The sequence below is a fragment of the Modicisalibacter luteus DSM 23508 genome, assembly GCF_000378505.1.
Lineage (GTDB): Bacteria > Pseudomonadota > Gammaproteobacteria > Pseudomonadales > Halomonadaceae > Modicisalibacter > Modicisalibacter luteus.
Genome location: NZ_KB899995.1, coordinates 115,344 through 173,014, shown reverse-complemented (window position 1 = coordinate 173,014; position 57,671 = coordinate 115,344). Strand labels below are relative to the sequence as shown.

The window sequence follows — 57,671 nt, the reverse complement described above, 5'->3', positions numbered from 1 at the left end:
ATCGCTGGGATGGATTTCGAGCCTGTCCTCCGCATGCCAATGAACGTTGCCGGTGCGCCGAGTCTGCGCGCCGACGTTGTACTGCGACAGGATACGCCCCGTGGTGAGCAGAAGCGGCCGCTTGCGGCTGGTGCGTTCTTCCGTGGGTACGTACGCGGTCAGCATGAACCGACCCAGCCCACGCACGAACTGCTCACCATGCATGATCGGCGTACCTTCGGGGGCGCTAGCGTTGCAGGGCCACTGGATACTGCCGAGCTCATCGATCCTGGCATAGCTTACGCCGGTAAACGTCGGCGTCAGCCGCGCAATCTCGTCCATGATGTCGGAGGGATGTGCATAAGGCATCGGGTATCCCAGTGCCTCGGCCAGCGCCACTGTCACTTCCCAATCGGCCTTGCCCGCCCGCGGGCGCATGACTCGACGCACGCGCGAGATTCGCCGCTCGGCATTGGTGAATGTCCCGTCCTTCTCGAGGAAGGACGCCCCCGGCAGGAAGACGTGTGCGTACTTTGCCGTCTCGTTGAGGAACAGATCCTGCACCACCACGCATTGCATGGCCTTGAGCGCCGCCTGCACATGCTGCGTGTTCGGGTCGGACTGTACCGGGTCCTCGCCCTGCAGATAGAGTCCATGGAACTGGCCGGCCAATGCCGCATCCAGCATGTTGGGAACGCGCAGCCCCGGCTCCGGGTCGAGGGTTACCCCCCACTCCTGCTCGAAAAGCTGGCGAGTGGCCGTATCCGAGACATGGCGATACCCCGGCAACTCATGCGGGAAGGAGCCCATGTCACAGGAGCCCTGCACGTTGTTCTGTCCGCGTAGCGGATTGACCCCCACCCCGGGGCGACCGAGGTTGCCGGTGGCCATGGCGAGGTTGGCAATCGCCATGACAGTCGTCGACCCCTGGCTGTGCTCGGTCACCCCAAGGCCATAATAGATGGCGGCATTGCCACCCGTGGCATATAGCCTTGCCGCGGCGCGAAGCTCCCCTGCGGGAATGCCGAGTTCGCCACTCAGACGTTCAGGCGAATTATCGGGGCGCGACACGAACTCGCGCCACTGGGCGAAGCTATCCGGCTCACAACGTGCGGCTACGAATGCCTCGTCGACCAAGCCCTCGGTGACGATGACATGCGCCAGGGCATTCAGTAGTGCCACGTTGGTGCCGGGCTTGAGCTTGAGATGATGCGCCGCTTCGATATGCGGCGAACGCACCAGATCGATGGTGCGTGGGTCGGCCACGATCAACTTGGCCCCGGCGCGCAAGCGCTGCTTCATCACCGAGCCAAACACAGGGTGAGCATCGGTGGGGTTGGCGCCGATGACGAAAATCACGTCGGCCTGATGCACCGAGTCGAAATCCTGCGTACCGGCCGATTCCCCCAGCGTGGCTTTCAATCCGTAGCCGGTCGGCGAATGACAGACACGCGCACAGGTATCGACGTTGTTGTTGCCGAAGGCAGTGCGCACCAGTTTCTGGACCAGGTAGGTCTCTTCATTGGTGCAGCGCGAGGAGGTCAGCGCCCCGACCGAATCCCTGCCACGCTCGGCCTGAATACGCCGGAACTCGTCGGCCGTGTAGCGAATCGCCTCCTCCCAGCTCACTTCCTGCCAAGGCTCATCGATAGAGCGGCGGATCATCGGCGTGGTGATGCGATCGGGATGGGTGGCGTACCCCCAGGCGAAACGCCCCTTGACGCAGGAATGGCCATGATTGGCCTTGCCGTCCTTGTGCGGCACCATGCGCACAACCTCCTCGCCCTTTACCTCGGCGCGGAAGCTGCACCCCACGCCACAATAGGCACAGGTGGTGATAACGGCCTGCTCGGGCTGGCCCCGGTCGACGATCGATTTTTCCATCAGTGTCGCTGTCGGGCAGGCCTGCACACAGGCACCACAGGACACGCACTCCGACTCGGCAAAGCTGTCCTGAGCGCTCGGCGACACCATGGACGCAAAGCCTCGGCCATCAATGGTCAGTGCCAGGGTCCCCTGCACTTCGTCACAGGCGCGGACGCAGCGACTACAGACGATGCATTTCGAGGGGTCGAACTGGAAATAAGGATTGGAGGTATCCACCTCGGCCGCAAGATGGTTCTCGCCCGGCGCATAGCGCACCTCACGCAGGCCGACTGCACCGGCCATGTCCTGCAATTCGCAGTTGCCGTTGGCCGAGCAGGTCAGGCAATCCAACGGATGATCGGAAATGTACAACTCCATCACGTTGCGCCGCAGCCGGGCCAGGGCATCGGTCTGCGTACGCACGACCATGCCCTCAGAGACCGGGGTAGTACAGGACGCGGGATAGCCGCGACGGCCCTCGATCTCGACAAGGCACAAGCGGCAGGAGCCGAAGGCGTCGAGGCTATCGGTAGCACAAAGCTTGGGGATGGAAAGCCCCGCCTCGGCGGCGGCACGCATCACCGAGGTACCTTCCGGTACGGTAACCGGCATGCCATTGATTTCAAGCGTTACGGGCGCTCCGCCACACGCGGGGGCGGGGGTGCCTAAATCGGGTTCGTAGATACTCACCGTCATGATTGCCTCCGTCAGGCGTGGGCGGTTTCGGCCACCAGACCGAAGTCTGCCGGGAAATGTTCGAGTGCGCTCAGCACAGGGAACGGCGTCATGCCACCCAGCGCACAGAGCGAGCCGTTTACCAACGTGTCGCAGAGTTCGCGCAGCAGCTCGACCTGAGCCGGGTCGGAGCCCTGGCCTCGTTCGGCCATGATGCGCTCCAGCAGTTCAACACCCCGTGTGGAACCGATACGACATGGGGTGCACTTGCCGCAGGACTCGAAGGCACAGAAGGCCATGGCGTGATGGGCCATGTGCGCCATGTCGGTCGTCTCGTCGAAGACCACAATCCCGCCGTGCCCCACCGTGCCTTGGGCGGCAATGAAGGTTTCGTAGTCCAGTGGGGTGTCGAGCTGGTCAGCGGGGATATAAGCACCGAGCGGCCCACCGACCTGGACGGCCTTGACCGGCCGGCCGCTTGCCGTGCCACCGCCATAGTCATAGATGAGCTCTTTGAGGGTGATGCCGAAGCCGAGCTCTATCAGCCCACCGCGACGAATATTGCCGGTGAGCTGGATGGGCAGTGTCCCGCGTGAACGGCCCATGCCATAGTCCCGATAGAACGCCGCCCCCTTGTCGAGAATCGCCGGTACGCTGGCCAACGAGATGACGTTGTTGACCACGGTGGGCTTGTTGAACAGACCCTGTATCGCCGGCAGCGGTGGCTTGGCACGCACCTGCCCACGCTTGCCTTCCAGGCTCTCCAGCAGGGCTGTTTCCTCGCCGCAGACATACGCCCCCGCGGCGCGCCGGACTTCCAGGTGAAAACGTTTGCCGCTGCCTTGGATGTCGTCGCCCAGATAGCCAGCCGCCTCGGCACGGATGATGGCCTCCTCAAGCGTACGCTCGGCGTGCGGGTATTCCGAGCGCAGATAGATGTAGCCCTGCTCGGCACCCACGGCCAGCCCGGCGATGGTCATCCCTTCGATCAGTAGATAAGGATCGCCTTCCATCACCATGCGGTCCGAGAAGGTACCGGAATCGCCCTCGTCGGCATTGCAGACGATGTACTTGGTCGGCCCCGCCGCGTCCAGTACCGTCTTCCATTTGATGCCGGTAGGAAAGGCCGCGCCGCCGCGTCCACGCAATCCCGAGTCGGTCACGGCCTCGACAATGTCGGCCGGCGACATCTCGAGTGCCCGGGCAAGGCCACGATAGCCATCATGGTCACGATAGTCATCGAGGCTCAATGGATCGGTCACTCCCACACGCTGGAAAGTCAGGCGCTGTTGGGCCCTGAGATAGGGAATGGCCTCGGTAAGCCCCTGACACAGAGCATGATCGCCGCCGTGAAGAAAGTCGGCTTCGAACAGGGCAGGCACATCATCAATGGCCACCGGGCCATAGGCCACCCGGCCCTGGGGTGTTTCCACCTCGACCAAGGGCTCCAGCCAATACAGCCCACGCGAGCCGTTGCGCACCAGGTCGATCTCGATGCCGCGCGAATGGGCTTGAGCCAGGACTGCATCCGCAACGGCCTCGGCACCGACAGCGAGCGCTCCCGAATCACGGGGAATATAGACGGTAATACTCATGCTGCTGCCTCCCGCTTCTTGAGCAGAGCGTCGAGTACTTCAGGGCTCACGCGCCCGTGATAGACGTGATCGACCTCGATATTCGGCGCACAGGCGCAATTGCCAATGCAGTACACCGGTTCCACGCCGTCACCGAGGAGCGCCTTCGCGCGATCCAGAAGCGCGGCAGAACCCATGGATTGACAAGCCTCGCCCATGCATACCCTTGCCTGCGGCCCCGCTGTGTAGCGAAAGTCGTGATAGAAGCTGATCACGCCATGCACCTCGGCACGCGACAGGTTGAGACCCTCAGCGATCTGCTTCACTGCATCCTTCGGAATGAAACCGAAGGACGCCTGAATTTCATGGAGTACTGGCAGTAGCGCACCAGGCTGATGCCGGTGTTTTTCAGTGATGGTCTTTATCAGCGAGGAATCGCTTTCTAACGCATTGGAATTGCTAGGCATCCACATAGCTCCTCAATAACTTCTTGTTTTAGCGCTATGCCTGACCGTGGTTATGTCAAACATAGATTTTTATAGGTGTAACACAATTGTCTGGAGCCGAAGCTGACTATATAAACCTTAAACCGCCACGTAGTTATCATTGTAGCCTCACCACTAGTGCTAGCACATAAGACAGCCACCACATGACCCGAATATTCTTGTACCCTACCCAATGGTGATTGATGCCCTTCTAAGCATAGGCTATGTTAATTTAGCGCTTTCTTCACTAATACAAAAGAGCGCAAACGCCATAAAACCTCTGACCATAAAAATTTACAAGAAGGTGAAACATGTACGATTCCAATAACCTAAATAACCTAGAGAAATTAAATGCCAGTGCGAAGCACGGCATGGATGCTTTCTGGGCTTTTGACAAGGCTGCTTTCGAGGAAGGTGCGTTATCCAGCAAGACGAAGCAATTGTTGGCTGTCGCGGTAGCCATGACCACACAGTGTCCTTACTGTATTGAACTGCATACCAAAGCTGCTCGCGATGCGGGCGCAGATGATGCCGAGTTAAGTGAGGCAGCGCTAGTAGCCGCGGCCATTCGTGCTGGGGGTGCTATTACCCACGCCACTCACCTGTTCAAATAGCGATTTAACCCGCTGCCAAACAGCTTGGCAGCGGGATCTAATAGTCCAGGCTGATCAGGCTGTTTTCTTGAGCGCCCCTGATGCTTTTGCATTATGAGCAGCAATGGCATCCATCAACGGGGGAGAAAGGCAGTCATAAGGCTCCAGCCCTAGATCTTTCAATCTGGCGCGAATGGCACCCATATCCTCTGGATCCGTTCCCGATTCGATAACCGAGGAGGTAAAAGCCGCAAACTCAGGTGCAGCCCATCCTTTATCATCTGAAAGTTCTACGTGAATGAAGTCCAGGCCATAAAAAGGATGGTCAGTATTTTCTATGCGGCCATACATATGGACACCGCATTCTCGGCAGGCATGCCGCTGAATGGCAGCAGTCGGGTCAACTACATGCAGCTTATCTTCATTGGCAGTTACACTGACAGCATCTTTCGGCACAACCGCCACAAGCGAGAATAGAGCGCCTGAAGGCTTCCAGCATTTAGTACAACCGCAGGCGTGATTATGCGCACACTGGGCCTTTACAGTAACTTCCACTTTGTTCTGACTACAATGACAGTGAAGCTTTCCACCTTGAAAGGTCTCGTCAGTAGGGCCGAAACCCTTGTCTACTAATGGATGTATATGAATGCTGGCATCGCTCATTTTTTGTTCTCCTTGTTGAAAAGCAGGCGCTTCATTCTTCTCTGTACTCGAACCCCCGAAAATCTTCTTTAGCCACGTCATATCCCGCCCTCCTCAATAATGCAGCACCGTGCGAATGCTCTTGCCCTGGTGCAACAGGTCGAAAGCGTCGTTGATTTGTTCGAAAGGCATGTCCTGCGTGATGAACTCGTCAATCCTGATCTCACCGTTCATGTAGCGCTCGACATAGCCCGGCAGTTCACTGCGGCCCTTGACGCCTCCAAACGCGGAGCCCTTCCAGACCCGTCCGGTAACCAGCTGGAACGGACGTGTAGAAATTTCCTCCCCGGCCCCGGCTACGCCGATAATGATCGACTCGCCCCAGCCCTTGTGGCAGCACTCCAGTGCCGACCGCATCACATTGACGTTACCGATGCACTCGAAGGAATAGTCAACCCCCCCGTCGGTCAGATCAACGATGGCTTGCTGAATGGGGACGTCATGGTCCTTGGGATTGACGAAGTCGGTAGCCCCGAACTGACGCGCCAACTCGAATTTGTCGGGATTGATATCGATGGCGATGATCCGTGAGGCCTTGGCCATTTGTGCCCCCTGGATAACCGCCAGGCCAATGGCACCAAGGCCGAACACAGCAACGGTTGAGCCCGGCTCGACCTTGGCAGTGTTGAGCACTGCACCGATACCCGTGGTCACACCGCAGCCCAGCAGGCAGATCTTGTCGAGCGGCGCTTCTTGGGAAACCTTGGCCAGCGACACTTCAGGCAGTACGGTGAACTCGGAGAAAGTCGACGTGCCCATGTAGTGATGCAGCTTCTGGCCTTCGAAAGAGAAGCGCGTAGTGCCATCGGGCATCAGCCCCTTGCCTTGAGTGGCGCGCACTGAACTACACAGGTTGGTCTTGCCCGACAAGCAGAACTTGCACTTGCCGCATTCAGCAGTATAAAGCGGGATGACGTGATCGCCCGGCTTGAGGCTGGTGACGCCCTCGCCGACTTCCTCGACGATGCCTGCCCCCTCATGACCCAGAATGGATGGAAAGATGCCCTCCGGGTCGGCACCGGACAGGGTAAACGCGTCGGTATGGCATACACTGGTCGCGACGATGCGCACCATGACCTCACCCGCCTTGGGTCCTTCGACGTCGATCTCTGAAAGCTCCAGCGGCTTGCCGGCTTCCCAAGCGATGGCGGCACGAGATTTCATCAAACTCTCCTTATTATCATTGTATTGCTTCAGCTCCTGTTAAGAGATCGCTAAAGCTAGTTAAAGTTTAGGCACTTTTTGGAAAATCTGTTAATTAACTTAGTGCACAAGACTATTGCAGTATGACAATAATGCGTTAAGCAGGGCTTGGCCTGACGAATACTTTTCATTAACGGGACGACGGCACATGTGCCCACCACGTCCAGGCTAATTCCCGGCGGGTCACGGCTTCGGCAAAACTAGCCAGGCACTCAGGGGTAAGGCTTTCCAACGCCGTATCCATTCTTTCCCAGGGCGCCAGCCGAAAAGCGTTGTCGCCAACCGTGGGGGAGCGAAAGGGCGTATCGCACGTGGCAACACGAAGTGCGTGCCAGCCAGCCAGTGTCGCTTCGTCCGTGGTTTCCGGAGGCCCCCAGATAGCACGCAGGCTGCCTCGCCGATGCTCCATGGTCTCTATGTCTATTGCTGCCAAGGCCTCCGCCTGATCATCAATGAACTCAGTAATCGCTTTCTGAAGTTCTTCGATATCGGTATGTGGCGATTGCACGACATACCCTAACCGGGGCCAACCATTTATCTCGCGATAACGTACCGCAGCGATGTAGCCCAAGCCTCGCTGTTGACGCAGCTCCTTGAAAAAGGCGGCGTCGTGACACCACTCGAGCAGTTTCATCAACAATCGGCTTGTCGGGCTAGCATCTGCAGCCTCGATCTGAAGCATCACTGCGTAATCCTCCGCCTGAGGCGGGACCCAGCGTATAGAAGTACTTTCTAGCTCCAGGTCGACCTCATGGGTCGAAGATGTCTCAGTCCACGACGGCAGCAGGCTCGCCAAGCGTCGGCAGCCTTCCCGGGCTTGGGTCGCACTTAGTTCCCCATTGACCCAACTCAACCTTGCGGGCGCTTGTAGCGTTGGCTTTCTCGTTAGCCTCCCCAACTCAACCGACACAGGCGCTGTTTCCAGCTTGGCAAGCAAGCGTTGCGCCAGCAGACCCGAGGATGCCGACTCTACGCCATACACACTCGCAGGTTCCTGTCTCGCTGGCCAGGTAGCGCATACCTGCGCTATCGACGACTCTAGATACGTCGACGGCCCCTTTGCCACCACCCAGTCCCCCAGGCCATCGCCTCCTAGCGTAATGCTCACCCCATGAGTCCGTGCTGCCTGACGTGCAGCGAGAGACCACTGGCGCCATCTCATCAGGCGTCCGCGCTGCTCGTGTAGAGGCGCAGACCACCCCAGACACCAACTGGCCTCTTTCTGCTCAGGCCCCCCACCCCACCAAAGAGCAACTGGCCGGGTTTCAATCAGACCCGGTGAAGGCACTGCGTCATCGGCAATAGGTGGCTGACCGGCTATGGCCGGCGCTGTCCGAAGGCAACGTTCCGTTGCGCAGGGCAATGAATCCTGACTGGAAGCACGCTGGATTTCACGATACCGGGTTTGGGTTTCTGGCACACGGCAGGAAGATTCAAGTGTCCTCACTTCCTCCAGCACTCGACACGCAGCAGGTACCAGCCAAGAGCTTAGTGCGCCTCCCTTCTCGGGTAGCTGGCGATCAGCCTGATCAAGCGGAGGCAATCGCTGCGCCAAGCGTCGTGCCTGATCCAGGGTCCACTGGTCCAGGTGGGCAGGCATCGCCCTTGAAAGAGAATGTCGCCTTGAGGGTGAGAAAACATGCGCCAATCGCTCCTGTACCGCTGCCTGGCATGTAGCCACTGTCTGATCGACCTGATGTTTCCCTGTATCCCTCAGGGTTAATGCCAAGGAGAGCCCGGTGCCGACAGCCTCGGCCGCCAGGCTCGCAGACATGTCACTAATGGCCTCTCTATCAAGCAGGGTCTGTGCCAGCGCACCATCGCACAGTGATGAAACGAGCAGCCCAAGCGGGCCTGGGGATTGCTCAGCCACCATCGGTGGCAACGGCCAGATTAGTTCCAGTATCGGAGACCGCTCGGGAAGCGCCTCAGGCAAACACCACTGGAGTTGCGCGGTATCCCCCCATCGCCAACTCTCGGCTTTCCCTTTCAAGGGAGACGCACCACTGGGTATCCCCCGTCCCGCCGCCCGTAACACCGATAGCTGTTCTTCCAATGCTATGGGGCCGAGCATCACCAGGCTCATGCGCTCGCTGCGATAGTGCGCCTCGTGGAAAGCAACAAGTTGCCTACGAAGCTCCCGCGGGCTCACATCAAGACTCGCCTGGTTACCGGCATGGCATATGTACGCGGGGTGAGATGGCAGGAAGAAACGGGACAGCGCCGCTTGCCGGTGAAATGCCGGATCGGCTAGACGGGCCTTAAACTCGGCATCGAGAACGCTGACCTCTCGGCCAACGTTAGCCTCATCCAGGCAAGGCTGGATCAGCAGATCCTGTAGACGAGCCACACCCTCCCTGGCAGCAGCGGGGGGCAGAACCATATGGATATCGGTGACCCGCTCATGGGTACGCGCATTGTAGCGCCCCCCTTGGCTCCCAACCCAAGCGGCGAACTCGCCGGGCATGGGCGCCTCCCTCGAGCCGAGAAAGAGCGCATGCTCAAGAAGATGAGCCAAGCCCGGCAACACCGCAGGCTCGTCGAGATACCCAACTCCGACAGCACCCACCAACCGTACCTGACGTGCCGTAGGCACCTCGACAGCCAGCAGTTGCAAGCCATTATCCAGACACTGCGTGGCTCCTCGGCTACCGGCAGGCAACTCGGGGTAGGTGCACTCGACGATTTGCTCTGACTGAGGACGATTCATTGCCAGTTACTGCGACTCCGAACTCAATGCAGCCATGTAGAAGGCCATCTCATCGCTGATCATGCGTTGCCGGTTGTCCGGATGACGAATGCCATGCCCCTCCTCTTCGAACATCACCACCTCGGTAACTATGCCACGCTCACGTAGCGCATCGGCCATGACCAGCGTCTGGGCCGGCACGACGACTCGATCCTGGGTCCCCTGAAAGAATATGACTGGGGCCTGGATATCTTCGACGCGGTAACGGGGGCTACGCGAACGCTGAGATTCAGTGTCACCCAATAGCCAATCGAGATAACCGGACTCGAAGCGGTGGGTCTGCTCCGCCAGATGCGGCGCATCGGTGACACCGTATAAACTGGCGCCAGCCCGGAACAATGACGTGGTTGCCAGTGCGTTCAGCACCGTGAAGCCACCGGCACTCTGACCCCGAATGAAGAGCTGCTCAGGGTCAGCAAGGCCCCGTGTAATCAATGCCTCGGCTAGCGCAATGACATCCTCTACATCCAGACGGCCCCATTCACCAGCAAGCCGCTCCCGGAACTTCCTGCCCCAGTTGCCACTGCCCCTCGGGTTGATATCAGCCACGGCGAAGCCTTGGCGCACCCACCAGTAGACCAGCGGATCATAGACCGGGTAGCTTGCCGAGGTAGGACCTCCGTGTACGCGCACAATGACCGGCAAGCGCGTACCGGTTCCATCTGGTGCATAAATAAACGCTGTCACCTGCTCGGCATCGCCCACCCTGACGGATACGGTGGATGGCTCAGGCGCATCTTCGGGTGTCGCCAGAGCAACAAGCTGTTGGATCTCACCGCTAGCGAGATGCACCCGCTCCAGCCGCGCGGCATGTTTCGGCCCCTGGGTGAGGGCATAGAGCCAGCCCTCTATCTGGGCCAGGCCTATCACGCGTGTCGCCTCGGGCAACAAGCGGGCAATGGCCTCTCCCCGGGCATCGACATGCAGTACATGCGCCGCACCCTCCTCAAAATACAGGGTGGCACCGTCGGCCGGCTCCGTGCCGCCCCGCCAGAGATGATGACATTCTCCAAGCTGCCAGGGCGTGGGCACATGGTCCGCGGGAGCCTTGCATATACACCGAACGCTCATGCCTTCCAGACAGTAGGGCCGCCACCAGCCCTCATGGTCACTCATGAAGACCAGTTGCCCGTCGCCGCCAAAGGTTGGCTGGGTGACGGCAGCGCCGCCATCCCACGTCTCCACTCGTCCGATATGCCCTGCGTGGTCAAGCTGGGCGACACGTAATCGCGAGCGCTGCCAAGGCATATGGGGGAGATCCCACTCGACCCAGGCAAGCCAGCAGCCATCCGGGGAGAGCGCGGGTGCCCCATAGAAGTCGGCTCCTTCGGCCAGGATGCCACAGTGCCCCTCGGTCACCGTCACCAGGCGCTGCGTAGCATGTCGGCCATCGCCCTGCTCCTCCACGGCCAGGATTCGCTGGCGAGACAAGTCGGCTAGCAGCCCCCCGTAGCGCGCCTCAGGGCGTGCCCACCAGGAACGAGGCGTGTCGGAATCCAGCGATTGGCGGAGCAGGGCCTGGCTTTGACTCTCGACCAGGATAATGTTGTCCCCAAGGCAGGCATAAGCGCCGCCGCCGTAGCCATTGACGCGGCTACCCACGTCGATGCCAGGCGGTGTTACGGCATACGCCTCGCCATCCAGCCAGCGCCATAACCGCTTGCAGCCACGCTCGGGGGCGGACGCCAGCCAGAATACGCCATGGGAGGTCGCTCGTAGCTCGCTTAAACCATCCGCCGGGCGGGCCGCGGCACGCAACGCCTCGGAAGTCATGCGCGACAGAACACTTTCGACTCGCGCGCGTTGCGCGGCGTCAACTGCGCGACGCTACGCACATCCTGAGCCGCCTCTTCACGCGCTGTCTCGATCAGGCCGTGATCGGGAGACAGCGCGCAGACCGGATCGGTCGCTGCCGGGTCCCCGGTCAGCAGGAAGGCCTGGCAGCGGCAGCCGCCGTAATCCTTGTGGCGTTCATCGCAACTGCGACAGGGCGCCGGCATCCAGGCCTCGCCGCGAAAGCGATTGAAGGCAAAGCTGTCGTACCAGATGCTCCTGAGTGCCTGCTCGCGCACCGTGGGAAAGGTCATGGGCAGATCTCGCGCACTATGGCATGGCAGCACGGTGCCATCGGGGGTCACGGTCATGAAGATGGCGCCCCACCCTCCCATGCAGGCCTTGGGTCGCTCGGCGTAGTAGTCCGGCACTACGAAGAGCAGGCGCATATCGTTCCCTTCGCCCGCGAGCCGTTCCCGCCAGCGCTCGGTAGCGGCCTCTGCCGCATCAAGCTGGGCCTTGCTGGGCAGCAGGCCGGTCCGGTTGAGGTGAGCCCAGCCGTAAAGCTGGCAGTTGGCCAGTTCCACCGCATCGGCGCCCAGTTCGACACACAGCTCGATGATGCGATCGATCTGGTCGATATTATGCCGATGCAGAACAACGTTGAGCACCATGGGGTAGCCCGCATCCTTGACGGCACGAGCCATCGCCAGCTTCCGGGCGTGAGCCTTGCTCGAGCCGGCCAGTGCCCCGGCCATGTCACTATCAGCTGCCTGCAGGCTGATCTGAATATGATCCAAGCCCGCATTCCGCAAAGCCTGAATGCGGGCTTCGTCCAGTCCCAGCCCCGATGTGATCAAGTTGGTATAGAAGCCAAGTTGGCGGGCCTCGGCCACCAGCTCTTCGAGATCCTTGCGGACCAGCGGCTCGCCACCCGAGAACCCCATCTGAACGGCACCCATTGCCCGGGCCTGATGGAGCACATCAATCCACTCTTGCGTGGTCAGTTCGTGATCCTGTGCCGCAAAATCCAGCGGGTTGGAGCAGTAGGGGCACTGCAATGGGCAACGATAGGTGAGTTCGGCCAGAAGCCAGAGCGGCGCGCCTGCACTGAGTTCAGCATGGGAAGGTGAGTAATCAGTCATGGCGTATCCACCCTTTATGTTCAGCCTCGACAAGAAACTCCCGCACGTCCTGTCCAAGCGAAGGTGCATCGGGATAACGCTGTTGCAACTCTGCGATCAGGTCCGCAACGTTTCGCTGGCCATCAATCAACTCCAGGATCGCTCCGGCACTATCGTTGAGCTGAACCATCCCCTCCGGATACAGCAGCACATGGCGCTGCTGGGCAGGCTCCCACTGCAACCGCCAGCCTGGGCGCAGGCCATAGATCATGTTCTCGTTCATGCCAGTCCCCGGTGATAGACGCGTTGGTCGGTTACCGTGTGATACGGCGGACGACTCAGCTGGTAGGCCATGCTCATGGCATCGAGCATGCTCCACAGCACATCCAGCTTGAACTGGAGTATTTCCAGGGCACGTTGCTGTTGCTCATGGGTAATACAGACGGATAACGCCACCTCGAGCCCATGGTCGACATCGCGCCGGGCTTCGTTCAGGCGCTTGCGGAAATAGGCGTATCCGCTGGCATCGATCCAGGGGTAATGCTCCGGCCAGGTGCTCAGGCGATTCTGATGAATCGCCGGTGCGAACAGCTCGGTGAGTGAGGAGATTGCCCCTTCCCGCCAGTCAGCGCGTCGTACGAAATTGACGTAGGCATCCACGGCGAAGCGCACGCCGGGCAGCACATACTCCTGCGACCACAGTTCTTCCCGGGTCAGCCCCACTGCTTCGCCAAGGGTCAACCAGGCCTCGATGCCTCCTGCGTCGTCATCATGCCCATCATGGTCCAGCAGGCGCTGGATCCAGCGCCGCCGGGCCGAGGCATCGGGGCAGTTGGCAAGCAGTGCCGCATCCTTCTGAGGTATGTTTATCTGGTAATAGAAGCGATTGGCGACCCAACCGCGAATCTGCTCGGGCGTTGCTCGCCCTTCGGCCATATCGACCTGGTAGGGGTGATGGATATGGTAATAACCGCCTTTGGCCATCAGCGCGGCGCGAAAGGCTTCACGATCCATCGCGCCCTGGGAAGCGCCACCGGCAGACAGGTTACAAAGCGTGGATGAAGTGGAAATCATGGCGGCTCCTTAACACAGGGACGAAAGGGCCAGCTTTGGCTTTACAAGGACAGCTTAAGGCCATCGCGTGCTACTTCGATCCCTCGCGCATCGAGTACCGCCCGCTCAGCCGAGGCTTCGTCGAGAATCGGGTTTGTATTATTGATATGGATGAGAATGCGTCGGGTCGTTTCGGGCAGCCTGTCGAGTTCGGATAGCAGCCCATGTTCACCCGCCAACGCCAGGTGCCCCATATCCGATCCTGTTGCGCTTCCTACGCCCAGGCGCTGCATCTCGTCGTTGTGCCATAGGGTTCCATCGACAAGGACGCAATCGGCGCGGCGCAGCCAGGCCCGTGTACTGTCACTTATCCGCCCCAGCCCCGGGGCATAGAAGAGCGAGCTACCACTGGCCGTGTCCTCTATGAAAAGGCCGATATTGTCTCCCGGCGTGGGCGCGCCCCGCCTTGGAGAATAAGGCGGCGCGTTGCTATCCAGCGCTACCGCGGTAAATTTCAACTCCGGACAGAAGCCGACCGTGAAACCCGCTTCATGCCGGGATGTATCGATATCTATCGGCTGCCAACGCAAGCCACCCTGCCAATGCCCAAGCATCTCGAACAAGGGAAAGCCCGTGCTCAGGTCCTGATGGACATTGGGAGTGCACCAGACATCCAGCGGGCACCCTTCACGTAGTGACAACAACCCCGTCACGTGATCGATTTGTGCATCGACCAACAGCACCCCGGCAATGCCGGTATCCCGCAGATTCTGCCTGGGATGAAGCTCTGTGTTGGCTGCGATCTGGGCCCGTATATCCGGCGAGGCGTTGCATAACAACCAGCGTTCGCCATCGCTACTGATTGCGATCGAGGACTGGGTGCGGGATTCTGCGGCAATGGTGTTGTTACGTACTCCTTGGCAGTTGGGGCAATTACAGTTCCATTGAGGAAAACCACCTCCCGCTGCCGACCCCAGGACCAGCACCTGCATAGATAGGACTCCTTACCAGATAGTACAGGCGCCCCGATGCGGAGCGCCTGACTGCACTGCTTGATTTCACCGGTTGGCGATATAAAGGGTAACTTCAAAGCCAAGGCGCAGGTCGGTGTAAGCGGGCTTGGTCCACATGGCGGATACTCCTATAGGCATTTATTGTTGGGTGTTGCACTCACAGTAAAGCACTCCTGTGGAGTCTGTGATCATATACTTTAGGTGAATCATGGATACTTATGCTTACAAACACTGCTAGCCTAGATACGTCGCCACAGCATCCCGGGATTGCTGAAACCAATTTCCAACTCACCAGATCCATTCGCAAGCCTATACATAAGCTATAAATAGAACCATAAAAGGGTGAATTGCAGTGCCGATATCAGACGGATGGAGAGAAATGAAAACTACTTATATAGCGCTATTGTTCGCCTCGCTGTGGCCCGCCAGCGCTCTTGCCAATGATACTCCTAAACACGATTACCCGACCCAGGCGCGGGTAGAATATGCTTTCTATTGCATGAAACAACTGGGCGGAGAAAATTACGACAATCTCTATAAATGCTCTTGCAGTATTGACCGGATCGCTGACCAGATACCTTATGAGGATTTCGTCACCATGGACACCTTTGCTCGAGGAGCAAAGGCAGGTGGTGAACGCCCCGAAATACTGAGGGAAGGTCGGCTTGCAGAATCGAGCCGTTCACAGTTTGACAAGATCAAACAGCGCGCGGCAGAACAATGCCTGATCGCAGGCAACGCCCCCTGATCAACGAAGACAGCAGGAAAGCGCCTCCCTATTAAGCCGCTGTCCACGGACAAGCTGAGCTCTCTCGACCCGGATAGCCTGCCCGGTAAAGGCAGGCCTCCACTCATTAGTTTCGACAAATCAAGCGCCCCTCATGGCGTGCGTACTCCCGCGCATCCCCAACAATATCATTCACATAAAGCGTGAACTGAAAGCATTGATTCTGTCTTGGAGTCGAGACTGGTTGTTTTCTTTTGCGGCATGCGCTCCTCTTATTATTGCCAGGTGGCAATAATTATTTTCCACTGAGAAATGAATATATTTCTGTCCACCATCCAGCCATTAGTCTTTATGGTAAGCGGGAAAATTAGTAATTGACGGTTTCTAAAGAGCTACCATAATCAATTGTAACGGGCACACGCCAGCGGGCCCGGAGAGAAAACAAGTATAAGGTAAACATGGAGATTACCATGAAAAAGAAGTATCCAGGCGGTAAATCCCAACGGCTTCTTATCGGTGGTCTTGCCGCATCGGTATTCATGCTTTCTGACGCATCCCTGGCCAATCAGGAACTGCTCGAGCTTCAGAAAGACCCCAGCCAATGGGTTATGTGGGGAGGGCAATACAACGGACAGCGTTACAGCGAGCTTGACCAAATCAACAAAAGTAACGTCAGCCAGCTACAACCCGATTGGACCTTCTCCACGGGGGTATTGCGCGGTCATGAGGGTGGCCCGCTGGTGCTTGGAGATACCATGTATATCCAAACGCCATTTCCCAACAAGGTCATTGCAATCGACCTGAATACCCAAGAGATCAAGTGGAAATATGAACCCAGCCAGAACCCGCAGGTTATCGGTGTCATGTGCTGTGATACGGTTAACCGTGGTTTGGCCTATGCCGATGGCAAAATCTTCTTGCAGCAAGCCGATACCACCCTGGTGGCCCTGGACGCGGAGTCCGGACAAGTCGCCTGGCAGAGCATCAATGGTGACCCCAGCAAGGGGCAAACCGCAACGAATGCCCCTCTAGTCGTCAAGGACAAGGTCATTACCGGGATTTCCGGTGGCGAGTTCGGTGTTCGAGGTTATTTGACGGCCTACAACATCGATGATGGCAAGCTTGCCTGGCGTGCTTACAGCACCGGCCCCGATGATTCGATGCTGGTCAATCCCGACGAAACGATTGACGCGGCAACCGGCCAGCCAGTGGGCAAGGACTCCAGCCTGAAGAGTTGGGAAGGCGACCAGTGGAAGATCGGCGGTGGTACTACATGGGGCTGGTTCACCTATGACCCCGAGCTCGATCTGGTCTACTACGGTACCGGTAACCCTGGCACCTGGAACCCCACCCAGCGTCCCGGTGACAACAAATGGTCGATGTCCCTCTTCGCTCGCGATCCGGATACCGGCGAGGCGAAATGGGTCTATCAAATGACGCCGCACGACCAGTGGGATTACGACGGCGTCAATGAAAAGATCCTGGTGGACCAGGAAGTCGATGGCGAAATGCGTAAGCTGGTGGTGCATTTCGATCGTAACGGCTTCGCCTACACCCAGGATCGTGAAACGGGTGAGCTGCTTTCCGCCAACAAGTACGATCAGGACATCAATTGGGCGAGTAGCGTCGACATGGAGACCGGTCGCCCCGTCGTCAACGATCAGTACGCTACGGTGGGAAAGGAAGATGTCAATGTTGAAGGCATCTGTCCTGCCGCGCTGGGCTCCAAGGATCAACAGCCGGCTTCCTTCTCGCCCAAGACCGGCCTGTTCTATGTGCCTACCAACCACGTCTGCATGGACTACGAGCCGTACCAGGTGGATTACACCGCGGGCCAGCCTTATGTCGGGGCCACGCTGTCCATGTACCCCGGTCCGGGCAATATCACCAACCCCGTCAAGGAGATCGATGCCAATCGCATGGGAACCTTTATCGCCTGGGATGCCACTGCTGGCGAGATCAAGTGGTCGATTCCCGAGCGATTCTCGGTATGGAGTGGCGCCCTAGCGACCGCCGGAGATGTGGTGTTCTACGGAACACTCGAGGGTTACCTCAAAGCCGTGGATGCCAACACGGGTGAAGAGCTTTACAGCTTCAAGACACCCTCCGGCATCATCGGCAACGTCAATACCTGGAGCCATGACGGTAAGCAATACATCGGTGTGCTTTCGGGTATCGGGGGCTGGGCCGGTATCGGCATGGCAGCAGGCCTGACCGAGTCGACTGAAGGCCTCGGTGCTGTAGGTGGCTATAGAGATCTGTCCAACTACACCCAGCTAGGGGGCGTATTGACGGTCTTTACACTGCCTGAATCAGCAGCCAAGGATGTCGCAGCGAACTGATCATCAGACGTAACTGACAAGCATAAATAGTCTCGTTAACCCTTACCTGGACCAAGGCCGGCCTTGGTAAGGGTTTCTTTCGGTCAAGCATCGCCCCGTATATGTAAGGTATGAACTATGGCTATAAGAAAACATGCGTTTATCACCAAGCTATGCCTCGCATTAACCCCTCTTTTTATTTCGTCTATCGTTATTGCACAAGGCAGCGATGACCCAGTCGTGAACGATTACAGCAACTACGGCGCCGCGGAATACAGTGATAGCTCCAGCGAAGCCAACACGTCGGCCGGTACTGCCTCCACGGCATCGAGTGAACCCACAGTCAATGATTACAGTAACTACGGTGCTGCTGAATACGGTAGTTCGGACTCAGGCGCTTCCCAGGGGGACAGCAGCGAACAAGCAGGCAGCGAGAACACCCTAGCCAACAGCGCTCAGGCAGGGGGAGCACCTTACGAAGTCGACTGTAGCAGTGGTGCCTGCAAGGCAAATGAAGCTGTGGTGCTAGGTTATCAAAAGTTTGTCGGCCATTGTTCGCAGTGTCATGGCGAAACCGCAGAGGGAAGCACCTTTGCCCCGAGCCTTGTTCAGCAGTTGAAAGGCATGGATAAGGAAACGTTCGTGAATATCGTTTCCAACGGCCAAACAAGCATGAACCCCGGTACTGGCACGTATTCTGTCATGCCCCCCTGGGGAAGCAACAAATCCGTCATGGACAATATCGACAGTATCTGGGCCTTCCTTAAGGCAAGGTCTGACGGGGCCCTCAAGGCGGGGCGGCCAGAACAGATGTAGTGTGGGCCATGTCTTTCGGACCGGAGGAAACCCTGCACGTTATCGAATCGACTATAACAAACAGAGCCCGCCGCTGGCGGCTATCCAGATGGCTGCCAGCCTGTTTTACCGTCTGCTCCGCTCGCCCGGGTCAGACTGACGAAGAGGTCCCGAACGCTCGTTCGGCTGGAACTACTATGATAATTCGCTTACCGACTCCCCTGATCCGCCGGTCACTGTTTGCCCTCGGGCTACTGGGTATTCCGCTACTGGCTGGTTCAGCATTTGCCGCTCAAACGCCGGCCGCCGAATCGCTACGTGTTTGCGCGGACCCCAGCAATATGCCGTTCTCCAATGAGCAGCAGGAAGGCTTCGAAAACAAGATTGCCGAGTTCCTCGGTAGCAAGCTGGGCGTCCCGGTGGAGTATGACTGGTTGCCGGAACAGATGGGGTTTGCCCGCAATACATTAAAGCGCTGGCTACCGGAAGAGCAGCGTTACGCTTGCGACCTCATTGTCCGGGTCGGCAGCGCCTTTGAAGTCGGCAAGGCCACCCGCCCCTATTATCGCTCGACTTATGTGCTGGCCTACGTCAAGGGCCGCGGCCTGGATGGTGTCGCCTCTCCTTCCGACCTGGCAACCCTTCCCGCCGAGACGAAACAGTCGCTGCGAATCGGTGCATTTACCGGGTCGCCGACAGTGGACTGGATGCTCAAGCATGACCTGATCGACCAACTCGTCAGTTATCGTGCCCAGTCGGGCAGCTGGGAGGAGGATCCCAGCGACATGGTGACACAGGACCTGGTCAACGGTGATATCGACGTCGCCATGATCTGGGGGCCCATCGGCGGCTACTATGCCGAGACCGTCGATGAGGTGGATATCGAAGTGGTTCCCTTCCAGCGCAGCGACGGAGGGCGCTTCGACTTTCCTGTCTCGATGGGAGTGCGTTATGGCAATGATCAATGGCTGGCTACCGTACAGCAACTGATCGATGACAATCACGAGGAGATACTCGATATCCTCCGCGATTACCATGTGCCGCTGGTGCCGCTGCAGCCCGAAGACCATCGTCCTCCCGTGGATGACGATGACTGATCTCGCCTGACACCAGGCTTGAACGATATTCCTGTTTCAGCGCCCAGGAGAAAACATTATGCCCAGCAGCTCTCTCGCCAGGCTTGTCATCGGTACGCTACTGCTGATGGCCCCATTGGTCGAAGCCGCCGATGAAAAAGAGGCAGCTTCTTTCTCACCGGCCAACCAGCTATTGTTTCTTGACGATCATCTTACCGATGTCGAATATCCTGCCCGTTACCATTACCGCTTTTCCAGCACGGGCACAGCGGACAGCTTCAACGACACGATCGTCATGGATACGCACAACAATGACGATCAGACCAAACAGGTCCATGTCGAGTACTTCAGCGGCGATCGCCAACGCCATATTCCCGACATAGCCAGTGCCAAGGGCAATCCCATCATCATGTTGTTCTTGCAGCGCGACGTCTCGGAGATGTCCAGTCGCACGGGAGGGAACTGGCGCTACTTCCAGAAGCAAATCAAGCTGGCACTGGAAAACGCAGCCAGGATCGAACCGGTCACGCTGCGTTATAACGGTAGCGACGTTGCCGGCCAGCGTATCACGCTTCAGCCGTTCGCCGACGAACGCACACACCGCAACGAGATGGCGGCCTATCTCGATAAAACCTATAGCTTTCTACTTGCCGAGGCGATTCCCGGCGATGTCTACGAGATGCAGACCACCCTTCCAGCCAATGACGGCGGCCAGCCAGTGGTGGAGCACCTGATTCTGGATCACGTCGAACCATTGAAAGAGTAGGACGTTGAACAGGTTCCGCTACTGGCTACCTTTCGCCTGTCTTCTCTGGGCAACGACAGTTCCTGGCGCCGACCTATCGGTGCCAAGAACTGTCCTCGTGATACCTTTCGACCTGATAGACACCAGCCCACTGAACGAGCTGAATCAAGGCCCGCAGGCCAGCGACCTCGCGCGACTCGACCGAATCCAGCATCTTGTCCGGCAATTAACGAATGCGCGGACAGAATTCTCAGTTCTCGACAATGCTGCCATTAATGAACTGATAGAGAGAGAAAAACACCGTTATCGCTACCTGTATGACTGCAACGGGTGCGAGCTCGACCTCGCACATGCCGCGAATGCCGAGTTGGTCATGGTCGGCTGGGTACAGAAAGTCAGCAACCTCATACTCAACATGAACATCGTGATTCGCGATGCCGCTACCGGCCAGGACATTGCAGGCGCCTCCGTGGACATGCGAGGAAATACGGATGAGTCCTGGTCCCGAGCCGCACATCGATTGATCGAAGACGACCTGCTGCGTAGCTACCGGCGGACCGCTCATAAACAGCAGTAACGCCTGTCTGCGCGCTACCCTCTTCTACGCACTAGCCCCCGCTGCGGATCATACCCCCAGGCAGCCAGCAGGAAGAGCACCACCAGTGTGCCCAGGACCACCGCACACGACAATATGTTGAACTGGCCGTACATGGCAAAGCGGATCAGCTCGACACCGTGCGTGAAGGGATTGTAAAGCGAGAGATGGTAGATGACTTCGGCCCCCGATTCCTTGAGCTTCCATAGCGGATACAGCGCTGGGGACAGAAAGAACATCGGGAAAATCACGAAGTTCATCATCCCGGCAAAGTTCTCAAGTTGCTTGATGGATACTGATAGCAACAGTCCTAGTGCGCCCAGCATCAAGCCGGTAAGGAACATCGCCGGTAACGCATAGACAAGCCCTGGCCACCAGGGCAGGTTGACATCGAACAGGGCACAGACGATCAGAAAGGCATAGGCCTGCAGCAATGACAGGAACGTTCCCGCCAGAAGCTTGCAGAACAGCAGGTAGCTGCGAGGTAGCGGTGCGGTCAACAGCAGCCGCATGATCCCCATCTCGCGGTCATAGACCATGGCCAGGGACGATTGCATGCCATTGAAGAGCAGGACCATACCGAGCAGCCCCGGCACGACATACACCTGGTATTCGATGTAGCTCTCGTAGGGCGGCAATACAGCAACGCCGAACACATTCTTGAAGCCCGCCGCAAAGATGATCAGCCACAGGCTTGGACGCACCACGGCGGAAAGCAATCTCCCCCGCTGATGGAAGAACTTGACGGTTTCCCGGGAGGCGACGGCGACCAACGCCTGAAATGCATGGCTGGCAGAACTCATTGCAGTGGCCTTCAGTTATCGGCGAGTTTGCATTTGCTCTCGCGTGGATCGAAACCCAGCGTATCCAGGGCATTGGTTTGATGGAGAAACCCTTCGAACGGCGCTCGAGCCACGACCCAGTTCCCGGATCCCAGCAGAATCGGCTGACGAAGCTGGCCGTTCCAGTCGCGAAAGCCCATGCGATAGCCCTTGAAGCCATCCAGCACGATGTCATCGCTGACCAAGTAATCACGCAGAGGAGCGAACTGGGACGTCTTCTGTCGCTGCACGGCTTCGACCACGGCTTTGATCGCGATCCAGGCCGCCCAGTCATGCCCCGTCATGTGACGCCCGGCGAGTTCTTCCAGGCGATTGTTGAGCTGACGAGCGCCGTGTCGCTGCCAGGCCCAATGCCAGGCTTGCGGCACCAGCCCCCCGCTACCCACGACCGGCCGTGGAAGTTGCGTCTGATAGCTCAGCTCGCGAGCAAACTCCCCTTGGGTGTCGGCAACGTATACGACATCGTAATCGATACCCGAAGTGAGCAACCGAGGATTGTTCTGTTCGCGCTGGCGCGGATTGTTTCCCAGCAGAAATTCCCGCTCGTCGACGATATCAAGCCCGAAACGCTTGGCCGACCGGGCGAAGGAATCGGCCAATTTACGATCGGCCTCCTCCTGCCCTACCAGCACCAGCACTTCGCTCCACTGCCGGGACAGCAGAAATTGCGCCAGAGCATCGTTTTGCATGGCATGGCTAGGCAGGGTATGCATCAGGTTGGCCTGGCACGCCTGGCCACGCAGCCTATCGTCGGAAGCGCTGACATTGAATAACACCATCTCCTCGCCAGCAAAGGCGTCAGCAACCTCAGCCGTCGTCGGGCCAGGCAAGTCCAGCAGCACGAAGCGATGCCCATTTCCCTGCAGTTGCCGCACCGCCTCGATGGCAGCCTGACTGTCAGCAACCAGCTGCTCGTTCAGGCCGAACTCGACACCCGCGGCCATGCCGGGAAACCGAGATTCCTTGATTGCCACCTTGGCTCCGGCTATCGGTCGCCCCCAAGGCTCGCCCTGGAAGCGGTTCTCCAGGCGTGCCTCGGAGTAGCGCGGATCATCAGCCAGTCCCACATAACCGAAGGTAAAGGGCTGGAGCTCCGATTGCGCGGCGGCGAGTGTCGCCGCCGTTGCCAGTAGCCAGCCCATTACCAGGCCGGCGGCTCTCCTGCATGCACGACGCATCATCAGCCTCCTGTCGTATCGATCACGACGCTATGCGGCACACGACCGACGGGAACCGAGCGCAGTTGCTCTCTCTCAGTGGTGTCGACGACCGAAAGGTCGTCCGACAGACCATTAGTCACATAGAGGCGGCGGCCATCCTCGGATAGCGCCAGCCCCCAGGCCCGGCTGCCTACCAGTACGTAATCGAGGATCTCACGCGATTGGGCATCGACTACCGCGACATGATTGGCGCGCCCCAGCGTGACATAGGCGGACTTGCCATCCGGGGTGAGAAGAATCCCCACCGGTGTTACATCCTCCGGGCGGAAGCCTTCCGGCTGGAAACTGATGTCTTCCACGACCTGGTTGCTGTCGGTATCGATAATGCTGACCGAACCGGACAACTCATTGGACACCCATAGCTCTTGCCCATCCGGGGATAGTGCGAATCGACGCGGCCGGTTGCCCACGACGATGTTATCAGTCAGTTCGTTGGATTCCAGGTCGATCCGGTGGACCATGTTGGCGACTTCAGAAGTCACATAGGCCGTCTTGCCATCCGGCGTGACCAGCACCCCTTCAGGCTCTTCACCGACCTCGACGCGCTCCAGCAGTTCTTTCGAGGCAATGTCATAGATCGTGAACTGGGCATCGTCCTCGTTGGAGATATACAGGCGGTCCCCGTTCGGCCCCAGGTCAAAGATCTCGGGATCGTCTACATCCTCGATCCGGTCGACCACCTCCATCTTGCCGACATCGATGATATCGATGGAATTGCCATCACCGCAGGCAACATACAGTCGCGTGTGATCCGGCGAAAAAGCCAGCCACCGTGGACGCTCGGAGACGGCAATTTCCTCGACCTTCTGGAGGCTCTGGGCATCCAGGACCGTAACGACGTCATCCTCCTCGCTGGATACGAAGAGATAACCGGTACCCGCTGCGGATGCGGTCTGTGCAGCGCCCGCCAGCAGCATGCAGGCCAACAGCTTTGCGGCTTTGTTCATCAGCATTTCCTCGTTGTTATCGTTGCCCCAGAAGTCATGAAACGACCCCTTCCTGTGTTCGGGGAGTCTCGCCGGTAAGTGTCAGGAAGGCACCCGCCAGGTTGGCCGTGCCAGCCTGCCCACATAAAGCGTCAGGCGTTGCCGCAGCAAGACGGCGACCCTTATGGAGCACGATGACTCGGTCCGCGTCCTCGACTTCATCGACCAGATGCGTCGCCCAGAGCACGCCAAGGCCGCGACCGGCACGTAGCTCATGGACATATTCCAGCAATGCCCGGCGTGACGCGGGGTCCAGCCCGACAGTAGGCTCATCCATCAACAATAGGGCCGGCTGATGCAGAAGGGCTCGCGCCACTTCGACCTTGCGCCGGTTGCCCCCGGACAATGCCCGTACCGGACTGTTGGCTTGTTCGACCAGGCCAATGCGCTCAAGCTCGGCGTCGATACGCTCACGGGCGGCCCTCCCCATGCCATGCAGCCGAGCATGAAAACGCAGGTTGGCACGTACGGTCAGGTCCAGGTCCAGGGTCGACTGTTGAAAGACAACACCCAATGCCGCCAAGGCCTGGCTTCCCTGGCGGCGAAGATCATGAGTATCGATCTCTATGCGTCCCGTATCCGGCACGAACAAACCGGTCAACAACTGGAACAAGGTACTCTTGCCCGCCCCATTGGGGCCCAGCAAAGCCACGAACTCACCTCTAGCCACACTCAACGAAACCTCGTTCAGGGCTTTCAGCGCACCATAGGACTTACTGACCGAGTCGACATGCAACACTGCCTGGCTCATTCCTTTACGCCTCCGGCTACGGCTTCCTGAGTGGCGAGGACACCGGACAACAGGTCCGGATGCTGGCGAAAGAGTTCTTCCTGTAATCGAGCTATATCGGTCCCTTCCAGACGCCGTGGCCGTTCAAGCGGGACCGTATAGTCCAGCATGACCCGACTCGGCGAAGGAGACAGAAACAGTACGCGGTCCGCCAGCGCCAAGGCTTCACGCAAGTCATGGGTAACGAACAGCACCAGGGGCCGATCGCGCTGCCAAAGGGCAAGCAGCAAATCGCGCAGCCGGTTGCCGGTTGGCATATCCAGCGACACGAAGGGTTCATCCATCAGCAGCAAGCGGGGTGCAACCACGAATGCGCGCGCCAGCGACACCCGCCGCTGCATGCCACCCGATAGCTGGGAAGGCCAGGCCTCGAGCACGTCACCCAGCCCCACCTCCTGCAGTAGCGCTATCGCCCGCTGGCGTTCCGCATGAGGATCGGAGAGCACCAGGCTTACGTTATCCAGGGTGCTCAGCCAAGGCATCAGGCGTGGCTCTTGAAACATCATGCCCAGATGCGCCGGCGACTGGCCCGCCGCGTACAAGGGCTGATCATCCCAGCACACCGAGCCAACGAAATCGGTGTCGAGGCCGCTGATCATGTTCAATAGCGTACTCTTTCCCGCTCCCGATGGCCCGACCAGAGCGAGGAACTCCCCATTCTGGGCACTGAACGCCAGGTCGCGTACTACGCTCACGTCATCGAAGCGTTTCTCGTCGATTCGTACGTTCAGGCCGCTCATCCGCGCCACCTCGTCAGGCGATGTTCCAGCGGACGCATGATCAGCGCCTCGATCAGCAGTACCACCCCGGCAAAGGCCAGGGTATAAGCCAGGATGCTGGTGATATCGAAGAATTGAAAATAGATATGCAGTTGGAAGCCCACTCCGTTGCTGCGGCCCAGCAGTTCCACGACCAGTACGATCTTCCAGATCAGTGCCAGCCCACTTCGTGCAGCCGCCATCAGGTAGGGATAGAGCTGGGGCAGGTAGACCTGTCTCAGCATGCGCAGGCGGGGCAGGCGATACGCCTGAGCCACTTCCAGCAGCCGCAAGTCCACGGCACGCGCTCCTTCACGCACCATGACAATCACGGTAGGAATCTTATTCAGCGCCACCGCCACTATCGCGGCGACATCCGTCAGACCGAGCCAGATATAGCAGAGAATGATCATCACCAGGGCAGGTATATTCAGCCCCAGTACGAGGGGGCCATCCATGGCGATATCCAGGGTCTTGTAACGCCCCATGACGATGCCGATCAGCGTACCGATGCACATCGCCAGCAGGAAGCTCACCAGCACCCGCCACAGGGTGATGGCAAGATGGAAGGGCAACTCCCCGGACAGAGTATGCCGGCCCAAACTCATCAGTACCTGCCATGGCGAAGGCAGCACCGAAGAATCGGCGACCCACGCCACCAGCGCCCACAGCACGACCAGCCCCATCAGGGAGCCTACCCGCAGCAATGCCTGCCTCGAGATCATGGCAAGCGGAATCCATCCCAGAAAACCTCTGTATCCAGTTGCTGCATCCTCCCGACAAGGTCCTCGCCACCCTCTTGCGCCAATATGGCGAAGAGCCGTTGGGCAGCCTCGATTTCAGCCGCGCCATAACGCTGGGGAATCCCGCTGCGGTAGCCTTCCTTGATGGCAGCAAACACGGCTTCGTTTTCAGGCTTTACGAGTGGTCGCAAGCGTTCCCAGGCCTGACTGGACTCTGCCAGGATCTGCTTGGCTTCGTAGGTAGCCTGGATAAAGCTCCGTAGCGCTTCACGATTCTCATCGGCCCACTGCTCGGCAAACACCCAACCCAGCAGTGGGGGCGTCGTCTCGATACCCAGGTCTCGCAACATCTGCTCGACAGTAAGCAGCGGTCGCATGCCCGACGCGGAGAGCCGGGCGTTGTAATGCCAGAAGTTGATGACTGCCGGTAGGTCGCCATCGATCATGAGCTTATTGATCATGGGTGGTGCCGCATAGGTCGGCTCCACGAAAGCGGTGAGTTCGATATCCTTGGTCTGCTGAGCATAGGCGCGCAACAAGAGCCAAGTCTTGTCGACCGGTCCACCGGCGATGCCAAGCTTATGGCCCTTCAAATCCTCCAGGCTGGCAATACCGGCTTGCGGTGCCATCATGACGGCGCCTACCGATAGGGAATAGGGCGCGAATTGATAGTTGCGTCCTGCCTGACGCTGGCGGGCTGCCCATAACCAGTCGGAGACAATCAGATCGACACGGCCCCCCTGCAGGGCAACGGCCAGCGCATTCTCGGAAGCCAGAGGCAGCACCTCGATCTGGATACCACGCTTCTCTGCCAAGGCGTGCTCCTGCACGACCTGCAGCTCCCAATTGACCGTGCCAAACTTGAGCACACCGACACGCAGGGTTTCAGACTCACTCTGAGTACTGCTCTGAAATTGAGCTTGTGCTGTTAGCGAGCTGCCAACGAGCAGTAGAAATATCAATAGAAGAAGAAAATGGCGGCACTGCCAAGCACATCTGGAATGATGAGCCATCGTAGGGCGATATATTGCGTAAACGTTGCCATCATTCATGAAATCGCCCTTCTATTCTGGGCCAATATTAGTTCTTGTACCTGTACTGATACTGAGTAAACGAAATCAGGAAAAGACGACTTTAGTCTCGGCCTGCTTCCTCAAGGCACGTCGAACAATTAATTGTCAAAGAACAATCGCGATCGCTCAAAAGGGAGCCTTCGGTTCTGGATATTTGACGGCGTTAGCCTGGGTATCGCTAGGTGACCAGAGAGGGCTTAAAACAGACTGCCGATGATCAACGCAGTCAAATAAGCTTCAAAGCATTATGCCAAGCCCTGTGGGACAGAAACTATTATTGCTGGCCCCCTTGGTTACGGAAGCCAAGGTGCAGGCAGCGGCTTGATTGGCACCCGCGGAGAGGCTGGCCTGTTGCGCCAACTTCCTGGCCTCATCCGCGGGAAGGGTCAGTGGATTTACGGTAAGTGAGTTCCGATCGGGACGGCTCAGGCCGTAAGCTGGCGCTCAAACTCGGGCAGCACTTCGAACAGATCCCCGACCAGGCCATAGTCAGCGACCTTGAAGATTGGCGCGTCCTCATCGTTATTGATCGCCACGATCACACGGGAATCCTTCATTCCCGCCAAGTGCTGAATGGCACCGCTGATACCGACAGCGATATAGAGTTCGGGCGCCACGACCTTGCCGGTCTGCCCAACCTGCATGTCGTTGGACACATAACCGGCATCTACCGCGGCGCGAGAAGCGCCGATGGCCGCACCCAGCGTTTCTGCCACGCCGTCAAGCAGTTTGAAGTTCTCGCCACTGCCAAGCCCGCGCCCACCGGAAATGACCACGCGAGCACTGCCCAACTCCGGCCCCTGATTGGCGGCGCGCTCTTCGCTGACGAAGGCAGAGAGCGCATTGTCGACGGCCGTCTCGAGAGGCTTGATATCTGCCTTGCCGCTGGCTTCGACGGCATCGAAGGCACTGGCTCGAACCGTCACGACCTTGAGCGGAGCGTTGTTGCTGACCGTGGCAACCGCACCGCCAGCATAGATGGGCCGCTTGAACGTCTCGGCCGACTCGACAGCGATGATATCGGAGACCTGGGGAACCCCCCTGAGCGCCGCGACGCGTGGCAGAATGTTCTTGCCCGTGGTGGAGGAGCCGGCCAGCAGGTGGGTGTAGTCCGCCACCAAGGTATTGATCAACTCAGCCATCGGCTCGGCCAATTGATGGGCATACACGGCGTGGTCTGCCTTCAGCACTGTTCGCACGCCATCCAGACTAGCGGCTGCCTCGGCCACGGCCTCGACCTGCTCGCCGGCGACGAGAATATCGATGTCTGCCCCAATCTGTTGGGCCGCGTTGACGACATGGGCGGTTGCTTCGGCCAGCTTGTTTTCGTGATGGTCCGCTACAATCAGGATGCTCATGAAATCACCTTCGCTTCGTTTTTCAACTTGTCCACCAACTCGCCGACCGAGCCGACCTTGACCCCACCCTGGCGCTGCGCGGGCGTCTCGACACGCTCGAGTGTGAGATAGGGGGTGCGTTCGATTCCCATATCCTCAAGTGCGCGGGCGTCAATGGGTTTCTTCTTGGCCTTCATGATGTCGGGTAGCCGGGCATGGCGGGGCTCGTTCAGGCGCAGGTCCGTCGTGATGACGGCAGGCAGACGCAGCGACAGGGTCTGATGGCCACCATCGACTTCGCGGATCACCGTCACCTGCTCATCACCCACCTCCAGTTCAGAGGCGAAAGTGCCCTGCCCCATGCCGGTCAGCGCAGCCAGCATCTGGCCGGTCTGGTTGTTGTCACTATCGATGGCCTGCTTGCCCAGGATTACCAACCCGGGCTTCTCCTCTTCGACGATACTGGCCATGACGCGTGCGACATCCAGCGAGTCGACCTGCTCCTCGCTCTGGACATGGATGGCACGGTCGACACCGAGCGCCAGCGCGGTCCGCAGCTGCTCCTGGGCCCCCTTGGGGCCGATGCTGATGGCGATGATTTCGGTGGCGATGCCTTTCTCCTTCAAACGGATCGCCTCTTCTACAGCGATTTCACAGAAGGGATTCATGGCCATCTTGGTGTTGCTCAGGTCGACATCGGAGTTGTCCGAGCGCACCCGTACCTGAACGTTGTAATCAATGACGCGCTTGACGCCGACAAGAATTTTCATGCGGTAACCTCCTGTTGTTTTTCCTGAAGTTCGAACTGCACTTCATCGAATTGACGAGCGACCGAGGCAAGGGGAGCCGCTGTAGTCAGTGACACCAGCACAATGGACATCAACGAGAACACGAAGCCAGGGACAATTTCGTAGAGGTCAAAAAGGCCTCCCGACAGCCGAGACCAGACGATGACGGTGAGGCCGCCGACAACGATGCCCGACAGCGCTCCCCACTGGTTCATGCGCTTCCAGTACAGAGAGAGAATCAGGGTCGGGCCGAAGCAGGCACCGAAACCGGCCCATGCATAGGACACCAGCGCCAGCACGTCCGAGCCAGGTGCCAAGGCCAAGAGCAGCGCCACCGAGGAAACGCCGAGTACGGCCAGACGACCGACGAGCACCAGTTCTTTCTGCGAGGCATGCTTGCGGAAGACAGCTTTATATATGTCGTCGGCGATCGTCGAGGAGCAGATCAAGAGCTGCGAATCCGCCGTAGACATGACCGCGGCCAGAATGGCGGTCAACAGGACACTGGAGACGACCGGATTGAACAGCATGTCGACCATGAACATGAAGATGCGCTCTTGGTCTGCGATCCCGTCAGGGAAAAGACCATTTCCCAGGACGCCAATCATCAAGGCACATACCAGACCTATGCCGGTCCAAGAGACTGCCACGCGGCGGGCAAAGGGGATGTTGCGATGGTCATTGATGCCGGCAAAGCGTGCCAGCGCATGGGGTTGGCCGAAGTACCCCAGCCCCCAGGCCAGAGAGCTGGCGATGGCAATCCAGGTCAGGCTCTCGCCACTGGCAGCATCGGTAAACCATTGCAGGACATGCGGGGAGGCGGCCTGCGCCGATGCCAGTGATGCATCGATTCCCCCCATCTCCATAACCGCAGCTATCGGCACCGCGACCAAGGCGAATAGCATCATGATGCCCTGCAGGACATCGGTCCAGGATACGGCCAGATAACCGCCGAAGAAGGTGTAAGAGATGATAGCGAGCGTCCCAAGTATTACAGCGAGCTCGTAGTTCATACCAAAGACGGTATTGAGCAGCTTGCCGCCAGCGACTAACCCCGAGCTGGTATAGAAGAGATAGAACACAATTATAAATAGCGAGGCGACCAGCCGTAGCCCTTTGGTGTGCTGTTGGAATCGCTCAGCGAGAAACTCGGGAATCGTCAGTGAATTGTTGGCCACGAAGCTGTAGACGCGAAGTCGTTGGGCGACGATCAGCCAGTTAAGCAATGAACCGGCTAGCAGCCCGGCGGCAATCCAGAAGGAAGACATGCCCGAAAGATAGGCAGCGCCTGGCATGGCCACCATTAGCCAGCCGGACATTTCAGACGCTCCGGTCGAAATGGCAGTGGCAAAAGGGCCTAGCGAACGGCCACCTAGTACGTAATCGGAGAAGTCAGAGGATCTTTTCCAGGCGACAACACCGATAACAAACATCGCCACGAAATAGAGTGCAAAAGTAGCGATAACTACTGCGTTATTGTTATCCAGCATCGTACGTTCTCCTTATTTCAGGCAAAAGCCGGCCTAGCAACGCTGTAGCGCCGCTGTTGTTGTTACTGTTTAGGTTGATCAATCGCTGTGCGGGTGGCTCAGTCGTTGATCAGAGCAATGGTTACGAGTGCCGTCGCCTAGATCGCGAGCCGAGAGGGATGGCTGTTGCTGAAGCTGGATTTCCGAGTAGAGTGGCGAGCTTGTGGGCCCAGCCAGGAGACTGGGATACGGTTGTATTGTTGGACGTCATGCTCTCTTCCTTTTATGTAGTTGTTGAAGAAATACGTTGTGTTGGATCACTTAGTCGGGCGTAGGCTTGGCGGCGTCATGGGCAGCATCCAGCCCACGATGAACAGCCTGTCGAAAGCCGCATTGAAGCATGGCGTTCAGGCCTTCAGTAGTCGTGCCGCCGTAATCGAGAAACCGCTTGACCAACTCACTGGGCGACGAGGCTTCATCAAGCATCAACTGGCTGGCGCCTGAAAACGTGTGTAGCACGCTGCGCCGAGCAATAGCCTCGGGTAGACCTTGCGCCATGGCGTGGCTGATCAACGCATCGGCCAGTAACGCTGGAAAGGCCGGGCCACTCCCGGTCAGGGCCGTCAAGTACTCAACCTGGGATTCGTCTTCGACCTCATCGCTGGGACCGCAAGCAGAGAGTAAACGATGAACGAACGCTCGCTCGGCCTCGGTCACGTCAGGCGTGGCATACCACGGCGTATAGGAATACCCAACGGCTGCAGCGGCATTAGGCATGGCGCGCACGATACGATCGCTACCCGTGGCCCGGGCCAACGCAGCTATCGGCACTTTGGCCATCAGCGAAATCACCAGCCGCTTCTCAAGCGGTAGTGTCAACGCCTTAAACTGCTCTGGCCGAACCGACACGATGACGACATCGGCCATTTCCAGAAGTGTTTCGGCGCTATCGACGCAAGTAACTTCGGGCCATTCTTGATAGTGATGGCCCGTACGGCTAGCCGTCACGACAAGCTGGTCAGGGGCAACCAGACCACTCGTTAGTACTGAGTGCCCTACTGCACTGCCAAGCCAGCCATTACCACCGATGATTCCGAGCGTCGGTGTCTGCGTCATGAGTCATCTCCTGTTGGGCAGCAGCCAGTTCCTCGGAGGAGAACCGTGCCGTGTGCCGTGCGGCAAAACGCTCCAGATCTGCGGGTGTGCAGAGCTGTCCGGTAAAGATATTGACGTATTGGGCCACGCGGCTGATACGGGTGTCCTTGGTCTCTTGGGTATGCATCGAGATGTAGCCGATCTGAAGCAAGTAAACGGTTCTGGCCCGGGTGTCGGCTTCCAGGGCTTCGTATCCATAACGAATGAACATTTCCTGCAGCGCTTTTAGACGTTGCTCATCGGCTTGGCGCACCCGCTCGGCGACGGCACTATCCTGCAGGCTCCAGCTTCTAACGGCATATTCGAATTCCGAGTCGAAGAGGGAAGGATCAAACCAGCAGTCGAAGACATTCAACATGGCCTCAACGATGGATGAGGCATACTTTTCGGTCTGCAATACTAGGGCCTTCGTATTCTGCTGCTCCCAGCGCTCCAGCAGTGCGGCAAGCACTTCCTCTCGATCCTTGAACAACCAGTAAAAACTGGTGCGTGATGTTCCTAGTGTCTTGGCTAATGGCACGATCTTGACGGCACTGACCCCCGAGTTGATCAGCAGGTCATACGCTGCGTCTATCCAAGCAACCTTATTCATGTTGGGACGATCGTTCTTCACGCAGTTCCCTCTATTCGATTGACATGGCAGCCATGGTATCAGGTAGTTTTTCACCCCTCTGTACACCACTGTCATGTTTATTGACAAAGGTGTACAGCGAAGGCTAGCTTGTGTCAACACCAAAACAAAAAGGTCTCTTACCGTGAAAAACGATCCGTTGCTACAACCCCTACAACTCAAGCACCTGACGCTAAAAAACCGAGTCATGCTGACCTCGCATGAGCCCGCCTACCCCGAAGACGGCATGCCCAAGGAGTTGTACCGGGCTTACCACGTTGAACGTGCCAAGGCAGGCGTGGCGCTGACCATGACGGCAGGCTCCGCTGCGGTATCGAGAGATAGCCCGCCCGTCTTCAACAATATCCTCGCTTACAAGGATGAAGTGGTGCCGTGGATGCGCGAGCTGACCGACGCCTGCCACGAACACGGCACGGCGGTCATGATCCAGCTGACACACTTGGGCCGCCGGACCCGCTGGGACAAAGGCGACTGGCTGCCGGCCGTCTCGGCCTCAAATCACCGCGAAGCCTCCCACCGCGCTTACCCGAAGAAGGCCGAACTCTGGGACATCGAGCGATTGATCAAGGACTATGCGGATGCCGCCGAGCGCATGCATGCCGCTGGATTGGATGGTCTCGAGATCCAGGCTTATGGCCATTTGATGGATCAGTTCTGGTCACCACTGACCAATGAACTCGATGCACCGTACGGCGGTAGTCTGGAGAATCGGCTTCGATTTACCTTCGAAGTTCTTCAGGCGATTCGCGAGCGGGTGGGTGATCGCTTCCTGTTAGGTGTGCGCTACACCGGTGATGAGTGCTTGCCCGGTGGCTTCGATGCACGTGACGGCATGGAAATCTCCCATCGTCTGAAAGCCAGTGGTCTTGTGGATTTCCTCAACGTCGTGAAAGGCCATATCGATACCGACCCTGGCCTGACCGATGTCATACCGATCCAAGGCATGCCCAGCGCCCCGCATCTCGATTTCGCCGGGGATATCAGGCGCGAAGTCGATTTCCCCACGTTCCACGGTGCCAAGATCCAGGATGTCGCCACAGCGCGTCATGCGATTGCCTCAGGCAAGATCGACATGGTCGGCATGACGCGGGCCCACATGGCAGACCCCCACTTGATGAGAAAAGTCATCGAGGGCCGGGAGGAAGAAATCCGCCCCTGCGTCGGCGCCAACTACTGCCTCGACCGCATCTATCAGGGCGGTGCGGCCTACTGCATCCATAATGCAGCAACTGGCCGCGAGACCACCATGCCGCACACCATTCCGCCGGCCCAGACCAAGCGCAAGGTTGTGGTCGTCGGCACCGGCCCCGGGGGGCTCGAGGCCGCTCGCGTGGCCGCCGAGCGTGGACATGAGGTGGTCGTATTCGAGGCGGCCGATGCCCCCGGTGGCCAGATCCGTCTGACGGCACAGAGTGAACGCCGGCGCGAAATGATGGGCATCATCGACTGGCGTTTCGAGCGTTGTCAGGCCATGGGCGTGACTTTTCATTTCAACGTGTTTGCCGAACAGGACGAAGTGCTGGCCGAGTCTCCCGACGTGGTGATCGTGGCCACCGGTGGTCTACCTAACGAGCAGGCACTTGATGAGGGTAACGAACTGGCCATCACCGGGTGGGACATCCTTTCCGGCCATGCCAAGCCGGGCAGCAATGTACTGGTGTACGATGATGCCGGCGACCATACGGCCCTGCAGGCAGCGGAAATCATTGCCAAGGCGGGTGGCAAGGTGGAGTACATGACGGCCGACCGCGCATTGGCGCCGGAAGTCATGGCCATGAACCTGGTGCCGTACATGCGCACCTTGCAGTTGCTGGACGTGACGTTTACGCCGACCTTCCGCCTGAGCAAGATTCGGCGCGAGGGCAGCGACCTCCTCGCCTCGGTCAGCAGCGATTACACCCAGGTCAACAAAGAGCGTCGTGTAGACCAGGTCGTGGTCAATTTCGGCACCTTGCCGATGGAAGATTTATATGAAGAACTCAAGCCATTGTCGAGCAATCTGGGCGCTGTCAATTACGACAACCTGATCGCCGGCAACCCGCAATCGGTCGATACCAACCCGGACGGAAAGTTCCAACTGTTTAGAGTGGGCGACGCGATCTCGCATAGGAACACGCATGCGGCGATTTACGATGCATTACGGCTCGTCAAGGACCTTTGATACTGACTGCTCGTGCCGAGCCATTATAAAAAACACTTAATTTCCGCATGGCCACTACAGTAAAGAGATAAACCATGTCGTTTAAAAGAACAATTCATGCCATTGATACCCATGCTGGCGAGCCCATGCGGGTTATCACGGGGGGTGTGCCCAATATTCCGGGAAGTACGGTTTATGAAAAAATGGTTTGGTTGCGGGAAAACGACGACCAATTGCGTCAGTTAATGCTGCGTGAGCCGCGTGGCTACCCTCCACTGTGTTGCAATGTCATCGTTCCCCCCTGCCATCCCGATGCGGATGCTGGGTACATCATCATGGAGCAGGTCGAGTATCCGGTCATGTCAGGGGGCAACACGATTTCGGTGGCAACCGTGCTGCTTGAGATGGGCATGTTACCGATGCGCGAGCCAGTCACTGAGCTTGTTCTTGAAGCACCCGCCGGCCTTATTCGAATCACAGCCGAATGCAAGAATGGCAAGGTAAAAAGCGTCACCTTCAAGAACGTTCCTGCCTTCGCAGCCTATCTCGACGCAGAAATAGAGGTTCCCCATCTTGGCAAGGTGACGGTGGATGTCGGCTGGGGAGGCATGTTTTATGTCATTGCTGATGTCCGACAGTTTCCCGGCATCGAGCTAATCCCTGAGCATGGGGCTGAGATAGCACGAATTTCGGCCATGATCAGGCAGGCAGCTATCGAGCAATTACCGGTTGAGCACCCCGAGTACCCGGGAGTCGGGATCACGATATCGCAGCTTTCCGGGCCGGCAAGTAGCCCAGACGCTGACTGGAAGAATGCGGTCACCGTCGCTTCCGGGGGATTCGATTGGGACAATCCGAGCACCTGGACAGGCGCCATCGATCGTTGTCCCTGCGGTACGGGAACCTGCGCCAAGATGGCGGTTCTGCATGCCAAGGGCGAACTCGCGATGAATCAGGATTTTCGTCACCAGGGAATCCTCGGTAATGTTTTCACCGGCCGCCTTGTCGAAGAAACAAGCATTGGCGACAGGAAAGCGGTAGTGCCGACTATCTCGGGTACCAGTTGGATCTACGGGATTAACACCTACGTTCTGGATAATGATGACCCCTTCACCGAAGGGTTCAGCGTGCAGGATATTTGGGCTTGAGCCAAATCAAGAGCGAACATTGAGAGGTCACTATCGTGGATCAGCAGACGCTTTCCGCTCACGAGGCAGAGAAACTGGCTGAACATGCCTGTCTCGCCGCAGGCGCCAACCCTGCCACGGCACGCTCGTTGGCCAAGGCAACCGTATCGGCAGCGCTTTTTGGGCGGCCCGGTGTCGGCTTTCCGCATCTGCTGGATTATCTTTCCAGCTTCCGTGCCGGGCGGATCAATGGCGATGCCGAGCCTGAGCTCACTTCGCCCTTGCCCGCCATTCTCCACTCCAATGCTGATGGAGGAATAGCGCAGCTCGGTTTCGACCTGGCAGCATCGACACTCGTCGAGAGAACCCGAGAACTCGGCGTTACCCTCTTTACTCAATCCAACAGCTATACGACTGGCGAGCTGGGCTACTACGTTCGCCATCTTGCCTTGGAAGGGGTAGTCGCCCTTGCTGCGTCCAATAGCCCGGCAGTCGTTGCAGGCTCACCCGGGGGCAAGATCGCTTTCGGTACCAATCCGATGGCCTTCGCTGCGCCTTTAGCCGATGTGGATGCGCCGCTGGTCATCGATCAGGCGTCGAGCGCAACTGCCTTTGTCAATCTTGCCAAGGCTGCAGAAGAAGGCAGCGAGATCCCTGAAGGCTGGGCAATCGACGAGACAGGCCGAGTAACGACCGATGCAGCAGCCGGCCTGCGTGGCGCACTTCTGGCGTTTGGGGGAGCGAAAGGTGCGAACGTGGCATTGATGATCGAGTGTCTAGCTGCCGGGTTATCCGGAGCCTCATGGTCACTCGACATGCCCGATTTTCAACATGGGGACCGGGTAATAGATGCAGGGATGACGATTATTGCCATCCAGCCCACCGCTATCGATGAGCGCTTTTCCAGCCGTCTCACCGAGCAACTTGACCGGGTCGCCGAACGTGGGGCTTATGTGCCTGGCCGCCGCCCGGTGCGGAGCAAGATAACGGACGAGGACCGCGTCACTGTCGACACTGTGGTGCTTGAAAAGATCCGGCGCTTCTTGTGAGGAGCAGAAAGTCGGCACTGACCGGGCATTTACGGAGCAGATCATGATACGGGGCTGAGCCTGACGTTTCTCCCTGCATACCTTCCTCCTATCAAGTTTCGCTAGCGTTTCGCGAGCACTACCTAATAGGTGATCTATGAGAAGTTCCAAGACCATTCACGTCATTTCTTGTCATGCCGAGGGCGAAGTGGGCGACGTGATTGTCGGAGGCGTCGCGCCTCCGCCAGGTAACACGCTCTGGGAACAACGCAGTTGGATCGATAACGACCAGACGCTGCGTAACTTCGTTCTCAACGAACCGCGTGGCGGCGTCTTTCGCCACGTCAATCTTCTGGTTCCACCCAAGCACCCTGAAGCACAGATGGGCTGGATTATCATGGAGCCGGAGGATACCCCACCGATGTCAGGGTCAAATTCCATCTGTGTATCCACGGTATTGCTGGATAGTGGCATCATTCCTATGCAAGAGCCGGTAACAGAGATGGTCCTGGAGGCGCCAGGCGGTCTGGTGAAAGTGACGGCGGAGTGTCATGGTGGCAAGGCACAACGGATAACGGTCGAGAATGTGCCTGCCTTTGTCTGCGAACTCGACCAGACACTGGATGTGCCGGGTATCGGCAAGGTCCGAGTCGATACCGCTTATGGTGGCGATAGCTTTGTCGTCGTCGATGCGAACGAGCTCGGGTTCAGCCTGGAAGAACACGAAGCCCGCTACCTTGCAGAGCTTGGCGTACGCATCACCAACGCAGCCAACGAACAGCTGACTTTCCGCCACCCCGATAACCCGGACTGGACGCATTTCTCGTTCTGCTTGTTCGCAGGCCCCATTGAACGGGAAGGTAACCAGCTCTCGGCACGCTCAGCAGTGTCGATTCAGCCAGGTAAGATTGACCGCTCCCCCACCGGGACCGCGGTTTCAGCCCGTATGGCACTACTGCATGCCCGGGGTGAGATGGCAGTGGGGGATTACTTCAAGGGACGCTCGATTATCGGCTCCGAATTCCAGGGTCGCCTCAAGAGCGAAACTATGATCGGTGGTCAGAAGGCTATCATTCCTGAGATATCTGGGCGGGGCTGGATCACGGGCACTCATCAACACATGCTGGACCCCGAGGACCCTTGGCCGGAGGGCTATCGGCTGACCGATACCTGGCCATCATTCAAGAGCTAGTCATACCGCACCTCGAGGGGCTTCATCGCTTCGACGCTGTTACTCAAGAAAAAAGCTGCCCATGTGGGCAGCTTTTTTCGGCTCCGGCTTAGATATAGCCAAGCAGACGGGGTAAGAAAAGCGACAACGATGGCCAGTAGGTGGTGATCAGCATCACAGGCAAAGCAGCAAGCAACATGAGGCTGAACGCAGGCCTCATGACCTGCGACATACCGACCCGACCGATACGACAGCTCATGAATAGGATGGGTGCCATGGGTGGGCTATTACAACCGATGACAACACTGGTGCCTACGATGGCGGCAAAATGCACCGGATGAATGCCGATGCTCTCCATGACCGGCAGCAGCAACGGACTGAGGATGGCCACGACACTTACGTCATCCATAATCATGCCCATCAGGATCAAGAAGATGTTGACCATGAGGAGAATGATCAGTTTGTTATGGAACAGGTCAAGCAACAACTCGGTCAACTGCTGTGGCACTCGCTCGAAGGTGAATATGCGGCTGGCCACGAAGGAAAAAAGCAGAATGATCATGATAACGCCAGTGGTCGTGGCGGCTTGAACGAAACATCTGGCCAAGGCCTTCAAATCGAGGTCTCGATAAACGAACAACCCAACGGGGATGGCATAAACGACGGCGATGGCGGCCGCCTCCGTTGGAGTAAAGATGCCTCCATAAATACCGCCCAAGATAATGATCGGCAGCATCAACGCTGGGAAGGCCTTCCAACCAGTACTGCCGATGTCTCGAAATCGATCACTCAGTGTAAGCACTGTTGGGCTGTAGGCAGGATTCTTGCGCATCTTGTAGGCATTGATCGTGCATAGAAAGATGATCAGCAATATGCCTGGCCCGATGGTAGCCAGAAACACGGCCGCGACGGACTGCCGTGTTACTACAGCGTATAGAATCATGGTAATACTGGGGGGAATCAACAGGCCTAACAGTGAAGAAATTCCGACCAGGGCCGTGGAATAAGGGCGGCTGTAACCGTGTTTTTCCATAGGATCGATCATGATAGTGCCAATCGAGGCCACTGCGGCCGAGGCTGTGCCAGAAATGGCGCCAAACACGCCGCAGGCCACCACCATTGACGTGCCCATGCCGCTGCGGGACGAGCCAACGATTGCTTCGACAAAGCGTATTAACCTAGCCGCAATTCCTCCAGACTGCATCAGGTACCCTGTCATGATAAACAACGGGAGAGCCAGCAAAATTATGGAATTGATGGACCAAAACCCCGTTGTCATTAATGACGATATGTCGACATCGTAAGCGAACGAGAGCACGAGCGTCATGGCGGCGAACGAGAAGACGACTGGCACACCTATAACCATTAATATGATGACTGTCCCTATCGCTAACAAGGCACCCATGTATTTCTCCAATTATTGTCAGTGTTTCTAAATTTGAATTATGCCTTATCTTCCCACAGCCTTTGTGTAAACCCTGCTGACATCTTTAACGAGATCACGCAGCGCGTAGCAGAAGAGCAAAATACTCGCCACGAGAAGACTGGCCTGTGAAAAATATTGCGGAATGCGAAACACTGGCGTGACTTGAACCTGATCAAAACCCCAGGAAAATAGGCTGTAGCTCCAGACAACAAAAAATACAGCTATTACTAACGAGAGAGTGGTAGCAACAAGACTCATGATGTCAAGCAAGGTCTCGTTGTTTGAAAAGGCTTGAAAGAAATCGGCACTTAAATGAGAGCGCTCTCGAGAGGCCAGGGCCGCCCCGAGCATATACAACCAAATAGCGCCCATCAATATGAGCTCCTCAATACCAAACACCTGAACACCCAATAGTGTCCTGAATACGATGCCTCCCACCATCGCAAAAGAAATGAAAATACCTAACGCAACAACCCCAGCTTTCAATATAAACGCCAAGGCGTTATCAACAGCAACGATATAACCAATAATAGCTTTCATAACGCTACCCTAAAAGGTATCGAACATGGAGCGGCTCTGATAACAGAGCCGCTCCATGTCAACCGGCAGGTACTTATTATTTCGGCTCCGATGCATGAGCACGCACGGCATCCATGATATCGGTTCCTAGAGGCTCCTCCGCCTGTACCCAGACATCATCACGTACACGTTCGATCCAGGCAGCCATCTCTTCATCGGTCGGCACGATATACTCCATGCCATCCTCCTGTGCCTTTTGGATCCATTTTTCGTCTTCGGCCTTGGCATTGTCGAACTGCTCATTGGCAACCGTCTCTACAGCATCCGCGATGATGCCGCGATCCTCTTCGTCGAGCGAACGCCAAGAGTCTTGGTTCATCAGGAAAGTGTAAAAGGAGAAGTTGTGCTTGGAGTGAACGAAGTAGTCGAGCAGGTCATTGAAATACGTATAATCCCAGAAAATAACATTGCTGGAATCTCCATCGACCACCCCTGTCTGAATGGAGGTATACACCTCGGACCAGTCAATGGGCACCGCTTGGAACCCCATGGCCTGAATTGTTTGAGGCAGCGGGAAGATAGGCTGTGACCGTAACTTGATACCCTGCGCATCTTCATAGTTCGTCGCATAGGTATCTGCAGTCGCTATACCACCAAAACCTTCAGGGAAAGGCCCGAGATACTCAAGACCGATATCAGAAAGGATTGGCTTGATGACCTCCGATATCCAGCCATCCTTGTTATAGGCCTCTAGTGCTTCATCCCAACTTAAGGTCAGATAGGGTAACTGCAGTACGCCAAGCCGCTCATCGTAAGAAGTCTGGGGCCAGCCGAGGAAGAGATCAAGATTTCCTCTGACCAGCTGGTCAAAAAGCTCTTGTGGGCCACCGATCTCACCTTGGTAGAAGACGTTAATGGAAATTCTTCCATCGGACTTCTCTTCGACAATATCAGAAATTCGCTTGACTGCCATCCCGTGGGGAGATTCACGGTCCCCGGACTCCGTGGCCATTGTCAGCTTTATTTCTTTATCGCTTCCCCAAGTGAGAGCTGAGAAGCCAAGGGCGGCAATGCATGATACTGCAGCTATGCTAGAGCTAATTTTTCTTGAATAGTTCAATACCATAATACTTTCTCCGAACGAGCTATTGTAATTGGGCTCATCTTTTGCCTGACAACGCCAAGCTTTTTTCCAAACTATTACTGCGGCCAGGTCAATGGAAGTGACTTTTCTTCAGTGCAAATCAAAACCTGAGGTTATCGTTGCCGATTTTCATGGGACATGCTTTTATCACCATGTGCTAATTTTTGCTACCGACTCGCCATTCGCAGGACCGTGAATGGCGAATGCAGAATGTGCCGCGAGCTAGAAGGTGACTCAGGAAAGTTGGATCCAAGTCGTCTTAAGCTCGCAGTACTGATCATGGGCATACACCGATTTATCCCGCCCCCCGAAGCCAGATTGCTTGTATCCTCCGAAAGGCGTGGTAGCGTCGCCTTCCGAGAAACAATTGACTGACACAGTGCCCGCATGAATAGCGGCTGCCATACGGTGAGCGGTGTTCAGGTCATCACTCCATAGCGATGCAGCTAACCCATAGCAAGTATCATTCGCAATAGAGATCGCCTCTTCCTCAGTATCGAAGGGGATGACTGCCAACACCGGACCAAAAATCTCTTCCTTGGCAATTGAAGCATCCCTTGGTACATCGTCGAAGATCGTTGGAGTCACAAAGTAACCACCGCTCTCGCTACGAATCCGCTCGCCCCCAGCGACTAATTTGAGCCCCTCGGACTTGGCCTGCTCGATGTGGGACACGACCTTTTCCATATGGGCTTTTTCAATTAGCGCACCTAGCTGAACGTCAGGGTCGAGCGGGTCGCCTGTCACCCAGTCCGATTCGAGCTGCTTCAGAAGCTCGCTGAGCAGGTCATCCTTGATCGAGCGGTGAACGATCAAGCGTGAGCCCGCCGAGCAATTTTCCCCCATGTTCCAAAAGGCAGCAGCCAGAACGTGGCTTGCGACATTTTTGAGATCACTGACACTAGGCATTACGATTTGAGGATTCTTGCCACCGCACTCCAACACGATTCGCTTGAGGTTGCTCCGTGCGGAATATTCAAGAAAACGCCGGCCAATTTCAGTCGAGCCAGTGAAGGCAACAAGATCAATGTCCGAATGCATCCCAATAGCCTGGCCAGCCGTATGACCTAGCCCAGGAACGACATTGAATACACCGGAAGGAATGCCAGCCTCATGAGCCAGCTCAGCAAGCCGCAGGGTGCTTAGTGACGTTAGCTCAGCGGGCTTGAGGATCACACTGTTCCCGGTAGCCAGTGCCGGGCCAAGTTTCCATCCCGCCATCATGGCTGGAAAGTTCCACGGTAATACGGCCCCAACCACACCAATAGGCTCACGGGTAATCGTGGCCAGCTCCTTCTTGCCAGTTGGAGCGATAGCATCATAGAGCTTGTCAGCGGCTTCCGCATGCCAGCGAATGGTATTCGCTGTATCGGGAATATCAACATTGAAGCATTCACTGATTGGCTTACCTGCCTCCAGGGCTTCCAGCACGGCCAGCTCCATACAATGCTCATCGATTAGTTCAGCGAAACGCACCATGATGGCTTTTCGCTCAGCGGGAGCCAACGCTGACCAAACGCCTGCTTCGAAGGCCTGCCGAGCAGCTTGGACGGCAAGGTCAACATCTTCGGCATCACAAGCCGCTATTTGTGTTATTACCTCTCCGGTGGCAGGATTTGACGTCTCGAATGTAGCTCCGGACTGTGCAGGAACAAAACGCCCATTAATAAAGGCAAGATTACGGTATTCCAGGCTTTTAACGTGTTGCGAAATGCTATCTGAAGTCAGGTAAGTAGACATTCTTATTCTCTCCTGATTAAGAGTGGTTAAAGTTCCTTGCCAGCCTGGCGCGCTTTCCACGCCAATGTTGAGCGCACCCCCAGGCCGAGAAATGGTTCAGGTGGATTACAGGCAGGTTTGGCCTGCTCCAGCATGATGCTGAGTAATTCGCTTTCAAAGCCGAGTGCGTACTCAGCAATCAGCTTTCCAGAGATAGTGCCTCGCGCCAGACCCAGGCCATTCTGACAAACGGCACTGTAGACGCCGGGGGCGATTTCTCCGAAAGGCGTTCCTCCGTTGCGGGTCAGGCACAATGCCCCCCCCCAGGTATATTCGAAGTCCACACCGGGAAGCATCGGGAAGCGCCTGGCAAATGACCGTTGATGGGCAGCCCGAACCTCCTTCAGCCTGCCTTCGCTTACGTGAAGCTTCGGGTCGAAAGTAAAGCTATTCCTGATGCATATCCTGCCATCACCCATACGCCGTACCGTCGTTCCCATCGGATCGGCCGGTATCAACCCCCAGCTGTCTTCCCCACCCAGCTCTGTCTTTTCTACGGGGCTGAGGGGACGAGTGAGACTCCCATAGGTGTAAACCGGTAAAAGGCGGCTTCTAAACCCCAGCTGACCGAACTGGGCAGCATAGGCATTATTGGCCAGTACCATACGAGGGGCCTTGATCTGTCCGCGTTCGGTAACGAGAATATGGGGCTTACCGATGCCAATTGAGCGTACGGGGGTATCTTCGAAAAGCCTGACGTTTTCCGGCAACGTTGCGGCAAGCCCACGTACCAAGGCGGCAGGCTGTACCAGCACTGCCCCAGGTGCGTGCAGCCCCGCTAGATAAAAGTCGGTTCCTGTTATGGCTTTCATGGCACTTGAGCCAAGTTCACGATATGGCTCGTTCAGGGCCGACAATCCTTTGGCAAACATTTCCAGCGCATAAATACCGTGGGGCTCGACTGCGCCATGTATCTTACCCTGCTCACGCCAATCGCATTGGATAGCATGGGTCGTTACTAAATGTCTTAAGTATTCAATCGCCCCACGGTTAAGCTGAATAACGTTTCGGTCTTTCGACTTATCCGAAGTATAACTATGCGAGTTCAGGTCATGCGGCAGATCAATAATAAAACCTGAATTTCGGCCGGCAGCACCGAAGCCAACGCGACGGGCATCCACTAAAACAATGGATGCGTGAGGCTGAAGCTCCGCCAGCCGCCTAGCCGCAGCAAGCCCTGCGAGTCCTGCGCCCAGCACAACCCAGTCGGCAGTGACTTCACCCTGGAGCGTCTGGGCAGGAAGCGGCGCAGGAAGCGTTTCATACCAGCCACAGCGCCCGTCATTCTGAGGCAAGTAATGACATTTTAGCTTCATTTGGTGAACCTCAAGGACAAGCCTTCAATCGCGGTATTTCACCAATTCCTCATAGTTGCGCTTAAACGCCGCTTTCTCATCTTCGCTTAGTGAAAGAAGAGGAGCACGTGCCGGCCCAACGGGGAGTCCTGCCAGTTCACAACCATATTTTATGTACTGACAAAATTTGCCGCCTTGCTCAAGCAGATTGAGCATCGGAAGAAGACGTTGGGCAATCTCGCGACCAGCGACAAAGTCCTGTTCTACGACACAGGCTTGGTACAGGGCTACATGCTCAGGAGCCAGGAAGTTTGAGGCCCCACCGACCCAACTGCGCGCGCCCCATACAAAGAACTCCAGGATCTGATCGTCCATACCGCAACTCAGCTGCAACTGGCCACGATAGTCATTGGCCAGTGCATGCATGCGTTCAATCGAGCCGGTGCTTTCTTTGATAGCTTGAAAATTGGGACGGTCACGTAACCCATCGATGAATTCGAAACTCATCGGAATGCCCGTACGATCAGGGAAATTGTAAAGCATGATGGGCATGTCGAGGGCGTCGTCAATACGGCAAACATGCACTAACAGCTCGTCCTGACTCGGTTGGGCATAATAAGGTGCTGCTATTAAAATAGCATCGTAGCCAATCGATTTAGCATATTGGCCTAGCTCAAGGCTGTAATCAGTAGTTGTAGCATTGATGCCAGCCATAATAGGAACACGGCCCTTGGCATGCTCTGCAACGAAGCTCAGTACTTCTTTACGCTCTTCCTTGCTTAAGGCGTAATACTCACCAGTTGTCCCCCCGATGATTAGACCATGTACGCCTTGCTCAATTAACGTATCAACCACCCTCTCTAATGAATTGAAATTAATAGCGCCATCTTCTGAGAATGGAGTTACGACGGGAGTCCAGATGCCATCAAAGTTCATCTTAGCCACCTTGTTGTAATGAATGTTGTGTAGTTTCTACGGCATACAGTTAAGATAAACACCAATCCATTTTTGGAAAAAGAAACCATTTTTATTGTCAACTGATTACTTTGGGTTATCTTCTCCTATAGCCGCTCAGGGTGTGGCTAAGAATGTGGCCCCATACGCCTAAGCCCTGCCCAACACCACTCACGCCGCTGGCGGGGCCACCATCCTTTCCGTCAAGCGTTGCTAACGCCATGGCTACCTTCAGGTGTGTCAGAAAAAGCCTTACAGGCCTGCCAAGGCTATACATCGCCAGCAGCATGGTGTCGGCCAGAGATTTGCCACCAACGTGTGAACTCTGCATGCTTAAAGACAATCACAACACAGGGGACTCAACGTGTTTTCCTTCAAACCTATCGTCAAAATTACTTCATTCATGCTTCTGGCAAGCGCAGGTGTCATGTCCGGAGTGGCGCAGGCGCAAGAAAAGGGCACGGTCAACCTGGCTTATGTCGAGTGGTCTGACGCCGTTGCCTCGACCAATGTTATGCGGGCCGTGCTGGAGAAAGCAGGCTATAACGTCGAGCTCACCTCTCTCTCGGCTGCTGTCATGTGGCAGGCGCTGGCAACTCAAGATGCCGACGCAATTACCACTGCTTGGCTACCAACGACGCATGCCGATTACTACGGGCGCGTAGGCGACCAAGTAGAGGATTTCGGCGCTAACCTGGACGGGACCAAACTGGGTCTGGTCGTACCGAAAAACTCCTCGCTTGATAGCATTAGCGATATCAATACGCATAGCGACGAGTTAGGCGGCAAGATCGTAGGTATCGACCCCGGTGCCGGCATGATGGGCGTGACTGAGGAAGCTATCGAGGAGTATGGCCTGGATATCAACTTACAAAGTGGTAGTGGCGCCACGATGACTGCCGCCCTGGAAGCGGCGATCAAGAATAACGAAGAGATCGTCGTGACCGGTTGGACGCCCCATTGGATGTTTGCCCGCTGGGATCTGAAATACCTGGAAGACCCCAAAAATGCCTTTGGTGGTGCCGAACAGATTCATACTATTGTCCGACAGGGTCTCGAAGAGGATATGCCCGAAGCTTACGCCATCCTCGACAATTTCGAGTGGACCCCAAAGGAACTCGGTGAGGTAATGCTAATGAACCAGAAAGAAGGGTCAGATCCTTATCAGAACGCCAAGCAGTGGGTCGAAGACAATCCTGAAATCGTGAGCGAGTGGATCCCGGAAACGGCAACATCTTCATAGCTGCTCGACCAACTCAGATACATCACGCCGCTGGCCTCTTCAGCGGCGTGATGCGTCAAATACCCATTAGGTCCTGTCTGAAAAGTCATAGTTGCCAGGCTGTTCCTGATCGCCAACCAGGAGACAGTCATGGCAGGCCGCTACGAGCTTCCGAATATCTATATCAGTTACCCAGCACCACTGTTCGCCCCGCGTGGAGAAAAACGCGACGTTCCAGGTGATAGTTAATGGCCCGCGCCAGAGTCAGACATTCGATATCACGCCCCTTCGCTACGATATCCTCCGGATAATGCGCATGATCGACCGGCTCGACGCCTTGCGCGATAATCGGCCCCTCATCGAGATCGGTGTTGATATAATGCGCCGTCGCGCCGACGAGCTTGACGCCCTTCTCGTACGCCTGGTGATAGGGCCTGGCGCCCTTGAACCCAGGCAGAAGAGAATGGTGAATATTGATGGCACGCCCAGCCAACAGCTCACACATGGCCGGTGACAGCACCTGCATGTAGCGCGCCAATACGACCAGTTCCGCCTCGGTCTCCTCGATGATGTTCCTTACCTGCGCCTCCTGCTGCGGCTTGGTCTCCGGAGTGATCGGACAATGGTAGTAAGGCAGGCCATGCCACTTCGCCAGCGGCTCAAGGTCCGGATGGTTGGAAACGACGGCACGAATATCGAGAGGCAATTGCCCAATGCGATAGCGATACAGCAGGTCGTTCAAGCAGTGATCGGCTTTTGAGACAAGGATAACGGCCCGCGTGCGTTTCTCCGGCGGGGTCAGCTCAAAGTCCATATCGAACTCCGCGGCACGCGACGCGAAGGCCTCCTGAAACGCCTCCCCACGGAATCCCTCCACTTCGGGGCGAAACTCGGCACGGATAAAAAAGCGGCCACCCAATCGATCATCGAAGGAATTGAGTTCGGTGATGTAACAACGCTGCTCTTTCAGGAAGCGCGTCACGACATCTACCGTCCCCAGACGGCTAGGGCACTGGGCGGCAAGAATCCAGGTATCGGCCATTCGGCTCATGGTGTCCCTACGTGTTGTCGGCTTATATGGGAAAAGGCCGGCCCAAGCCGGCCTGAGCACTTATCGCTCTACAATGACGCCATATTCTGCCGCTGCATCCAGAAGCCAGCGATAGCAGTAATCGGCGAAACTTCGGCGTACCACGAGTTCCCACCCTTCTTCGGTTGGCCTGCGTAGAACGACCGAAGCCTTGGCAAATACCGTGGTGACACCCTTGCCCACCGGGAATGCTTGCGGGTGCACATCGTAGGGTGTGGACTTCATGAGCACTTCTCGCGCTTTCTCGCCCCGTAGCGTCAATACGGTCTGCCCCCCGCTGACATTGACGATGCTGTAGTGCGCCTGCCCCAGCGCCTTGCGCAACCGGCCTTCCAGCGCAAACTCCTCGCCACCGGGCACGATGACGAGCCACTCATCGGGCGACAGCCATTGGATCGAACGCTCACCGCTATTATCCAGCGCCAACGTGTTGGGCCGGGCAGGCAATGTGATGCCCAGCACCTCACGCACGGCCTCGTCCAGGACAATGGCGCCACCGCGCAGGATCAGGTGCCCCAGGAAGGCTTTCTCGCGTAGCGTGACTCCTGCACTGGCTTCACGAGGCGGCGTGCCTCGGCGATGAAAAGACCACGCCAACGGCGACTCGGAACTCGGGCTTCCGGTAGGCCGGGTATCGAACTCTTTCACGTCAGACATTCTGGCGCTCTCCTTTGGGGTCGAGGAATACGGGGCTGACGATTTCGGCCTCGTGAACCTTGCCATCGACCATGGGCAAATAGACGGTTTCGCCCATTCGCTCATGTCCACCTTTCACTACCGCCAGGGCAAAGCCATGTCCCAGCGTAGGGCTGTAGTAGCTGGAGGTCACATGACCCACCATGCTCATGGGAATGCTCTGGTTGGGGTCGAAGACGATCTGCGCCCCTTCTTCCAATACGACGTTGGGGTCCTTGGGCTTCAAGCCGACAAACTGCTTGCGGTCAGTGCGCCGAGTATCGGGGCGGGACAGGGCGCGCTTGCCGATCCAGGAATACGGCTTGTCATAGCCAATGGCCCACTGCATGCCCAGGTCTTCGGGCGTGACCGAGCCATCGGTATCCTGACCGACAATGATCAGGCCCTTTTCGGCACGCAGCACGTGCATGGTCTCGGTGCCGTAGGGCGTCAGGTCGTACTTCTCGCCATGCTCGAAGAGCGTCGTCCAGACATGCATGGCGTAGTTGGCCTGCACATTGATCTCATAGGCCAGCTCGCCCGTGAAGGAAATCCGGAAGACGCGCGCCGGTACGCCGGCAACAGTCCCCTCGCGCCAGTCCATGAACTTGAACTGATCCTTATCGAGGTCGATATCAGTGACCTCGGCCAGCAGCTTGCGTGCGTCAGGCCCCGTCACGGTCATGGTCGCCCAGTGATCGGTGACAGAGGTGAAGTAGACGTCCAGTTCAGGCCATTCGGTCTGGTGCCAGAGTTCCAGCCACTCCATCACCCCGGCAGCCCCACCCGTGGTCGTGGTCATCAAGAAGTGATTCTCGCCCAGGCAACTGGTCGTGCCGTCATCCATGAGCATGCCGTCGTCCTTGCACATCAGCCCATAGCGAACCCGGCCCGGTGCCAGCTTGGCCCACTTATTGGTATAGACGCGGCCCAAGAACTCACGGGCGTCAGGCCCCTGAATATCGATCTTGCCCAGGGTCGAGGCATCGAGGATGCCGACACGCTCACGCACCGCGAGGCACTCGCGGGCCACCGCCTCGTGCATGGTCTCCTTCTTGCCATTGACGGTACGCGGGAAATACCACGGGCGCTTCCACTGTCCCACGTCCTCGAACTCGGCGCCGTGCTCGACATGCCACTGGTGCAGTGCGGTGTAACGCTCGGGATCGAACAGCTCGCGACAATGGCGACCCACGATGGCCCCGAAGGTGACCGGGGTATAGTTGGGCCGGAAGACGGTGGTGCCCACCTCGGGAATCGACCGGTTCAGGCAGCGCGCGGCAATGGCCATGCCATTGATGTTGCCGAGCTTGCCCTGGTCGGTGCCAAAGCCCATCGCCGTGTAGCGCTTGACGTGCTCGATGGACTCGAAGCCTTCACGCGTCGCCAGCTCAATACCTGCCGCCGTGACATCGTTCTGAAGATCGACGAACTGCTTGGGCGCGCGCATGGCCGGCTTGAGGTGCGGCACCTGATAAAGCGCGCAGGCCTGGCCGTCCTGACGGGCCGTGATCTGCGGCAGCGCCATGGCGCCAGCGTCGATGCCCGCAGCTTGGGTCGCTTGTGCGCCGGCCTCGGCGCCATCGCGAATGGTATCGCCAAGCGGATAAACGCCACGCGCCCCACCGGCCGGTGTGAGCCCCTTCACCTCGCCAGGCACGAAGCCCAGAATATCGTCCCGCCACGTCGGTCGCGTGCCAGTGTGCGATGAGAGGTGAATGACCGGGCTATAGCCCCCGGAGCTGGCGATGGTATCGCAGGCCAATTCCTCGACGCCGCCGACTACCTTGAACGATTCAATCTCGATCTTGGCGACCCGAGCCCCACTGACACGATCAGCGCCCTTGGCCTCGATCACGGCACTTTGCGCAATGATACGGATGCCCAGCGATTGTGCCTTGTCGACGAGATCGCCTTTCGGGTTGGCCCGCGCATCGGCAATCGCCACCACCTCGCGGCCCGCTTCATGCCAATCCAGCGCGGCGCGGTAGGCGTGGTCATTGGTCGCGGACAGCACCAGTTTCTGGCCGGGTACCACACCGTAGCGACGAACGTACGTGGACACGGCCCCGGCGAGCAGGTTGCCAGGCACATCATTGTTGGCATAGACCAGCGGACGCTCATGGGCGCCTGTTGCCAATACCACCTGCTTGGCACGTATGCGGTGCATGCGTGACCGGGCCTGCCGGCGGCTGCCAAAGGAGGGGGCGCTGTCAGCCAGATGCTCTGTGCGACGCTCGTGCAGCGTCACGAAGTTATGATCGTGGTACCCGTTGGCGGTGGTGCGCGGCAGCAAGGTTACGTTGCCCATTGCGTTGAGTTCGTCGAGAACCCGGTCGGACCATTGCACTGCAGGCGCACCATCAATCAGTTCGCGGCTGTCCAGCAACGAGCCGCCCATCTCCTCCTGCTCGTCGCAGAGGATGACGCGGGCCCCACTGCGCGCCGCTGTGATGGCGGCGGCCAGGCCTGCCGGACCGGCACCGATGATCAGCACATCGCAATGCTGGTTGATGTGTTCATAGCTGTCCGGATCGGGCTCGGTAGGGCTACGTCCCAAACCGGCGCTCTTGCGGATGTATTTCTCGTAGGTCATCCACAAGGATGCCGGCGCCATGAAGGTCTTATAATAGAAGCCGGGCGGCATGAATGTCCCGCCCAGCTTGCCGACCATGCCCATCAGGTCGCGCTGTACATTGGGCCAGCCGTTGGTGCTGCGTGCCGTGAGCCCTTCATACAGCGCCTGCTGGGTGGCGCGCACGTTGGGTACCTGGGCCGCTTCGCTCGCCCCCAGCTGAACCACCGCATTGGGCTCTTCCGCGCCGGCAGCGACGATCCCGCGCGGGCGTGAGTACTTGAAGCTGCGGTTGACGACGTCGACGCCATTGGCAAGCAAGGCGGAAGCCAGGGTGTCACCGACGCAGCCTACGTACTGCTTGCCATTGAAGGTAAAGTTTAATGGATGAGAGCGGTCGACCCGGCCCCCTCGCGGCAATCGATTGACTTGATTCATACCCGCGCCCCCTTATTCAATGCGTCACTTTCTGGGCGGGCACCCACAGTTTGCCAGCCGCCCGAGGCCGCCTGCACACCGGCCTGCTTATCTTTTTCAGACAGGCTTTTTGCCGTTACCGAAGGCTGCTCCCCCATCTTGTAGGTCTCGAGGATCTCGTAGCTCACGGTATGGCGGGTAATGTTGAAGAACTTGCGGCACCCGACGGCATGCACCCATAGCTCATGGTGCACACCCCGCGGGTTATCGCGGAAGAACAGATAGTCTCCCCAGGTTTCGTCGGAGCACGCCTCGGGATCCTCCGGCCGCTGGATATGCGCCTGTCCCTTAGGGTGGAACTCCTCCTCTTCACGGTGCTCTTCACAGTACGGGCAATAAATATGGAACATGACAGTGTCTCCTCAGTGTGCGACACCGGCGGCGCCATGCTCGTCAACGAGGGCCCCCGTGTGGAAACGGTCGATGGAAAACGGCGCGGCCAGCGGATGCACCTGGCCCTTGGCCAGAGTGGCCGCGAAGACGTGTCCTGAGCCCGGTGTGGCCTTGAACCCGCCGGTGCCCCAGCCGCAATTGAAGAACAGCCCCTTGACCGGCGTCGCCGAGAGGATGGGGCAGGCGTCGGGGCAGGTATCGACGATACCGCCCCACTGCCGGTTCATGCGTACCCGCGAGAAGATCGGGAACATCTCGACGATGGCCTGCAGGGTATGCTCCACCGTCGAGTAGCTGCCCCGCTGGCCGTAGCCCAGGTAGCCATCGATACCCGCACCAATGACCAGGTCCCCCTTGTCCGACTGGCTGATATAGCCATGCACATGGTTGGACATTACCACCGTGTCGAGAATCGGCTTGAGCGGTTCGGAGACCAGCGCCTGCAGGGGATGCGATTCCAGCGGCAGCTTGAAGCCAGCCATCTTGGCCAGCACGCCGGAGTTACCGGCCGCGACACAACCGACTGTCTTGGCCCCGATGTCGCCACGGTTGGTATGCACACCGACCACGCGCCCGTCGAGGATCTTGAAGCCGGTGACCTCAGTCTGCTGAAGGATATCGACGCCGCGCGCATCGGCACCGCGAGCAAAGCCCCAGGCTACCGCATCGTGGCGCGCCACGCCGGCACGCGGCTGCCATGATGCGCCCATGACCGGATAGCGGGCGTTCTTGGAACAGTCCATGATCGGCACCAGTGCCTGGACGCCCTTGGCATCCAGCACCTCGCTGTCGATGCCGTTCAGGCGATTGGCATTCACGCGGCGCTGGATGTCGCGCATGTCCTGCAGGGTATGGCCGAGGTTCAGTACCCCACGCTGCGAAAACATCACGTTGTAGTTGAGATCCTGCGACAGGCCTTCCCAAAGCTTCATGGAGTGTTCGTAAAGGGCCGCCGCCTCGTCCCATAGGTAGTTGGAACGTACGATCGTGGTATTGCGAGCGGTGTTGCCGCCCCCCAGCCAGCCTTTCTCGATCACCGCGACGTTGGTGATGCCGTGTTCCTTGGCCAGGTAATAGGCCGTGGCCAGGCCGTGCCCGCCACCACCGATGATGATCACGTCGTATTCTTTCTTGGGCGTAGGGTTGCGCCACTGGCGCTGCCAGTTTTCATGATGGCTGAGCGCGTGCTTGACCAACCCGAAGCCGGAATAGCGTTGCATAGACTTTCTCCTCGATTGGCTCCCTCGGAGCCCAATGACGGTCAGGCTCAAGCCACGGAGGCTTCGCTCTCGGCCGGCTCGCTGCTCTGGGCATCGCCATATACCGGATAGCGTGTACACAGCGAGGCCACCTTGTCGCGCACCTCCGCTTCCACCGCCCCGGTGTTACCCTGCTCGGCGAGCACATCGAGGATGTCACATATCCAGTTCGCCAACTGCTCGCAATCGGCCTCGACGAAGCCGCGGGTGGTAACCGCCGGTGTACCGATACGCAGGCCCGAGGTGACGAACGGGCTTTGCGGGTCGTTGGGCACGGCGTTCTTGTTGACGGTAATGTGCGCCCGGCCCAAGGCGGCATCCGCATCCTTGCCGGTCACACCCTGCTTGATCAACGACACCAGGAACAGGTGGTCGTCGGTGCCGCCGGAGACGACGTCAAAGCCACGGTCGACAAAGACCTGCGCCATGGCACGCGCATTGGCGATGACCTGACGCTGGTAGTTGACGAATTCCTGGCTCATGGCTTCCTTGAAGGCCACGGCCTTGGCCGCGATCACGTGCATGAGCGGGCCGCCCTGCTGGCCCGGGAACACTGCCCCATTGAGCTTCTTGATCATCGCCTCATCCGCCTGTGCGGACAGGATCAGTCCCCCGCGAGGGCCACGCAGCGTCTTGTGGGTGGTGGTAGTCACGACATGCGCATGCGGCAGCGGGCTGGGATAGAGTCCCGCAGCGACCAGCCCGGCGACGTGTGCCATGTCGACCATCAGGTACGCCCCCACTGCATCGGCGATGGTGCGGAAGCGGCGCCAGTCGATCACTCGCGAATAGGCCGAAAAGCCCGCGATGATCATCTTTGGCTGGTGCTCCCGCGCCAGGCGTTCGACCTCGTCGTAGTCGATTTCACCTGTCTCGGGATTCAGGCCGTACTGCACGGCGTTGTAATGCTTGCCGGAGAAATTCGGCGCGGCGCCATGGGTCAAATGCCCGCCATGCGCCAGACTCATACCCAGCACCGTGTCACCCGGCTTGACCAGGGCCATGAACACGGCCGCGTTGGCCTGGGCGCCGGAATGAGGCTGAACGTTGGCATAATCGGCGCCGAACAGGTCGCAGGCACGCTCGATGGCCAGGGCCTCGACCTTGTCGACGAACTCGCAGCCACCGTAGTAACGCCGGCCGGGATAGCCTTCGGCGTACTTGTTGGTCAGTTGAGTGCCCTGCGCCTCCATGACGGCACGGCTGGTGTAGTTCTCGGAGGCGATCAGTTCGATATGCGCTTCCTGACGAAAAACCTCCTCTGTGATGGCTTGCGCAACTTGGGTATCGAAGACGTTGAGGCTGGATTTGTTCATTTCGCTCTCCCGGTGTTATTGATATCGAGACTGTGATGAAGGCCAGGGCAAGAAAACTGTTGGCAAGCCAACGGTGCGAACGAATTTCGTCTTTAGGAAGTCATGGTTAGCTGCATTGTTTTTATGACTGGCCCAATGCCCACGCGACATGGCCTCGCTTACTTGGATTTAAAGCCAAGGCAGTGGCTCATGAATTGAACGAATGCGACATATTTCATGAACGCCGCCAGTCATCGGCAGCCGACATCAGGGCAGCAAAAGTTAGAAGTTGCGAACATACGAAGGAGGTAATACGGCGGGCCAGCGCCCTGAGCAAGGGCTCTCAGGGAATCGCTTTGCCATGAATATGCAGGAAGTGCGGGTCGACCGTGGCGCCCTCCGTTTCTCCGGTACGTTTGCGCACATCGGAGGGAGACATGCCAAAGGTTGCGCGGAAATTACGTGAAAAATGGGCCGTGTCGGCAAACCCGCAGCGTTCACCTATCTCGGTCACACTCTTTCCAGTGTAATGCAGTAGCCATAGCCCGTAGCGGAGGCGTAGTTCTCGGGCAAATTTCTGGGGACTTACCCCCAGCGTGTCGCGAAATCGCCGCTCCAGGTGGCGCCTTGATGTTCCGACCCGCTCGGCAAGCCTGTCCATCGACATGGACTCGCCCAGATGTTGCTCGAGCAAGGCAATGGCACGCCTGACCAATCTATCCTCAATCTTGCCGAATACGACCGGCTGAGGCTGAGCACTACTACCAGGGCGGGCCTCGTCGATCAACATGATGTGAAGGCTTTTCATGGCCCATGCCTTGCCCATGTGGCGCTCTATCAAATAAGCGGCCAGATCCGCCGAGGAGGCCCCGCCTGCACAGGTGATGACGTCCCCATCGTCAATGAAAAGTCGATCGGCCACCGGCTCGATGGACGGGAAGCGCCGGGTAAGATCCCGGTGGTGGTACCAGCTTATGCAACAACGGCGGCCTGCCATCAGCCCCGCCTGGATCAAGGCAAAGACGCCAGTACATACGCCTACCAATGGCACTTTTTCCGATGCTGCACGGCGCAGGTAGGCCAAAGCCTCCGAGTCGACCCGGTTGCGCTCATCCTGAACTCCCCCAATCACAACGATATAGTCAAACTCGTGCGGATCCTGTAGAGGTACGCAAGGGGTAATGGCAGCACCGCAGCTAGACGTTGCATCCTGGCCATTACTTGTCATGAACGTCCAGTGGCAGCGTAACTGTCGGCTACGGTCGCCTTCGTCGGCAGCCAGGCGCAAACAATCCACGAACGCGGCAAAGGGTAAAAGTGTAAAGCGATGCAACAGGACGAACCCCACAGACAGAGGTTCACCTAGAAGGGAATCAGATCGGGAAACCATCGAACTGCCTCGCCCTGAACAGGTGGGTATCGTTCAATATCATGCACGGCCTGAAGGCGCGTCGCACTGACTGATGAACCAGTGCCTGAACAAGGAAAGGGTCGCATCATTTTCCTTGTCTTCGAGATAGGCGAGATAGTGCCGCGTTCCTTCCAGTACCAGCTCCTGTTCGACAGGCCTCACCAGGCGTCCCTTGGCGATCAAAGGGCTAACGAGGTGATCCCAGCCCAGGGCGACCCCCTGGTCGTTCAAGGCCATCTGCACCAGCATATTGTAATCGTTGGCATTGAAGGTATGCATGCCTTCGCGCGAGTGTTCTTCACTACCCGCCTTGTGAATGGCCAGCCACATTTCCCAGTTGACATGCTCGGCTATCTGGGCACGTCCATAGGGGCTCAGGTTGAGCAAGACAGCATCCCGCAGACCTTCGATCGTATTTAACGCGGGATGCGCCTCCAGATAGCTCGGCGAACACACGGGATAAATAACGTCATGAAACAAGGGGATACTTCGATACCCTTCACGTACCTTCTGCAGCTTGGTGATGAAGATATCGGGGCGCACCCCCGGTTCCAGCGACAGAAAGTTTTCGGTAGTCACCAGCTGGAGGTCGACATCCGGATTGGCGCTGAAAAAACTGGGTAAACGATGCGACAACCACAACGCTGAAAATGCCGGTGAGCAGCAAAGAGCCAGCGAGCGCTTGGTATTGGTAGCGCTCTGTTTGCGGATGCGGTCCGCGGCTTGGGCGATATTGAGAAAGGAGAGTTGGACTGCGTCGAAGAAGATGGAGCCCGTAGGAGTCAGCTCAATGGAGCGCCCAACGCGCTTGAACAGTTCGGTCCCGAGAAAACTTTCGAGCTCCCTGACCTGTCGACTGATGGCGGCTTGGGTCACGCAGAGGGATTCTGCGGCCCGGGTAAAATTCTGGTAGCGAGCCGCTGCCACGAAAGATTTGACGGCCGTCAGCGACGGCATCTTGATGAGCGTTTGGTCGGGTTCAGTATGCTTGGTCATAAGAAACAAGTAATAATTTTCATTATAAGGCCCATATAGTTACCCGGTGCTCAAAGAGGTCGGAAACCTCTCGGCTACCCTACTGCAAAACCTGCTATGGCAATAGATATTTTCTAGTTATAAGCAAAACCTCATGTCGTCCATCTATTGTCCGACGTCGTACATGGATAACTCTTCAGCTTGCATTTGTTCCAGGCTTGAAGTCCAGACGCACGCTTGGCCATTGCCGTATACATGCGTCAGAAAACCAACAAGAACCAGCTCGGTCTCCCTCGTTGGGCGACCATGGCGAAACGCACAAGAGGAATCAGCATGTCAGACAATCGCGGTGTCGTTTACATCGGTCCGGGCGAAGTCGAGGTACAGGACATTGCCTACCCCAGGATGGAAACGCCCAACGGGCGCGCCATCGAGCACGGGGTCATCCTGAAAGTCGTTTCCACCAATATCTGTGGCTCCGACCAGCACATGGTGCGTGGCCGGACCACGGCTCCCGCCGGCCTGGTGCTAGGCCACGAGATCACCGGCGAAGTCATCGAAAAGGGCAAGGATGTCGAGTTCCTCGAAATCGGCGATCTTGTTTCTGTCCCATTCAATGTCGCTTGCGGACGCTGCCGTACCTGCAAGGAAGGACATACCGGTGTCTGCCTGCACGTCAACGACGATCGGGCCGGTGGCGCCTACGGCTATGTCGACATGGGCGGCTGGGTCGGTGGTCAGGCTCGCTATGTCATGGTGCCGTATGCCGACTTCAACCTGCTGAAGTTCCCTGATCGCGACCAGGCCATGGCCAATATTCGCGACCTCACCATGCTTAGCGACATTCTGCCGACCGGCTTCCATGGGGCCCTGAAT

51 protein-coding genes (2 of these 51 cut by a window edge) are annotated in these 57,671 nt (G+C 57.7%); 13 read left to right on the top strand and 38 right to left on the bottom strand.

Going from position 1 to position 57,671, the window contains the following annotated elements; genetic code table 11:
- The 3 genes in view from fdhF to F568_RS0111875 are tightly spaced (at most 11 nt apart) and all read right to left on the bottom strand, a layout consistent with a single transcriptional unit that may run on beyond the window.
- Positions 1 to 2,541 carry the 5' portion of a formate dehydrogenase subunit alpha gene (gene fdhF, locus F568_RS0111885; RefSeq protein ID WP_019018953.1) on the bottom strand. The gene continues 348 nt to the left of window position 1, outside the view, so the window shows 2,541 of its 2,889 coding nt (coding positions 1-2,541); its start codon is at positions 2,539 to 2,541; its stop codon lies beyond the left edge, outside the window.
- An 11-nt stretch (positions 2,542 to 2,552) separates the two neighbouring features.
- The gene (locus F568_RS0111880; RefSeq protein ID WP_019018952.1) at positions 2,553 to 4,115 is read right to left on the bottom strand and encodes a formate dehydrogenase beta subunit; all 1,563 of its coding nucleotides are present in this window, start codon (positions 4,113 to 4,115) and stop codon (positions 2,553 to 2,555) included.
- The gene (locus F568_RS0111875) at positions 4,112 to 4,561 is read right to left on the bottom strand and encodes an NAD(P)H-dependent oxidoreductase subunit E (RefSeq protein ID WP_019018951.1); all 450 of its coding nucleotides are present in this window, start codon (positions 4,559 to 4,561) and stop codon (positions 4,112 to 4,114) included. Before F568_RS0111875 ends, F568_RS0111880 begins: the two co-directional genes overlap by 4 nt.
- Positions 4,562 to 4,890: 329 nt before the next feature.
- Here F568_RS0111875 and F568_RS0111870 point away from each other — a divergent pair, with 329 nt between their 5' ends.
- Positions 4,891 to 5,193: a carboxymuconolactone decarboxylase family protein gene (locus F568_RS0111870; protein WP_019018950.1), complete on the top strand. Its 303-nt coding sequence runs from the start codon at positions 4,891 to 4,893 to the stop codon at positions 5,191 to 5,193.
- A gap of 54 nt (positions 5,194 to 5,247) precedes the next feature.
- On the opposite strand, the gene gfa is transcribed toward F568_RS0111870, so the two are convergent.
- The 9 genes from gfa to pqqA form a co-directional block, all read right to left on the bottom strand.
- Entirely contained in the window at positions 5,248 to 5,916 is a 669-nt protein-coding gene (gfa, locus tag F568_RS24440) for an S-(hydroxymethyl)glutathione synthase (RefSeq protein ID WP_229804245.1), read from the bottom strand.
- A 12-nt stretch (positions 5,917 to 5,928) separates the two neighbouring features.
- Positions 5,929 to 7,038, bottom strand: coding sequence for an S-(hydroxymethyl)glutathione dehydrogenase/class III alcohol dehydrogenase (locus F568_RS0111860; RefSeq protein ID WP_019018948.1), 1,110 nt, complete (start codon positions 7,036 to 7,038; stop codon positions 5,929 to 5,931).
- Positions 7,039 to 7,207: 169 nt separating this feature from the next.
- Positions 7,208 to 9,787 carry an insulinase family protein gene (locus F568_RS0111855; RefSeq protein WP_083933028.1) on the bottom strand — a complete coding sequence of 860 codons (2,580 nt, stop codon included), beginning with the start codon at positions 9,785 to 9,787 and terminating at the stop codon, positions 7,208 to 7,210.
- 6 nt (positions 9,788 to 9,793) lie between these two features.
- A complete protein-coding gene (locus F568_RS22830) occupies positions 9,794 to 11,599 on the bottom strand; it encodes a prolyl oligopeptidase family serine peptidase (protein WP_019018945.1) in 1,806 nt (601 codons plus the stop codon).
- Entirely contained in the window at positions 11,596 to 12,744 is a 1,149-nt protein-coding gene (pqqE, locus tag F568_RS0111840) for a pyrroloquinoline quinone biosynthesis protein PqqE (RefSeq protein ID WP_019018944.1), read from the bottom strand. The genes F568_RS22830 and pqqE overlap by 4 nt, the downstream gene beginning before the upstream one ends.
- Positions 12,737 to 13,006, bottom strand: a complete 270-nt coding sequence (pqqD, locus tag F568_RS0111835; protein WP_026300504.1) for a pyrroloquinoline quinone biosynthesis peptide chaperone PqqD — start codon at positions 13,004 to 13,006, stop codon at positions 12,737 to 12,739. The genes pqqE and pqqD overlap by 8 nt, the downstream gene beginning before the upstream one ends.
- The gene (gene pqqC / locus F568_RS0111830; protein ID WP_040476274.1) at positions 13,003 to 13,737 is read right to left on the bottom strand and encodes a pyrroloquinoline-quinone synthase PqqC; all 735 of its coding nucleotides are present in this window, start codon (positions 13,735 to 13,737) and stop codon (positions 13,003 to 13,005) included. Before pqqC ends, pqqD begins: the two co-directional genes overlap by 4 nt.
- A 101-nt stretch (positions 13,738 to 13,838) precedes the next feature.
- On the bottom strand, positions 13,839 to 14,768 hold the full coding sequence (gene pqqB, locus F568_RS0111825; protein WP_019018941.1) for a pyrroloquinoline quinone biosynthesis protein PqqB: 930 nt from the start codon (positions 14,766 to 14,768) through the stop codon (positions 13,839 to 13,841).
- A 66-nt stretch (positions 14,769 to 14,834) separates the two neighbouring features.
- Positions 14,835 to 14,906, bottom strand: coding sequence for a pyrroloquinoline quinone precursor peptide PqqA (gene pqqA, locus F568_RS24435; RefSeq protein WP_092569372.1), 72 nt, complete (start codon positions 14,904 to 14,906; stop codon positions 14,835 to 14,837).
- A gap of 262 nt (positions 14,907 to 15,168) precedes the next feature.
- Here pqqA and F568_RS0111820 point away from each other — a divergent pair, with 262 nt between their 5' ends.
- The 6 genes from F568_RS0111820 (at position 15,169) to F568_RS22820 (ending at position 21,030) form a co-directional block, all read left to right on the top strand.
- Complete coding sequence (locus F568_RS0111820) at positions 15,169 to 15,537, top strand: hypothetical protein (protein ID WP_019018940.1); 369 nt, start codon at positions 15,169 to 15,171, stop codon at positions 15,535 to 15,537.
- A gap of 449 nt (positions 15,538 to 15,986) precedes the next feature.
- Positions 15,987 to 17,858, top strand: coding sequence for a methanol/ethanol family PQQ-dependent dehydrogenase (locus F568_RS0111815; RefSeq protein ID WP_019018939.1), 1,872 nt, complete (start codon positions 15,987 to 15,989; stop codon positions 17,856 to 17,858).
- A gap of 117 nt (positions 17,859 to 17,975) precedes the next feature.
- Positions 17,976 to 18,653 carry a cytochrome c gene (locus F568_RS23945; protein WP_019018938.1) on the top strand — a complete coding sequence of 226 codons (678 nt, stop codon included), beginning with the start codon at positions 17,976 to 17,978 and terminating at the stop codon, positions 18,651 to 18,653.
- A 176-nt stretch (positions 18,654 to 18,829) separates the two neighbouring features.
- Entirely contained in the window at positions 18,830 to 19,729 is a 900-nt protein-coding gene (locus F568_RS0111805; RefSeq protein ID WP_019018937.1) for a quinoprotein dehydrogenase-associated putative ABC transporter substrate-binding protein, read from the top strand.
- Between the two features lie 58 nt (positions 19,730 to 19,787).
- Entirely contained in the window at positions 19,788 to 20,474 is a 687-nt protein-coding gene (locus tag F568_RS0111800) for a hypothetical protein (RefSeq protein WP_019018936.1), read from the top strand.
- A 97-nt stretch (positions 20,475 to 20,571) separates the two neighbouring features.
- Positions 20,572 to 21,030 (top strand): DUF3280 domain-containing protein, encoded by a 459-nt coding sequence (locus F568_RS22820; protein WP_019018935.1) that lies wholly within the window; start codon positions 20,572 to 20,574, stop codon positions 21,028 to 21,030.
- Positions 21,031 to 21,044: 14 nt separating this feature from the next.
- Here F568_RS22820 and pedC read toward each other — a convergent pair whose 3' ends face one another.
- The 12 genes from pedC to F568_RS22810 all read right to left on the bottom strand — a co-directional run bounded on the left by pedC (position 21,045) and on the right by F568_RS22810 (position 32,801).
- A complete protein-coding gene (pedC, locus tag F568_RS0111790) occupies positions 21,045 to 21,851 on the bottom strand; it encodes a lanthanide ABC transporter permease protein PedC (protein WP_019018934.1) in 807 nt (268 codons plus the stop codon).
- Positions 21,852 to 21,862: 11 nt separating this feature from the next.
- Positions 21,863 to 23,068, bottom strand: a complete 1,206-nt coding sequence (gene pedA1, locus F568_RS0111785; RefSeq protein ID WP_211213440.1) for a lanthanide ABC transporter ABC transporter substrate-binding protein PedA1 — start codon at positions 23,066 to 23,068, stop codon at positions 21,863 to 21,865.
- Positions 23,069 to 23,070: 2 nt separating this feature from the next.
- Entirely contained in the window at positions 23,071 to 24,057 is a 987-nt protein-coding gene (locus tag F568_RS0111780) for a PQQ-dependent catabolism-associated beta-propeller protein (RefSeq protein ID WP_019018932.1), read from the bottom strand.
- Between the two features lie 34 nt (positions 24,058 to 24,091).
- Positions 24,092 to 24,847: a lanthanide ABC transporter ATP-binding protein PedB/LutE gene (pedB, locus tag F568_RS0111775; protein ID WP_019018931.1), complete on the bottom strand. Its 756-nt coding sequence runs from the start codon at positions 24,845 to 24,847 to the stop codon at positions 24,092 to 24,094.
- The gene (locus F568_RS0111770; protein WP_019018930.1) at positions 24,844 to 25,626 is read right to left on the bottom strand and encodes an ABC transporter ATP-binding protein; all 783 of its coding nucleotides are present in this window, start codon (positions 25,624 to 25,626) and stop codon (positions 24,844 to 24,846) included. Before F568_RS0111770 ends, pedB begins: the two co-directional genes overlap by 4 nt.
- Positions 25,623 to 26,369 carry an ABC transporter permease gene (locus F568_RS0111765; RefSeq protein WP_019018929.1) on the bottom strand — a complete coding sequence of 249 codons (747 nt, stop codon included), beginning with the start codon at positions 26,367 to 26,369 and terminating at the stop codon, positions 25,623 to 25,625. Before F568_RS0111765 ends, F568_RS0111770 begins: the two co-directional genes overlap by 4 nt.
- Entirely contained in the window at positions 26,366 to 27,202 is an 837-nt protein-coding gene (locus tag F568_RS22815; RefSeq protein WP_229804242.1) for an ABC transporter substrate-binding protein, read from the bottom strand. The genes F568_RS0111765 and F568_RS22815 overlap by 4 nt, the downstream gene beginning before the upstream one ends.
- A 683-nt stretch (positions 27,203 to 27,885) precedes the next feature.
- Positions 27,886 to 28,818, bottom strand: coding sequence for an electron transfer flavoprotein subunit alpha/FixB family protein (locus F568_RS0111755; protein ID WP_019018927.1), 933 nt, complete (start codon positions 28,816 to 28,818; stop codon positions 27,886 to 27,888).
- The gene (locus tag F568_RS0111750; protein WP_019018926.1) at positions 28,815 to 29,567 is read right to left on the bottom strand and encodes an electron transfer flavoprotein subunit beta/FixA family protein; all 753 of its coding nucleotides are present in this window, start codon (positions 29,565 to 29,567) and stop codon (positions 28,815 to 28,817) included. The genes F568_RS0111755 and F568_RS0111750 overlap by 4 nt, the downstream gene beginning before the upstream one ends.
- Positions 29,564 to 31,075: a sodium/proline symporter PutP gene (gene putP / locus F568_RS0111745; RefSeq protein WP_019018925.1), complete on the bottom strand. Its 1,512-nt coding sequence runs from the start codon at positions 31,073 to 31,075 to the stop codon at positions 29,564 to 29,566. The genes F568_RS0111750 and putP overlap by 4 nt, the downstream gene beginning before the upstream one ends.
- A gap of 300 nt (positions 31,076 to 31,375) precedes the next feature.
- Positions 31,376 to 32,170 (bottom strand): pyrroline-5-carboxylate reductase family protein, encoded by a 795-nt coding sequence (locus tag F568_RS0111740; protein WP_019018924.1) that lies wholly within the window; start codon positions 32,168 to 32,170, stop codon positions 31,376 to 31,378.
- Positions 32,133 to 32,801 carry a TetR/AcrR family transcriptional regulator gene (locus F568_RS22810; protein ID WP_019018923.1) on the bottom strand — a complete coding sequence of 223 codons (669 nt, stop codon included), beginning with the start codon at positions 32,799 to 32,801 and terminating at the stop codon, positions 32,133 to 32,135. The genes F568_RS0111740 and F568_RS22810 overlap by 38 nt, the downstream gene beginning before the upstream one ends.
- 163 nt (positions 32,802 to 32,964) lie before the next feature.
- On the opposite strand from F568_RS22810, the gene F568_RS0111730 reads away from it, so the two are divergent.
- The 4 genes from F568_RS0111730 (at position 32,965) to F568_RS0111715 (ending at position 38,327) form a co-directional block, all read left to right on the top strand.
- Complete coding sequence (locus F568_RS0111730; RefSeq protein WP_026300502.1) at positions 32,965 to 35,001, top strand: oxidoreductase; 2,037 nt, start codon at positions 32,965 to 32,967, stop codon at positions 34,999 to 35,001.
- Between the two features lie 74 nt (positions 35,002 to 35,075).
- The gene (locus F568_RS0111725; protein ID WP_019018921.1) at positions 35,076 to 36,128 is read left to right on the top strand and encodes a proline racemase family protein; all 1,053 of its coding nucleotides are present in this window, start codon (positions 35,076 to 35,078) and stop codon (positions 36,126 to 36,128) included.
- Positions 36,129 to 36,163: 35 nt separating this feature from the next.
- Entirely contained in the window at positions 36,164 to 37,156 is a 993-nt protein-coding gene (locus tag F568_RS0111720; RefSeq protein ID WP_019018920.1) for an Ldh family oxidoreductase, read from the top strand.
- A gap of 136 nt (positions 37,157 to 37,292) precedes the next feature.
- Positions 37,293 to 38,327 (top strand): trans-3-hydroxy-L-proline dehydratase, encoded by a 1,035-nt coding sequence (locus F568_RS0111715; RefSeq protein ID WP_019018919.1) that lies wholly within the window; start codon positions 37,293 to 37,295, stop codon positions 38,325 to 38,327.
- 88 nt (positions 38,328 to 38,415) lie between these two features.
- Here the strand turns inward: F568_RS0111715 and F568_RS0111710 are convergent, their stop codons facing one another.
- The 6 genes from F568_RS0111710 to dapA all read right to left on the bottom strand — a co-directional run bounded on the left by F568_RS0111710 (position 38,416) and on the right by dapA (position 45,405).
- Positions 38,416 to 39,711 carry a TRAP transporter large permease gene (locus F568_RS0111710; protein ID WP_026300501.1) on the bottom strand — a complete coding sequence of 432 codons (1,296 nt, stop codon included), beginning with the start codon at positions 39,709 to 39,711 and terminating at the stop codon, positions 38,416 to 38,418.
- Positions 39,712 to 39,756: 45 nt separating this feature from the next.
- Positions 39,757 to 40,272, bottom strand: coding sequence for a TRAP transporter small permease (locus tag F568_RS0111705; RefSeq protein ID WP_019018916.1), 516 nt, complete (start codon positions 40,270 to 40,272; stop codon positions 39,757 to 39,759).
- Between the two features lie 76 nt (positions 40,273 to 40,348).
- Positions 40,349 to 41,377 carry a TRAP transporter substrate-binding protein DctP gene (dctP, locus tag F568_RS0111700; RefSeq protein ID WP_040476242.1) on the bottom strand — a complete coding sequence of 343 codons (1,029 nt, stop codon included), beginning with the start codon at positions 41,375 to 41,377 and terminating at the stop codon, positions 40,349 to 40,351.
- 252 nt (positions 41,378 to 41,629) lie between these two features.
- Positions 41,630 to 43,135 carry an aldehyde dehydrogenase gene (locus tag F568_RS0111695; RefSeq protein ID WP_019018914.1) on the bottom strand — a complete coding sequence of 502 codons (1,506 nt, stop codon included), beginning with the start codon at positions 43,133 to 43,135 and terminating at the stop codon, positions 41,630 to 41,632.
- Positions 43,136 to 43,161: 26 nt separating this feature from the next.
- A complete protein-coding gene (locus F568_RS0111690; protein WP_229804239.1) occupies positions 43,162 to 44,469 on the bottom strand; it encodes an NAD(P)/FAD-dependent oxidoreductase in 1,308 nt (435 codons plus the stop codon).
- Positions 44,470 to 44,514: 45 nt separating this feature from the next.
- On the bottom strand, positions 44,515 to 45,405 hold the full coding sequence (dapA, locus tag F568_RS0111685; RefSeq protein WP_019018912.1) for a 4-hydroxy-tetrahydrodipicolinate synthase: 891 nt from the start codon (positions 45,403 to 45,405) through the stop codon (positions 44,515 to 44,517).
- 421 nt (positions 45,406 to 45,826) lie between these two features.
- On the opposite strand from dapA, the gene F568_RS0111680 reads away from it, so the two are divergent.
- On the top strand, positions 45,827 to 46,666 hold the full coding sequence (locus tag F568_RS0111680) for a glycine betaine ABC transporter substrate-binding protein (protein WP_051087964.1): 840 nt from the start codon (positions 45,827 to 45,829) through the stop codon (positions 46,664 to 46,666).
- A gap of 163 nt (positions 46,667 to 46,829) precedes the next feature.
- Here the strand turns inward: F568_RS0111680 and purU are convergent, their stop codons facing one another.
- From purU to F568_RS0111640, 8 genes are all read right to left on the bottom strand, one after another.
- Positions 46,830 to 47,696 carry a formyltetrahydrofolate deformylase gene (gene purU, locus F568_RS0111675; RefSeq protein WP_026300499.1) on the bottom strand — a complete coding sequence of 289 codons (867 nt, stop codon included), beginning with the start codon at positions 47,694 to 47,696 and terminating at the stop codon, positions 46,830 to 46,832.
- Between the two features lie 60 nt (positions 47,697 to 47,756).
- Entirely contained in the window at positions 47,757 to 48,392 is a 636-nt protein-coding gene (locus F568_RS0111670) for a sarcosine oxidase subunit gamma (protein ID WP_019018909.1), read from the bottom strand.
- Positions 48,385 to 51,423, bottom strand: coding sequence for a sarcosine oxidase subunit alpha family protein (locus F568_RS0111665; protein WP_019018908.1), 3,039 nt, complete (start codon positions 51,421 to 51,423; stop codon positions 48,385 to 48,387). Before F568_RS0111665 ends, F568_RS0111670 begins: the two co-directional genes overlap by 8 nt.
- Entirely contained in the window at positions 51,420 to 51,812 is a 393-nt protein-coding gene (locus F568_RS0111660; protein ID WP_019018907.1) for a sarcosine oxidase subunit delta, read from the bottom strand. The genes F568_RS0111665 and F568_RS0111660 overlap by 4 nt, the downstream gene beginning before the upstream one ends.
- Before the next feature lie 12 nt (positions 51,813 to 51,824).
- The gene (locus tag F568_RS0111655; protein WP_019018906.1) at positions 51,825 to 53,075 is read right to left on the bottom strand and encodes a sarcosine oxidase subunit beta family protein; all 1,251 of its coding nucleotides are present in this window, start codon (positions 53,073 to 53,075) and stop codon (positions 51,825 to 51,827) included.
- A 47-nt stretch (positions 53,076 to 53,122) separates the two neighbouring features.
- Positions 53,123 to 54,430, bottom strand: a complete 1,308-nt coding sequence (gene glyA / locus F568_RS0111650) for a serine hydroxymethyltransferase (protein WP_019018905.1) — start codon at positions 54,428 to 54,430, stop codon at positions 53,123 to 53,125.
- A gap of 322 nt (positions 54,431 to 54,752) precedes the next feature.
- Positions 54,753 to 55,799 (bottom strand): GlxA family transcriptional regulator, encoded by a 1,047-nt coding sequence (locus F568_RS0111645; protein WP_040476239.1) that lies wholly within the window; start codon positions 55,797 to 55,799, stop codon positions 54,753 to 54,755.
- Between the two features lie 39 nt (positions 55,800 to 55,838).
- Positions 55,839 to 56,816 (bottom strand): LysR substrate-binding domain-containing protein, encoded by a 978-nt coding sequence (locus tag F568_RS0111640; RefSeq protein WP_019018903.1) that lies wholly within the window; start codon positions 56,814 to 56,816, stop codon positions 55,839 to 55,841.
- A 312-nt stretch (positions 56,817 to 57,128) separates the two neighbouring features.
- Here F568_RS0111640 and fdhA point away from each other — a divergent pair, with 312 nt between their 5' ends.
- Positions 57,129 to 57,671 carry the 5' end (the start) of a formaldehyde dehydrogenase, glutathione-independent gene (gene fdhA / locus F568_RS0111635; RefSeq protein ID WP_019018902.1) on the top strand. 645 nt of this gene lie beyond the right edge of the window, so 543 of the gene's 1,188 nt are visible here — the first part of the coding sequence; its start codon is at positions 57,129 to 57,131; the stop codon falls past the right edge of the window.

What these genes read in the sequence shown, in the direction of transcription:
- F568_RS0111880 (WP_019018952.1), bottom strand. Translation starts at nt 4,115, where the DNA reads ATGAGTATTACCGTCTATATTCCCCGTGATTCGGGAGCGCTCGCTGTC.
- F568_RS0111875 (WP_019018951.1), bottom strand. Translation starts at nt 4,561, where the DNA reads ATGCCTAGCAATTCCAATGCGTTAGAAAGCGATTCCTCGCTGATAAAG.
- F568_RS0111870 (WP_019018950.1), top strand. Translation starts at nt 4,891, where the DNA reads ATGTACGATTCCAATAACCTAAATAACCTAGAGAAATTAAATGCCAGT.
- gfa (WP_229804245.1), bottom strand. Translation starts at nt 5,916, where the DNA reads ATGACGTGGCTAAAGAAGATTTTCGGGGGTTCGAGTACAGAGAAGAAT.
- F568_RS0111860 (WP_019018948.1), bottom strand. Translation starts at nt 7,038, where the DNA reads ATGAAATCTCGTGCCGCCATCGCTTGGGAAGCCGGCAAGCCGCTGGAG.
- F568_RS0111855 (WP_083933028.1), bottom strand. Translation starts at nt 9,787, where the DNA reads ATGAATCGTCCTCAGTCAGAGCAAATCGTCGAGTGCACCTACCCCGAG.
- F568_RS22830 (WP_019018945.1), bottom strand. Translation starts at nt 11,599, where the DNA reads ATGACTTCCGAGGCGTTGCGTGCCGCGGCCCGCCCGGCGGATGGTTTA.
- pqqE (WP_019018944.1), bottom strand. Translation starts at nt 12,744, where the DNA reads ATGACTGATTACTCACCTTCCCATGCTGAACTCAGTGCAGGCGCGCCG.
- pqqD (WP_026300504.1), bottom strand. Translation starts at nt 13,006, where the DNA reads ATGAACGAGAACATGATCTATGGCCTGCGCCCAGGCTGGCGGTTGCAG.
- pqqC (WP_040476274.1), bottom strand. Translation starts at nt 13,737, where the DNA reads ATGGATCGTGAAGCCTTTCGCGCCGCGCTGATGGCCAAAGGCGGTTAT.
- pqqB (WP_019018941.1), bottom strand. Translation starts at nt 14,768, where the DNA reads ATGCAGGTGCTGGTCCTGGGGTCGGCAGCGGGAGGTGGTTTTCCTCAA.
- F568_RS0111820 (WP_019018940.1), top strand. Translation starts at nt 15,169, where the DNA reads ATGAAAACTACTTATATAGCGCTATTGTTCGCCTCGCTGTGGCCCGCC.
- F568_RS0111815 (WP_019018939.1), top strand. Translation starts at nt 15,987, where the DNA reads ATGAAAAAGAAGTATCCAGGCGGTAAATCCCAACGGCTTCTTATCGGT.
- F568_RS23945 (WP_019018938.1), top strand. Translation starts at nt 17,976, where the DNA reads ATGGCTATAAGAAAACATGCGTTTATCACCAAGCTATGCCTCGCATTA.
- F568_RS0111805 (WP_019018937.1), top strand. Translation starts at nt 18,830, where the DNA reads ATGATAATTCGCTTACCGACTCCCCTGATCCGCCGGTCACTGTTTGCC.
- F568_RS0111800 (WP_019018936.1), top strand. Translation starts at nt 19,788, where the DNA reads ATGCCCAGCAGCTCTCTCGCCAGGCTTGTCATCGGTACGCTACTGCTG.
- pedC (WP_019018934.1), bottom strand. Translation starts at nt 21,851, where the DNA reads ATGAGTTCTGCCAGCCATGCATTTCAGGCGTTGGTCGCCGTCGCCTCC.
- pedA1 (WP_211213440.1), bottom strand. Translation starts at nt 23,068, where the DNA reads ATGCGTCGTGCATGCAGGAGAGCCGCCGGCCTGGTAATGGGCTGGCTA.
- F568_RS0111780 (WP_019018932.1), bottom strand. Translation starts at nt 24,057, where the DNA reads ATGAACAAAGCCGCAAAGCTGTTGGCCTGCATGCTGCTGGCGGGCGCT.
- pedB (WP_019018931.1), bottom strand. Translation starts at nt 24,847, where the DNA reads ATGAGCCAGGCAGTGTTGCATGTCGACTCGGTCAGTAAGTCCTATGGT.
- F568_RS0111770 (WP_019018930.1), bottom strand. Translation starts at nt 25,626, where the DNA reads ATGAGCGGCCTGAACGTACGAATCGACGAGAAACGCTTCGATGACGTG.
- F568_RS0111765 (WP_019018929.1), bottom strand. Translation starts at nt 26,369, where the DNA reads ATGATCTCGAGGCAGGCATTGCTGCGGGTAGGCTCCCTGATGGGGCTG.
- F568_RS0111755 (WP_019018927.1), bottom strand. Translation starts at nt 28,818, where the DNA reads ATGAGCATCCTGATTGTAGCGGACCATCACGAAAACAAGCTGGCCGAA.
- F568_RS0111750 (WP_019018926.1), bottom strand. Translation starts at nt 29,567, where the DNA reads ATGAAAATTCTTGTCGGCGTCAAGCGCGTCATTGATTACAACGTTCAG.
- putP (WP_019018925.1), bottom strand. Translation starts at nt 31,075, where the DNA reads ATGCTGGATAACAATAACGCAGTAGTTATCGCTACTTTTGCACTCTAT.
- F568_RS0111740 (WP_019018924.1), bottom strand. Translation starts at nt 32,170, where the DNA reads ATGACGCAGACACCGACGCTCGGAATCATCGGTGGTAATGGCTGGCTT.
- F568_RS22810 (WP_019018923.1), bottom strand. Translation starts at nt 32,801, where the DNA reads ATGAATAAGGTTGCTTGGATAGACGCAGCGTATGACCTGCTGATCAAC.
- F568_RS0111725 (WP_019018921.1), top strand. Translation starts at nt 35,076, where the DNA reads ATGTCGTTTAAAAGAACAATTCATGCCATTGATACCCATGCTGGCGAG.
- F568_RS0111715 (WP_019018919.1), top strand. Translation starts at nt 37,293, where the DNA reads ATGAGAAGTTCCAAGACCATTCACGTCATTTCTTGTCATGCCGAGGGC.
- F568_RS0111710 (WP_026300501.1), bottom strand. Translation starts at nt 39,711, where the DNA reads ATGGGTGCCTTGTTAGCGATAGGGACAGTCATCATATTAATGGTTATA.
- F568_RS0111705 (WP_019018916.1), bottom strand. Translation starts at nt 40,272, where the DNA reads ATGAAAGCTATTATTGGTTATATCGTTGCTGTTGATAACGCCTTGGCG.
- dctP (WP_040476242.1), bottom strand. Translation starts at nt 41,377, where the DNA reads ATGGTATTGAACTATTCAAGAAAAATTAGCTCTAGCATAGCTGCAGTA.
- F568_RS0111695 (WP_019018914.1), bottom strand. Translation starts at nt 43,135, where the DNA reads ATGTCTACTTACCTGACTTCAGATAGCATTTCGCAACACGTTAAAAGC.
- dapA (WP_019018912.1), bottom strand. Translation starts at nt 45,405, where the DNA reads ATGAACTTTGATGGCATCTGGACTCCCGTCGTAACTCCATTCTCAGAA.
- F568_RS0111680 (WP_051087964.1), top strand. Translation starts at nt 45,827, where the DNA reads ATGCTTCTGGCAAGCGCAGGTGTCATGTCCGGAGTGGCGCAGGCGCAA.
- purU (WP_026300499.1), bottom strand. Translation starts at nt 47,696, where the DNA reads ATGAGCCGAATGGCCGATACCTGGATTCTTGCCGCCCAGTGCCCTAGC.
- F568_RS0111670 (WP_019018909.1), bottom strand. Translation starts at nt 48,392, where the DNA reads ATGTCTGACGTGAAAGAGTTCGATACCCGGCCTACCGGAAGCCCGAGT.
- F568_RS0111665 (WP_019018908.1), bottom strand. Translation starts at nt 51,423, where the DNA reads ATGAATCAAGTCAATCGATTGCCGCGAGGGGGCCGGGTCGACCGCTCT.
- F568_RS0111660 (WP_019018907.1), bottom strand. Translation starts at nt 51,812, where the DNA reads ATGTTCCATATTTATTGCCCGTACTGTGAAGAGCACCGTGAAGAGGAG.
- F568_RS0111655 (WP_019018906.1), bottom strand. Translation starts at nt 53,075, where the DNA reads ATGCAACGCTATTCCGGCTTCGGGTTGGTCAAGCACGCGCTCAGCCAT.
- glyA (WP_019018905.1), bottom strand. Translation starts at nt 54,430, where the DNA reads ATGAACAAATCCAGCCTCAACGTCTTCGATACCCAAGTTGCGCAAGCC.
- F568_RS0111645 (WP_040476239.1), bottom strand. Translation starts at nt 55,799, where the DNA reads ATGGTTTCCCGATCTGATTCCCTTCTAGGTGAACCTCTGTCTGTGGGG.
- F568_RS0111640 (WP_019018903.1), bottom strand. Translation starts at nt 56,816, where the DNA reads ATGACCAAGCATACTGAACCCGACCAAACGCTCATCAAGATGCCGTCG.